28 protein-coding genes and 3 pseudogenes (1 of these 31 running past the window's edge) are annotated in these 40,832 nt (G+C 55.7%); 12 read left to right on the plus strand and 19 right to left on the minus strand.

Annotated elements, in window-relative coordinates; all coding sequences use genetic code 11:
* The 3 genes in view from JWR98_RS05320 to JWR98_RS05330 are tightly spaced (at most 50 nt apart) and all read left to right on the plus strand, a layout consistent with a single transcriptional unit that may run on beyond the window.
* Positions 1 to 413, plus strand: the 3' end of a protein-coding gene (locus JWR98_RS05320) for a transketolase (protein WP_205489454.1). It extends 436 nt beyond the left edge of the window; the window shows 413 of its 849 coding nt (coding positions 437-849); the start codon falls outside the window, past its left edge; it ends in the stop codon at positions 411 to 413.
* On the plus strand, positions 410 to 1,432 hold the full coding sequence (locus JWR98_RS05325; RefSeq protein ID WP_205489455.1) for a transketolase family protein: 1,023 nt from the start codon (positions 410 to 412) through the stop codon (positions 1,430 to 1,432). Before JWR98_RS05320 ends, JWR98_RS05325 begins: the two co-directional genes overlap by 4 nt.
* Positions 1,433 to 1,482: 50 nt before the next feature.
* The gene (locus tag JWR98_RS05330; protein WP_205489456.1) at positions 1,483 to 2,451 is read left to right on the plus strand and encodes an alpha/beta hydrolase; all 969 of its coding nucleotides are present in this window, start codon (positions 1,483 to 1,485) and stop codon (positions 2,449 to 2,451) included.
* Here JWR98_RS05330 and JWR98_RS05335 read toward each other — a convergent pair.
* The 7 genes and pseudogenes from JWR98_RS05335 to JWR98_RS05365 all read right to left on the minus strand — a co-directional run.
* Positions 2,341 to 6,785, minus strand: a pseudogene (locus JWR98_RS05335) (RecQ family ATP-dependent DNA helicase); the annotation flags it as partial. The gene JWR98_RS05330 and the pseudogene JWR98_RS05335 overlap by 111 nt on opposite strands.
* Before the next feature lie 763 nt (positions 6,786 to 7,548).
* The gene (locus JWR98_RS05340; protein WP_205489457.1) at positions 7,549 to 8,679 is read right to left on the minus strand and encodes an NAD(P)/FAD-dependent oxidoreductase; all 1,131 of its coding nucleotides are present in this window, start codon (positions 8,677 to 8,679) and stop codon (positions 7,549 to 7,551) included.
* Positions 8,672 to 10,333, minus strand: a complete 1,662-nt coding sequence (locus JWR98_RS05345; protein WP_341869720.1) for a methionine--tRNA ligase — start codon at positions 10,331 to 10,333, stop codon at positions 8,672 to 8,674. Before JWR98_RS05345 ends, JWR98_RS05340 begins: the two co-directional genes overlap by 8 nt.
* Positions 10,299 to 11,426 carry an NAD(P)/FAD-dependent oxidoreductase gene (locus JWR98_RS05350; RefSeq protein ID WP_225908581.1) on the minus strand — a complete coding sequence of 376 codons (1,128 nt, stop codon included), beginning with the start codon at positions 11,424 to 11,426 and terminating at the stop codon, positions 10,299 to 10,301. Before JWR98_RS05350 ends, JWR98_RS05345 begins: the two co-directional genes overlap by 35 nt.
* Positions 11,423 to 11,776 carry a cupin domain-containing protein gene (locus JWR98_RS05355; RefSeq protein ID WP_205489459.1) on the minus strand — a complete coding sequence of 118 codons (354 nt, stop codon included), beginning with the start codon at positions 11,774 to 11,776 and terminating at the stop codon, positions 11,423 to 11,425. Before JWR98_RS05355 ends, JWR98_RS05350 begins: the two co-directional genes overlap by 4 nt.
* Before the next feature lie 16 nt (positions 11,777 to 11,792).
* Positions 11,793 to 13,142: a lysine N(6)-hydroxylase/L-ornithine N(5)-oxygenase family protein gene (locus JWR98_RS05360; RefSeq protein ID WP_225908582.1), complete on the minus strand. Its 1,350-nt coding sequence runs from the start codon at positions 13,140 to 13,142 to the stop codon at positions 11,793 to 11,795.
* A gap of 92 nt (positions 13,143 to 13,234) precedes the next feature.
* Positions 13,235 to 14,608 carry an MFS transporter gene (locus tag JWR98_RS05365; RefSeq protein WP_205489460.1) on the minus strand — a complete coding sequence of 458 codons (1,374 nt, stop codon included), beginning with the start codon at positions 14,606 to 14,608 and terminating at the stop codon, positions 13,235 to 13,237.
* 140 nt (positions 14,609 to 14,748) lie between these two features.
* Here JWR98_RS05365 and JWR98_RS05370 point away from each other — a divergent pair, with 140 nt between their 5' ends.
* Positions 14,749 to 15,477 (plus strand): ArsR/SmtB family transcription factor, encoded by a 729-nt coding sequence (locus JWR98_RS05370; RefSeq protein ID WP_205489461.1) that lies wholly within the window; start codon positions 14,749 to 14,751, stop codon positions 15,475 to 15,477.
* 16 nt (positions 15,478 to 15,493) lie between these two features.
* Here JWR98_RS05370 and JWR98_RS05375 read toward each other — a convergent pair whose 3' ends face one another.
* The 3 genes from JWR98_RS05375 to JWR98_RS05385 are packed head-to-tail and all read right to left on the minus strand — an operon-like array spanning position 15,494 to position 18,085.
* Positions 15,494 to 16,150, minus strand: coding sequence for a glutathione S-transferase family protein (locus JWR98_RS05375; protein WP_205489462.1), 657 nt, complete (start codon positions 16,148 to 16,150; stop codon positions 15,494 to 15,496).
* On the minus strand, positions 16,147 to 17,634 hold the full coding sequence (locus tag JWR98_RS05380) for an FAD/NAD(P)-binding protein (RefSeq protein ID WP_205489463.1): 1,488 nt from the start codon (positions 17,632 to 17,634) through the stop codon (positions 16,147 to 16,149). The genes JWR98_RS05375 and JWR98_RS05380 overlap by 4 nt, the downstream gene beginning before the upstream one ends.
* A 16-nt stretch (positions 17,635 to 17,650) precedes the next feature.
* Positions 17,651 to 18,085, minus strand: a complete 435-nt coding sequence (locus JWR98_RS05385) for a nuclear transport factor 2 family protein (protein ID WP_205489464.1) — start codon at positions 18,083 to 18,085, stop codon at positions 17,651 to 17,653.
* A 175-nt stretch (positions 18,086 to 18,260) separates the two neighbouring features.
* On the opposite strand from JWR98_RS05385, the pseudogene JWR98_RS05390 reads away from it, so the two are divergent.
* Positions 18,261 to 18,503: pseudogene (locus JWR98_RS05390) on the plus strand (MFS transporter); the annotation flags it as partial.
* A 464-nt stretch (positions 18,504 to 18,967) separates the two neighbouring features.
* Positions 18,968 to 19,327, plus strand: a pseudogene (locus tag JWR98_RS05395) (L-serine ammonia-lyase, iron-sulfur-dependent, subunit alpha); the annotation flags it as partial.
* A 518-nt stretch (positions 19,328 to 19,845) separates the two neighbouring features.
* Here the strand turns inward: JWR98_RS05395 and JWR98_RS05400 are convergent.
* Positions 19,846 to 21,465, minus strand: a complete 1,620-nt coding sequence (locus tag JWR98_RS05400; protein ID WP_205489465.1) for a GMC family oxidoreductase — start codon at positions 21,463 to 21,465, stop codon at positions 19,846 to 19,848.
* A 638-nt stretch (positions 21,466 to 22,103) separates the two neighbouring features.
* Between JWR98_RS05400 and JWR98_RS05405 the strand changes: the two genes are divergently transcribed.
* Both JWR98_RS05405 and JWR98_RS05410 read left to right on the plus strand, forming a co-directional pair.
* Positions 22,104 to 22,859, plus strand: a complete 756-nt coding sequence (locus JWR98_RS05405; RefSeq protein WP_205489466.1) for a class II aldolase/adducin family protein — start codon at positions 22,104 to 22,106, stop codon at positions 22,857 to 22,859.
* Between the two features lie 609 nt (positions 22,860 to 23,468).
* A complete protein-coding gene (locus JWR98_RS05410; protein WP_205489467.1) occupies positions 23,469 to 24,836 on the plus strand; it encodes an NAD(P)/FAD-dependent oxidoreductase in 1,368 nt (455 codons plus the stop codon).
* 76 nt (positions 24,837 to 24,912) lie between these two features.
* On the opposite strand, the gene JWR98_RS05415 is transcribed toward JWR98_RS05410, so the two are convergent.
* The 8 genes from JWR98_RS05415 to JWR98_RS05450 form a co-directional block, all read right to left on the minus strand.
* Positions 24,913 to 26,316, minus strand: coding sequence for an MFS transporter (locus JWR98_RS05415; RefSeq protein ID WP_205489468.1), 1,404 nt, complete (start codon positions 26,314 to 26,316; stop codon positions 24,913 to 24,915).
* 193 nt (positions 26,317 to 26,509) lie between these two features.
* Positions 26,510 to 27,376, minus strand: a complete 867-nt coding sequence (locus JWR98_RS05420; protein WP_205489469.1) for an alpha/beta fold hydrolase — start codon at positions 27,374 to 27,376, stop codon at positions 26,510 to 26,512.
* A gap of 92 nt (positions 27,377 to 27,468) precedes the next feature.
* A complete protein-coding gene (locus JWR98_RS05425; RefSeq protein WP_205489470.1) occupies positions 27,469 to 28,449 on the minus strand; it encodes a WD40/YVTN/BNR-like repeat-containing protein in 981 nt (326 codons plus the stop codon).
* 19 nt (positions 28,450 to 28,468) lie between these two features.
* A complete protein-coding gene (locus tag JWR98_RS05430; protein WP_205489482.1) occupies positions 28,469 to 30,817 on the minus strand; it encodes an efflux RND transporter permease subunit in 2,349 nt (782 codons plus the stop codon).
* Positions 30,818 to 30,876: 59 nt separating this feature from the next.
* Positions 30,877 to 32,589: a DUF1302 domain-containing protein gene (locus JWR98_RS05435; RefSeq protein ID WP_225908583.1), complete on the minus strand. Its 1,713-nt coding sequence runs from the start codon at positions 32,587 to 32,589 to the stop codon at positions 30,877 to 30,879.
* 27 nt (positions 32,590 to 32,616) lie between these two features.
* Entirely contained in the window at positions 32,617 to 34,017 is a 1,401-nt protein-coding gene (locus JWR98_RS05440) for a DUF1329 domain-containing protein (protein WP_305429075.1), read from the minus strand.
* Between the two features lie 748 nt (positions 34,018 to 34,765).
* Positions 34,766 to 35,941: a sensor histidine kinase gene (locus JWR98_RS05445; RefSeq protein ID WP_205489471.1), complete on the minus strand. Its 1,176-nt coding sequence runs from the start codon at positions 35,939 to 35,941 to the stop codon at positions 34,766 to 34,768.
* Positions 35,942 to 35,946: 5 nt separating this feature from the next.
* Positions 35,947 to 36,636 (minus strand): response regulator, encoded by a 690-nt coding sequence (locus JWR98_RS05450; RefSeq protein ID WP_205489472.1) that lies wholly within the window; start codon positions 36,634 to 36,636, stop codon positions 35,947 to 35,949.
* Positions 36,637 to 36,733: 97 nt separating this feature from the next.
* Here JWR98_RS05450 and JWR98_RS05455 point away from each other — a divergent pair, with 97 nt between their 5' ends.
* From JWR98_RS05455 to JWR98_RS05470, 4 genes are all read left to right on the plus strand, one after another.
* Positions 36,734 to 38,215 carry an efflux transporter outer membrane subunit gene (locus tag JWR98_RS05455; RefSeq protein ID WP_205489473.1) on the plus strand — a complete coding sequence of 494 codons (1,482 nt, stop codon included), beginning with the start codon at positions 36,734 to 36,736 and terminating at the stop codon, positions 38,213 to 38,215.
* Positions 38,212 to 39,021 carry a MipA/OmpV family protein gene (locus JWR98_RS05460; RefSeq protein ID WP_003173773.1) on the plus strand — a complete coding sequence of 270 codons (810 nt, stop codon included), beginning with the start codon at positions 38,212 to 38,214 and terminating at the stop codon, positions 39,019 to 39,021. Before JWR98_RS05455 ends, JWR98_RS05460 begins: the two co-directional genes overlap by 4 nt.
* Positions 39,022 to 39,037: 16 nt before the next feature.
* Positions 39,038 to 40,156, plus strand: coding sequence for an efflux RND transporter periplasmic adaptor subunit (locus tag JWR98_RS05465; RefSeq protein WP_205489474.1), 1,119 nt, complete (start codon positions 39,038 to 39,040; stop codon positions 40,154 to 40,156).
* Positions 40,153 to 40,832, plus strand: a 680-nt coding sequence (locus tag JWR98_RS05470) for an efflux RND transporter permease subunit (RefSeq protein WP_205489475.1), incomplete at its 3' end; no start/stop codon positions are given. The genes JWR98_RS05465 and JWR98_RS05470, both read left to right, overlap by 4 nt.

Genomic DNA, 40,832 nt, shown 5'->3' on the forward strand with positions numbered 1-40,832 from the left:
TTGTTTACAACCTGCTGTCTGATGGCGAGCTCAATGAAGGTTCCACATGGGAAGCCGTCATGTCTGCTTCGCACTGGAAACTCGACAACCTTATAGCCATCGTAGACGTTAACAATCAGCAAGCCGATGGGCACTCCAGTGAAGTGTTGGCATTCGAGCCCATCGTGGACCGGTGGCAAGCCTTTGGCTGGTTCACCCAACGCATAGACGGTAACGATCTGGACGCGTTGGTTCAGGCATTCGATGCTGCCCGCAGCCACCCAGACGCGCAGCCCCGCGTCATCATCTGCGACACCAGGATGGGTAAAGGCGTTTCGTTCCTGGAAACCCGCGAAAAAACGCATTTCATCCGCGTGGATGAGCACGAATGGGATCTAGCCCTGAACAACCTCGAAGAAGGGAAAACCGTATGAGCAACATAAACAACCCTACGGCTCAGGCACCCGTGGCTGCCAAGAAAAAGCTGACAACCTCGGCGATGATCGCCTCGATTGCCGCGGAAGGTCAGGCAACCACATCCGCGCCCTTTGGCCACGCGCTCGCAGCACTCGCCAATCTGCGCTCGGATATCGTAGGTTTATCCGCTGACTTGTCCAAATACACCGACCTGCACATCTTCGCGAAGGAACACCCCGACCGGTTCTACCAGATGGGCATGGCCGAACAGTTATTAATGAGCGCGGCAGCGGGCATGGCCCGTGAAGGCTTTGTTCCCTTCGCCACCACCTACGCGGTTTTCGCTTCGCGTCGTGCCTATGACTTCATCTGTATGGCGATCGCCGAGGAGAACCTCAACGTCAAGATCGTCTGCGGCTTGCCGGGACTTACCACCGGTTATGGTCCAAGCCACCAGGCCACGGACGACTTGGCGATATTCCGCGCCATGCCCAACCTGATGATCATCGACCCCTGCGATGCCCTCGAAATCGAACAGGCAGTCCCCGCCATCGCAGCGCATCAAGGCCCGGTCTACATGCGTTTACTGCGCGGCAACGTGCCTCGGGTGCTCGACGAATATGGATATCAGTTCGAGATCGGCAAAGCCAAAACCCTGCGAACGGGCAATGACGTCCTGGTCATTTCCACCGGTTTGATGACGATGCGAGCCCTGGAAGCCGCTAAAGAACTCCAGGCCGACGGCGTGGATGTCTCGGTGCTGCATGTACCCACCATCAAGCCTCTGGATGAGCAGACCATCCTGGCCGAGGCAAAAAAATCGGGCAGGCTGGTGGTCACTGCTGAGAACCACTCGATCATCGGTGGACTGGGAGAAGCAGTGGCAACGGTGTTGCTGCGCAGTGGGGTTACGCCGACGTTCCGACAAATCGCCCTCCCTGACGCGTTCCTCGATGCGGGAGCGCTGCCGACGCTACATGATCGCTACGGCATCTCGACTCAGGCCATCTGCGCACAGATCAAAAGTTGGTTGTAAATCCTATGCCGGTAGGGGCTGGGTCAGCCCCTGCCAAGGAGGAAATACGCTTGAACATTGAAAGCCTGCTCGACCCTTCTTACGCATTTTTTCTGGAAAAACCACCAAGTGAATGGACGTTCGCAACGCTTCCCGGCATTCGAGCGCGAATCAGCGCCGACAACCCTCCCCCTCACCTGGAACGCTGCGAACAACGATGGACAACCGGCACGCCGAGCGGTTGCAGAGTACGTGTGTGCATCTACCGCCCCTATCCAGTCATTGAAAATCAGGCACTGCCGGTCATTTTGTACCTGCACGGAGGAGGTTTCGTGCTGGGAAGCCCGGAGATGGTCGACGATTATCTGGCCGACCTCGCTGAAGCGCTTGAAGCGGTGATCGTTGCGGTCGATTACAAGCTGGCGCCGGAGTATCCCTTTCCGATCCCACTGCAAGATTGCTATACCGCGCTGACCTGGCTTTTCAGCCAAAGCGTTTCACTTGGCGTTGATCCACAAAAAGTTGTAGTCATGGGCCACAGCGCAGGCGGCGGACTGGCCGCCGCATTGGCACTGCTGGTTCGAGAGCGGGGACAGCACTCACTTGCCGGCCTGCTATTGGTTTATCCGATGCTAGATCATAGAACCGGCTCGAGTGTCGCCCCCGTTGCTAATCCCACTACCGGAACGTTGAATTGGCAGCGCAAAGAGAACCAGTTCTGCTGGCAATGCATGCGAGGTAAGTATGACCTTGGCGACGACCATGCATACCTTTTTTCCGCTGCGCTGGCGCCCGATCTGCGCGGTCTGCCGCGAAGTTTTATAGGCGTCGGAGCCTTGGATCTGTTTTTGGAGGAAGACGTGGACTTCGCGTTAAAGCTTTCGCGTTCAGGCGTGCCAATGGAACTTCATGTTTACCCAGGCGTACCGCATATGACCAAAGGCGGTGAGCAAGATGTCATACCATTCTGGCCCGAGCTGCTTTTCACTCATGTATGTCCATGTCTCGGAAGCACTCAGCGGCTCGGTAATTCCTCGTAGTATTTCAACAGCCTGCACGAAGCCTCGCTGAGCGGTCAGAGGTAAGACACCTTCCTTGTCGGCGGCAAGGCAATACGGAACGCCGTGAGCTTCACACCAGGCCTGAAGGGGCAACAGGTACTGGTGGGTACGGGCCAACACCGCACACCCATGCCAATCCTCGCTGTCCAAACTGAGCAGACGCTGCAGCTCAGCCACAGCAGCCTGGGCCTGCACGTTCGCCCGGGCGTGCCCCTCAGCCTCTATCCTCAGGCGAAGCACACGCCCAGCCCGCTCAAGGTCCAGAGTCTCCCAATCGCCGCCCTTCGGCAGTGCGCGGCGAATAGTATCGATCTGAATCGGGTGCTCTTTTTTGAGGCGATCAGGATTGCGACCAATGACCCTGTTAGCCGCATTGATGATGCGGCCGCTGGAGCGATAGTTGTCGACCAGATAGTTCTTTGTGGCCGAGTATTCCTCGCGAAAGCGCTCTATGTAGCGATTATTGGTATCACGCCAGGCATAGATGTTCTGATCGTCGTCACCTACCGCCAAAATGCACAGGCGCCCTTCTTCTTCGGCCTTACGCCCGGCCAAAGCACTCACGAGTCGATACTGCAGGTCGTCAATGTCTTGGTATTCGTCGACGAGGATGTAGCGGTAACCTCGCATCAGTTGCTCGCGTAGATCGTCCTCGCCTTCTACCCGCCGCTTGCCTTCGAGCAGCTCAACAGCCTCTCCCATCACCTGAGCCAGACGCCCTTCCTCGACCGTTTCGCCTTGTTCGAAGCGAGTACCTGTAAGGCGCATCGCCATGCGGTGATAAGTCATCACGTTGACCCCAAAAGCATCGGGACCAACCAGCTTAAGCAGGCGCTGCTTGATCTCGTTTGCCGCATGACGGTTGAAGGTCAGAGCCACGATGCAGCGCGCCGGCACACGCCGAACTCGCAATAGATAAGCGATACGATGCACGATCACGCGAGTCTTACCTGACCCTGGACCCGCCAGAATCAGACGATTCACGTCATCGTCGTCGGACACAATAACCCGCTGGGCAGCGCTGAGCCTCTCGACAATGCTACGCCAGGACTCTTCACTCGTGGCTAGCTTAAGCACCTCCTCGCGACCTACAAAGTAGCGACGAATGAACTCCTGTTTGGCTAGTGTGAAATAATGCTGAACGAGGTCGCTGGCCTCTCGCATCGAGTCGAGCCCAACCTCGGCATACTCGCGCATGACGTGAACCTGAATACGTTTTTCTCGGTAATGCTCATCAAGGCGCTGGTGGTCATCCTTAAGGTAGCCGGTACGCTTTTCCGGCTCAACTTCAATCGTCATAGCGCGACGCATAACGGTCATGCCGTGGTTCAGCGTTAGCACGTCCTGCTTGTGCAGGTACAGCAGCACGTGTTCAATAGCTTTAAGGCGCTGCGACTCGGGGATTCTGGAGCGCAGTTCAAGATCCTGATCAATCAGACCTATAAGTTCGCCGAATGTGGTGTCGACCAACAGATCTTTGTTTCGTGAACCCGGTGGCAGTTTGCCAATTAAAAACGCGAGTACTACGGCAGCTAACGCACGTCGGCGCTCGCCTAATCCTTGAATACCTCTCCAGCTATACCCCACGCGGACACGTAACTTGAGGAAATCCTGAGTGATCTGACGCAGTTCGAAACTGCTACGCAGTTGACTCTCGCTGTCGTGATCCTGGGCCAGACTGCGCAGCAGTCGCAAGACGTGCAGCGGTATCAAATCTTTGTTGTCGGAAGCTATTTTGAGCGTCGAGGTCAACAGCGGCACATTAAGATCCTGCCACTCGCCGTTCTCGGCCTCCGGTGCCAATTCCTGTAACAGGTCAAACAAGGCAGATTCTAGCTTTAAGGTGGCTTGCAGACGTTGGGTGGAAGGAAACACGACGCCATGCCGAACATACAAAGTGAGCTTAGAGTCGTTGACTAAAATCCCCAAGTTCTCCATCTGACGCAGTGTCGCAGTGACTTCTTCTGACGTGAGACTGGTAAGTGCCATCAAGGCATCAGTGTTGATGCGCTCATCAACACTCGCCTCGTACAGATAACTCAGAATAGCCTTAAATTCTCCCAGCCGTCTGGCCGGCAATTTGGCGGTGGCCAGACGCTTGTCGGCCTCTACCTTAGTCAGCTTCAGGCTTGCCGGAAAGATTTGGGTCTGATTTTCCTCCCTCTTTAAAAACTGCCCGCGCTCAAGCCAGGACACAGCCGTGACGACCTTGGTTTCAGCATCGCGTTCCCCGGCCTCAAAGCTAGTATCGACCTGTTCGTCCATCAATACTTCACCGGCAGTGATGACGAGCCGGCCGCCCTTGCGTCGGTCGCTCTCCTTGCGCAGTTTGCGCAGGATCTGTTGGATATCACGCAGAGTCAGCTTCGATCCCTCGCACATTCCGAACTGGTTCTCGATGTCCTGAGCGTCATACAGGAGCACGCATCGAGCCTGCCCTTGATCGCGCCCAGCGCGGCCAGCTTCCTGCAAGTAGTTCTCCAGCGATCCCGGGATATCAGCATGTACCACTAGGCGAATATCAGATTTGTCTACGCCCATGCCAAAAGCATTGGTGGCCACAATAATCTTCAGCTCCCCGGCCTTGAAAGCGTCCTGAATGTCCTTCTTGTCGTGTGGCTCCAGCCCAGCGTGAAAATGCTTGCAGGCCCAGCCATGGCCGATTAAAAACTCCGCGAGTTCTTCAGCACCTTTGCGGCTAGACACGAATACCACGGCGCCGCCCTCGCTACCGCCTAGCTCTTCCTCAAGTAATGCCTGAGTGTGGTGACACTTCTCTGACCGGGTACAAGGCAAGACTTCGAAGTGCAGATTGGTACGCTCGTGAGTACCGATGAAATGCTTAAGGGAGATGCCCAGTTGCTCTTCAAAGTGCTGCTCAATGTCCTCAATCACGTCAGGCTTGGCAGTAGCTGTAAAGCAGCCGATCGCGGCGAGCGGACCGTCCCCCGTGAACTGCTTGATGAAACGCGAGACATAGAGGTAATCCGGGCGAAAATCTGCGCCCCATTTGGACAAGCAATGCGCTTCGTCGAAGATCCAGGCACCGACCTGACGCTGGGAGATCGCGCGGCGAAAGGCCATGTTGCGAAACTGCTCGGGCGAGACCAGCAGAATGCCTACATCCCCTAACTGGATCTTCTCCAACACCTCGGCTCGTTCAGGCATGGTTAACAGGCCGTTCAAGGTCGCTGCACATTGGACGTTGCGACCAAGAAGGCCGTCGACCTGATCCTTCATCAGCGACTGCAATGGCGAAATGATTACTGTCAGGCTGCCGTTGCGGTGAAAGCGGTTCAGAGCGGGCAACTGGTAGCACAGGGATTTTCCACCCCCTGTCGCGAGAATTGCGAGCACGTGCTTTCCCTGCATACCCGCCAGTACCACGTCATGCTGTAAAGGGCGCCGTCCGGTTCAGTCCGAAACTCCTGAATTGGAGCGAAGTAGCGCCTGAGCTCGTGGCGGGGGTCATGAGTAGTGCTGCAGTAGCCGCAGTGGCTTCCTCCGCAGGGGACGTCACGCAGCTCGGCAATCAATTTACCGGTTGCTGGAAATTGGTGGCGCACCCAGGGTGCTAGAACCGAGTTGCCGCCCGAGACGCGCAGCCAGGCCAGCGCATAAGCTAATGGCCAATGGAGACTCTCGTCCATAAGGTCGGCTTCCAGCAATTGATTCAGTCTGGTGCTGCAGACTTTGGAAGTGCGCTTCAGGTCCGGGTCGGTTTCCCTAAGCAGCTCGGGAATCAAACTGCGCAACTCTGTGAGGCTAGGCTCCTGGCCAGTGATCGAGGAGAAGAGCGCGCCCAGGTCGCTCTTCGGCGTTGGGGCGAGCAGCGCTTGGTAGCAGAGCAGTTCTGCCTGGTGCTTAATGCTCAGTTCTTCAAATGCCCGGCGCTGGTCATTGAATAGTGTCAGGGTCGAGCGGCAATCGGACAGCGGAGAGTTAAGGCTGTCACGAATGAGTTTGTAGTCTTTGACCAAACGGTGATACGGGTTCTGCGGAAAAGCTAACGGCGATAGGCGCAGGGTGTCGATCACCGGCAACTGATGTAAGGCGAGATGCGCAGCTTGCTCTTGGAGTATCGGCAAGTCATGGTCAATGACGTTATGGCCGAGCACAAAACTAGCGCCCTGCCCTAAGCGTTCTAAGACCTCAAGGGCAGCGGGCAGATCCTTGTCGACTTTATGCTCGAGCTCCTCTCCCGTGTCAGGACGCATCGCGCCAATCATAAAAATGCGATCAGGTTGATTGGCTCTGCCGGGGACGACTTCTAGGTCAAAAATCAGGCTTGTAGGTAGAGTCATTGAAACCATTCGAACAGCATCCTTGCAAAAAACCACTTGGCTTTCGTCACTTTAACGGCAAATGGCCAGCACAGATAGGTGTCCGCGGTCGCAGTGAGACGCATGATGCAGGTCGGCGATGGATATCGAGGCATAGGAGCGGGAACTAGTGCGGATAGCGTCGGCATTGTCTTTCTTCCCAAGATGGGCATTTACAATCTGAGCGAGAAAGTATCGAAGCCGAGCAAGTAGCTGCTTTCGTCCCCGTCAGAACCGGTTCACCAAGTTGCGTAGTTTTAGGTGACGGATGTCATAAAGTTCACCTAGGGCGTTCGGCTGATTGATAATTGCCTCAAATACTCGCCCATACGAATTATCAGGCACTCTGAAACAACGAGCTGTCGAGATTTTCGAGCGCACAGCCCGAATCAAGGTGACTTCACCGAACGCTTACAAATAGCCGCCCTCGAAAAATACTAAACTAGAAAACGCCCGCTAAACGATTTATCAGATTTGTTGTATTGACCGGTTTAATCCATAGCCAAAACCGGATATTCGTCAAATCAGCCAGAGAGTTTAGCTTTTGTCTATTCAGAACGGTCAACGTCCGACGGAAATGCGGATGCCCCAGCCAATCCAGATCAGTAGATAAAGTCATGGCCCAATTCTTTCTGCATGCATTCAAGGGACCACCTGATTCGAGGTAATGTTTTTTGGGGACCCCAACAACTTGAAAGATTGCGTATCCGCAAGCTCATCAAAAGGTCGCTCTCCACTCTAGTGTCAGTCAGCGCTACCGCAGGAATCGCTCCATCGCGAAAAGCGCCAATGACTGGGGCACCTGTCCTTTCATCACCCAATGCGCAATGCCCTGCCCAAACAGCGGGGCAAATTTGAAACCATGCCCGCTGAGCCCGGCCGCCACGATCAATCCAGGCATTCGCGGGTCGGCACCGACAATCGGGTTACCATCGGGTGTGCTGTCAAAAAACGACACTCGACGCCCTAAGGGTTGCGCGCCTTCCAGTCTCCCCAATCGTGTTACGGCCCTATCTCGATAACTACACACAGTGGCGTTACTCATGCTGCGATCAAAAGCGTCCGGGTCGATTGCATAACTATCGGATGCCAGCAACGAGCCGATGAAGTAGGTTCCCGGACTGTCCGGACGTAGGTAGAACCCCGCGCTGCGATCACCGTATCCCGGCATAAGCTGATCTTGATCTGGGGACGCCACGGTGACAATGCCCACACATTGTCGCGTGGCGCTGATTGGCAGCGGCACCCTGCAATCCGTCGCCAGCACGGCCGCCCAAGGTCCGGCGGCATTGACAACATAACTGCTGGCGATAAACCCGCTGTCCGTTTGTACCCCGGCCACTCGCCCCGCCCGGCAGATAATCCGTCTTACTGCCCGGCCCTCTTCGATTACCGCGCCGCCGCTGCGCGCGCCTGTCGCGAAACTTTGGGCGGTCCGAATCGGGTCACAATATCCAGCATCAGGCTCATGCACCACTCCTACCAGGCCATCCGTCCGCAGGTCAGGAACCAGCACTTGCGCCTCGGCCGGTGATAGCCATCGCACCGCAGCCCCATGCGCTTGCAATAGCGCAACATTAGCCTCGGTCGTCTGTTGCTCTTGCCTGGAAATCGCGGTCAAGAACCCTGTTGGTCGATAGCCGCACTCCCCCGGATAGTGTTGCGACCAATCACGGTAATCCCGTACGCCCTGGCCTGCCAACTGGCTCAGTGCCGGGTCGGCATAGTACTGGCGCACGATCCCCGGCGAAGCGCCTGAAGACCCCGAGGCAATTGCACCTTTGTCCAGAAGGCGAACTGAAAGTCCAGCCTGTACCAGATGCCAGGCAATGCTGCAGCCGGTCGTCCCGGCGCCTATCACGATTACATCGGCATATTCATGCATCGTTGGTCGTGCGCTCAAGAACCAAGCTATGTGGCAAGCAAGGCTGCAACAATGCAGGGGACAGCGGCAGGAAATGGCTACGTGACAGGGTGGACTCTCGAGGCTGCGATGTGGCGAACAACGACTGCAGGGCCGGTAATCCATCATGGCCCAAACATTGCCACAGATACTCGGACAGTCGCGGCATGATCGGCGCCCCCAGGTAAGCCAAACCTTTGAGCCAGGTATAGGCTTGCTCCTGCTGCATGACATCCAGGTCCGGTCGCTGCATCCACTGGTGCAGCACTTCCCAGGCATTGCGCACCGAAACCGCATCCAGTTGGAATGCTTGATCCAACTGGGCGACAGCCGTCTCAAGAGCCGGCCGCAACGCCGATGGGACCGTCAGCATTTGCCCGGCACCGATGCTGGCTAACGCCATGTCGATTCGGCCGTCGAGCGCCCCTGCCAAGTCCACGTTGACCACCTCGACAAACTCTTCTACAGCGAAGTTTGTTTCGCCCTTTTCAGGGCTTTCGCGACACAGGAAATACCGCACGCCGTCACTGCTGGCTGGGGTCTTTTCCACAATGTCAGCGGCCCAGATCACATGCAGGCGGCTGGTGGAAAACTTAGTGCCCTGCAACTTGTAGAAATAGTTAGTAAGAACGTAATCAAACGACTGGTGATCCTGCAGAGCGTCCATGACTGCGACACTACCGGCCAGCAATAACACCGCATTGTCGATACCGAAACTGACCAATGTCGTGACATCGCTGTTGCACAGCATAGCCTGGCCGTGATCAGGATCTTTCTCCAGGGAACGATCGGCGCAGGTCAACGCATATTCCCAGCCAGACTCAAACAAAACCCTGGGGTTGGCAAAGCGATCCGGGCTCCAGGCGACGCCCCAGTCACCCGGTGCGGTCAGGCGGATCAAATTGTTTTCCCGTTCCAGAAACCGTGAAATCACCTCGATAATCGACGGCGGCGCGCCCGATGCATGCATACGCCGCAGCAGGCTGTCCGGATTCGCTACCTTCAGAAATAGACTCTCTACCTCGACCCATTTCAGGGGGCTGTCGCCCATACGCGGCTGAGGATTGAGCATGGCTTCCGGACGGAACAGCGCACCACAGGCTTCGCAGAAGTAACCACCGGCATCTGTCTGGCAGTATGGGCACCGCCCCAGCAACCAAGCGCCGGCCAAATAGCGGCTGGTTTCAGGGCAATACAGTACCCGTTCAGTCACCGTTTCAGTGACACCCGACGCCACCAGACGCTCCACAGTGCGCTGAGCATTGCGGGCGTGACGTTGGGCATAAGGGCCTTGTACCAGATCCAGAAAGTCGTCGACCTGCACATCCATTGCCCGCAGATCGTTTGCAATCTGCCGGTGATAGTCGCGAACAACCTCTTCTGGCGCGCGCTGCTCTTGCAAGCCCTTCCAGAGCACATAGGAGTCAAAGCCGTCGACCGCCGATACTACGTCGACATTGTGGCCCTGGGTCCGCAGGTAGCGACCCAGCATATCCAAGCGCAGATAAGGCCCGGCAATGTGTCCCAAGTGAAGCCGACCATTTGGGGTCGGCGGAATCGGCATCAGGAAGAATTTTTTTGCAGTGATAGGCATCATCTTTTCAGTCCATAGAAACAGGCAGATGTGTTTGGCCACGCGCAGTGACACGGTCGGGACGATGGGCGACGATCAACTCAAGGGCCTCGCTGGCAATCCCGGGGGCCAAGCGAAATCCCGCTCCGCTGCCGGCACCGGCAACGACCACATTGGTCGCGCAGTCCAGAGTCACCAGGGATTCGCCGCCAGGGCTGTAGCTGTCGCAGAACACCCGCCCTCCCCGACACCGACCAACGAGGTCGGGCAGATACCTCGCCAGGACGGTTTTAGCCACCTGAACATCGTGGTCGTTGATCTCCAGTTGATGTTTGCGCGGCGCAACGTCCCACTCATCGCAGCGAAAGCTGAACAACCATTGATTACGCGCCGCAAGCGGCATCAGGTAGGAATCGGACTGTGGGAGAAACAATGCCGCTGCATCACGAGGTGGAGCACCGTCTATATGCAAGGCCACCACCTTCTTGACCCGAAGCCCGTGTTGGGCGGCAATCGACCCAAAGGGGGACTCGTTGATCCAAGGGCCCATTGCTACAAGGGTTCGCTGGGCATAGATGATGGAATCGTCTGACAAGGTGAGCCGCGTCGTCCCGCTGTCGACGTTATCGATATGGCTGACGCCCAGCCCTTCGATACAGCTGACATTAGCCGATGCAAGGCTGTGACTAATCAACATCCGCGCGATCAAAGGCGGCTCGTAGCTTTCGGCTGAACCGCCACTCAAAAGGCTTTGCGCGGCGTCGACATTGAGCCTTGACCCCAGGCGTTCGCCCAACGCAAGCGCCGATACATCGGCAAACTTGACGTCGAAATCGACTACCGCACGCTGGATATCGGCCGCAAACTCGCCATCGGCGAGCCAAAACACCGGCGCTTGCGTGGTACGGATTGAAAACCGGTCACGAAACGCCCGGTAAAGCCTTGCACTCTGCCCGGCTAGCCGACGTTCGCGCTCCGATCTTCCGGTCGCAAGCAGCACGCCCGCCGAGTGAGACGTCGCACCGTCGCCGATCCGGTAGCGGTCAATCAACAGGATTTTCCAGTCGGGGTAGCGCTGCACTGCATGATGCAGGGTCCAAGCACCAATAATGCCGCCACCGATGATCACTAGATCGAAATCTTGCGTCATGCTCATGCCCACCACACTGAAAATACCTGAACTTGGCCCGCGCCGTTATTGCGTGCAAAGTGCGGCTTAAAGGGGGAAAAATAAAGGCTCTCGCCGTTTTTCACCCTGTGCCAGATGCCGTCATAGAAGACATCCAGATCACCTTGAGAAATGAACCAGATCTCACTGACGGCGTGCTGGTCTTCCTCGGTCCCGCAACCAGCATCAAGGGTGAAACGTGACGACAGCACGGGCGCGTTGGCCAGTTTGCCAGCGTAGTTGTGCATGAACAGACGTACGCCTTGCTGTGTGACCTGTTCTTCGGTTTCGCGAATCACCGGGGCATTGCCCTTGGAGGTTAGCGTTATCGGGTCCATTGATAAGCTCCTGGATCTAGTTGGCCACCGCACTCAGGCGGTCAAGGCGGGCATCCGTGACCTCATCAAAGACCTCACTTGCTCCCCATTGAACAAAAGCCTCAGGTTCGACAAGGTCATAGAGGGCTTGCCCGCAAATGCTGTTGATGATTTTCGCGCAACGCCAAGGGATTAACCCCAGGTTCGGGTCGGCAATGCCCCTTTGACTGCGGGCGGCGTTTTGCACATAAATGGCCGAACCCTCGGGGCCATCCCACGCGATGGAATAGTCATCCTTGACCACGTATTCGCCCTCACGCCTGGTAATTCGTGACTCAAGCGCGGCCAGGCATTCAGGCACCTGATAGGCGTAGCCCGTACACAGCACTGCAGTGTCAGCGCTCAGTTCTTCGCGCACCTGACTGTGCCCATGGATCATCGCCAGGCTCCAATGATTGTGGCGCTGGTGAATAGCCGTCAGCTCGCGGCCCGGCAATAGACGGATCTTGCAGGGGTGCTGCAACACGTTTTGAAGTTCGTACATACGCCGATAAATAGACTGCAATAGCGATTGCGAAATGCCGTCACTGGCCAGCTTCTGTTCGGCCAGCAGTGGCTGGCGTACGTGCTGGGGCAACTCGAAGAAGTGATCGCTGTACTGCGGGGTGTACAGCTCGTTGGTGAAAGGCGACTCATCCAACGGGGAAAAATTCCAGCGCCGCGAGACCCAGGTCACACTGGCTGGCAGCGCGCTGGTATCGGACAGCAGGTGCTGGATGATCTCCGCCCCGGTCTGGCCGCCACCGATTATCACCACGCGCTTGTCCTGGAGGGAGGGACTACGGGTCATATATTGCGACGAATGAAAAAGCGTGTCCCCGACAAAAGGTTTCGCGCATTCCGGTACCAACGGCTGCTGTCCGGTGCCCAGCACCAGGTTGCGTGCCGGCTGGACCCAATGGTCGCCCTTGAGCATAAACAGACCATTTTCAAATTCAACTGAGCGCACGTCGCTATTGAATTGCAGACTTGGCAATTGGCTGCTGGCCCAACGGTAATACTGGTTGAATTCGCGCCTGAGCACTTGATCAAAATTGGCGTTGATAAAACTCAGCAGCTGCTTTTTCTTGGCGAGATAGGCAAGAAATGAAAATGGATTGGACGGGTCCACAAGACTGACCAGGTCTTTGAGGTAGTGAACTTGCAACATCGCCTCAGGCACCATCATCCCGGAGTGCCACTGAAATTCGCCGCTGCGCTCAAAGAACTTAGCCGTTATTTTTTTCGGATACGGTTGAGCCAGCGCAGCCAGGCTCAAATTGGCTGGCCCAATACCGATACCCGCCAGATCTATTACTTCAGCCGCAGAGTGCAAGATCATGATCATTATCCCTAGTGATGATGTTTTTCAGGTGCAGCAACGCCTCACGACCTTCGCAGACGCGTGCTGAGCGACTTCTGTTTACAGGTGAAGGTAAATCAACTTCCCACGGTTTGGGGCGCCGGTGTTTTCAGTACCAATGCGGACACCGCCATGGCCAGCAACGACAGGCCAATCGCAACGCTGACTGCGATATAAATGGCCTCGTTGAGCGGTTGGATCGAGGTCAGCAACGCGCCGAATATCGCGACGCCGAACGCGGAACCACTCTGTCGGCTGGCATTGAGCGTGCCGGCCGCCACCCCTGCCTTGGCACGGTCAACCACGCTCATAAGTGCCGAAGTGGCGGCCGGGGTGATGATCCCGGCGCCAAACCCCACGGCTGGGTAACACAGTGCGATCCGCCAGTACAGCGCGTCATTGGCAAGGGCGAACAGTCCGATGAATCCCAAGGCGTATAACCCAAACCCGGTGCATAGCACAGCTCGGGGCCCATAGGCACGGGTCAACCGGCCGCAGGTGAAACTGCCGAGAGTGACCATCGCCGTCAAGGGCAGGAACGCCAATCCGGTATCCAGGGGCGACCATCCGCGATTCGTCTGGAAATACAGGCTCAACAGAAAGAACAGGCCGTAGAACACCAGCGCGGAAATCAACGACAGAAAGGTTGCACCTGTGAACACCGGGTTGCGGAAATAGTGCAACGGCAGCATCGGATCCTTATGCCGGCTTTCGGTCACCAGGAATACGCACCAGGCTGCACAGGCCAGGATTATGCCCGCATACACCCATTCAGAATTCCACCCAAGCTTTGCCCCTTCGATCAGCACTGCCACCGAAGTGGCCAGGGCGACGATGGCGGCGACCTGGCCGGTGAAGTCCAGATGGCGATTGGGTGCCAATGGAGGCGAAGGAGGAATACGTGACGTCAGCCATACGCCGACCAAAGCGATGGGCACATTGATCAAAAAAATACTGCGCCAGCCAAACAGCTCGATCAGCACGCCGCCTACAAGAGGCCCGGCCGCCATGGCAATCCCACCACAACCTGCCCAGACACCGATGGCACTCGCCCGTTGATGGGTCTTCGGGTAGGCATTGTTGATCAGCATCAGTGAGCACGGCACCAACATGGACGCACCCACCCCCTGCAGCACTCGGGCAGCGACCAATTGAAGCAGGTCAGTTGCCAGACCACATAATGCAGAAGCAACTGCAAACAAGACCAGACCAAGGCCGTAGATCTTTCTTGCCCCGCAACGGTCGCCCAATAAACCGCCCGTCAGCAGTAAACTGGCGAACGTCAAGGTATAAGCGTTGATCACCCACTGCAGCCCGGTGATATCTGAATCAAATGTCTTAGAAATGGATTCCAGTGCCACGTTGACGATTGACGTATCGAGAATGACAACGACGTAACTGAGGCTTGTAGCGATCAGAACCTGTCGTTGGTAGCGACTCTTGATTTCCATGACTACGCATTTCCTTTCACTGACGGCGGATTGACTATAAGCAGCTTTTTGCAAAAAATGTTTCGGGGCGTGTCGAAGTGTGTCTAATTATGTCATGCTGAAAACCGAGGTGATCCGACACACCCAGGGAGTTCAAAGGAATGACCCAGCCCAAGATTTCTTCCATCGCCTACTTAATCGCCGAACCCGTGCGGGCGGTCATCCTGATCACCCTGTCCGATGGTGGCTCGTTGTCAGCCAGCGCACTGGCGGACGCCGCCGGTGTCACACCACAAACCGCCAGTTCGCACTTGGCAAAACTGCTCGATGGCGGACTGCTGACTGTTGAGATAAAGGGGCGCAACCGTTTTTATCAATTGGCAGGCCCCGACGTTTCCCACGTATTGGAAAGCCTTGCAGCCGTCTCCCCACAAACCAGTTCCTGGAGCAGCCTGCCCAATCGCGCCGCCCATGAATTGCGTTTTGCCCGTTGCTGCTACGATCATCTGGCCGGTCAAGTTGGCGTCGCGGTGGCTCAAGGCATGCTGGAGCGCGAGTTCATCGTCGAATGCAATGAGCGTGAATATGCGCCTACCCCTCGCGGCATTGAATGGATGCAATCCCTCAATCTGGACCACGGCGAGCTGTGTTTCGAAGCTCATAGCCAGGCTCGCCGATGCCTGGACTGGACCGAAAGGCAGCACCACATAGCCGGACCGCTGGGTGCACACCTGCTGGATACCTTCTGCAACCTGGGCTGGATGCGCCGATCCACAGGCACTCGCGCCGTGACCATTACCGGTGATGGCTGGAGAGCGCTCAAGCACCATTTGGGATTTCAACACTTGCATGATCTTGAAACGCTGGCGCGTCCGCTTGTTTCCGCCTGAAAACCGGCTATGCAAACTACTGCGCAGGCGAAAAAAACCTTTCGATTTCGTGGATGCGGCGCTCTTGATCCAGCCCCGTCGCCTGCCACGCCGCAATGTTGTTCACTCGCTCATACCACGCAGCAACGTTGGGGTACTCAAGAAAGGGAGCCTGGGTGCGGGGGATATGGCTCAACGGTGCGGCCAGATCGAAATCCGCCAGCGTAAGTGAATCACCCACCACGAATTGCCGAGTGCGCAGATGCTCATTCAAAACAGAGGTATAGCGATTGATTGCACGCAATGCTTCCCCAACCAGCGACTCATCCTCGACATGCCCTTTGAGACGTTCCATGAAACGTTGCTCAATCAATACCGTTGGCCCACGGCGGAAATGCTCGGCAGCCCAGAACATCCACTTTAGGGTTTCGTACTTCGCGTTGCCCGCAGGCAACAAGGGCGCCCCCACCTTCTCTGCCAAGTAAATCATGATCGCAGAGGCCTCGAACAACACCACATCGCCGTCGACGAATGTCGGGATCGTGCCGTTCGGATTGAGCGCCAGATACTGCGGCGTGCGGTTCTGTCCGCTGAACAGATCGAGGAAGACGAACTCCACTTCCAGGCCCAGGTAAGCGGCCGTCGCCAGCACGCGACGGGTATTGCTCGAACCTCTGTCGCCATACACCTTCATACTGTTGCCCCCAGTGCGCACTGATCCATTGGCCTTGTACTGTCTTGCAAGTCACTAATCATCTGCGCTGTCTCGCTGGCTTGGCGCACTGATTGGTAAACCGAGTTGACCATGGGTGCCGCGAGATAGGAGGCCACACCCAGCATCCAGACTCTTTCGGGATGGCTGGATCCTGGCAGGCTGACTTGCAGCTGCGCCGATACATAAGGCGGCGTGCACGGCAGCAACGGGTCCACCTGCAATTCAAGGCCATCGTGGGTGGCATGGAAGTGCTGTTTGTGAAAACCGGTGGCGCATACCACGGCATCCACCTCTTCAATACCATCATGGCTGTCGTAAACCTGCCAATTGCCCTGCCACTCAAGTTTCTGCGGCACTTGCGTGGCAAGTTGCAGGAGACCTTCATCAATGAATCGCAGCAAAGTGGTTGCCGTTTGCAACGGTACGGCAAATAGATAGCGGCCAACCGCCTCCCAGCAATTTTGCAGGGCGGCAACCCGTACCGTCGGCGGGGCATTGCGCAACTTCATATCGGCAATATCCATGCAATGCACCAAAAGGTTTTGCCAGTCTGTCGCGCCACCGCTGGCCAAGGCCACTTCGCCACGCAATCGCTGCGTCGGATCAGTGGCACGATCAACCTGCTCGCGTAGCGAGCGGCCACTGATAGCTTTGGCAGAGCGCGCCACAATGCGCAGTAAATGCCAATACAACCGAGGACTCTCAAGGTTTAGCTGCGCAAAACGCACTTCATCCAAGGCCACTTTACAGACCCGCGGTGTGCCCGTTCGCACCCCGGGCAAGCGTCCGGATGGCGAGGCCATCAATACTTGGTGGCCGGCTCCGCACAGTAGCAACGCGCTGTCGATCGCCGAAAGCCGGCTGCCCAGGACCAATACCCGGGAGGGACGCTGGAAGTAATCAAGCAAGCGTTTTGCGGGGTAAGGCGTGGAAAAAACACCTGGCGCACCGGCGTGTGCACTGACCAGGGGCGGCACGAAGGCAGTGCCATTTCCCGTGCAAATCAGCACGTCCGACGCCTCGATAGCGTCTCCTTCGTCCAACTGCAATTGATAGTTACCCTGGGCAATCACCGTGATACGACGCACCGCAGAACAAATGACCCTGTGCTCGATGCCCCTGACCTGGGCGAGATCGCGATACTGGGCATACCGTTCCCTGAGGTAATCCGAGACCCAGGAGCGCGGAACAAAAGCATCTTCGTCGACAGTGATCCCCTTCTCCTGGAGATAATGCAGGAAATCATTCATGTCCTCGTCAAGAACCGACATCGTCTGCACCGAGGTGTTGCACAAGAAAAGGTCATGGGACGTGTTGAAGGCCATCGAGTTGGCAATGCCGTCGGGGTCGATGATCTCGATGCTGCTGACCGTCCCTGACCGTACAAGCTTGATAAAAGCGGCTACTCCGGTCACTGCCCCACCAATAATGGCTACCTTCTTGCCGCTCGAATTTTGACGCATAGCTGCCCCCTGCATCCTAGAGTGCCTGCGCCTTAGCCAGAGCCGGCAATAGCAACCGTATGCCATACCAACCCCAGTACACACGGTGGCAGGTGATCAATCCATTATCGATTTCCATCATTTCCATGAGGTCGATCTGTTCGCCCTTAGGGGTCTTGCGCGGGTATTCCCAGGTCAGTTGCCTGCCGTTGATGAACGCTTTATCACTGCGATACCACTCGGCGAGATCACTGGGGAATCGACGCACACTGTCCTCCATGAACCTTTGTATAGTGGCGCGCCCTATTAATATGCCGCTGCCATGGTCGGGATAGACCGCCAGCACCAGTGGTGTTTCGAATACCGCGTCCTCGCCGTACAGGGCCGCCGTCGCAGTGAGGTCGCGAACTCGGACCGTTGCGTGCCACGTTTCATAGATATGGATTAATCCGGGATCGATGGACAAGGTCATGGTCTCTCCTGAGATGACGGGCAGCGCTGTAAGGTGGCAAGACTATAATTGCCTGCGGCGGCTATATGTTTCGACCTGGCCCGAAGTGTCACGTCCGAAACGCTGCCTGATTGCGCCCTATGCATCAGACCGTTGTCATTCAGAAGCTTTTCAGAAAGCAGCAGTTTGACTTAACGAAACAGTCACGCACGTCAGTGTTTCCATACTGTCGCTGATGTTGCTCGTCCTGGCTCTGGCGGGCCTTGCGGGAACCTTCCTGATTGAAGCGCTCTTGAAAAATAGCCTGCATCGAACCGTCGTCGTTTTCCCAATCTTGATGGCGGTGATTGCACTGGCGCTTGTTCCATTCGGTAGCTCGGCGGTCACCACGACTGTCTTGCTGGGCTTCTGGGGACTGATTGCGACTGCTGAGGGAGTGATACGCTCAGTGAATGACCCGGAGCACCGTGCCTGATTTTTCCCCCGCTAAGCTTTCGCTAATCTCCCCAGATAGCTCGAGGGAATTTTTATGAACAACTTGTTGCGTGGACAGCTAAAAGAAATACGAATGGCTCGTGGCATCAGAACCCACCTAAATCTCTCAGCCGAATAGACATCATTCGGCCAAGAGCCGATACCCGAGAGTGACGACAAATCAAGTTAGAGCTCAATGATGAGCCTTGTGATGCGTACTAGCCCAGCTCGTATCAAGGAATCGACGAGCGCCCATCAGGATGTCCTCGTGCTGGACACAGTGTGGGCACCGATGCCGAATTGACCCAGTTGCCGAGATATCACTGACCCAGTCTGTTCCTCTCGAACCATTGCCTATGCGGAATTTGTGCAGATTTAGAGGTGGGTCAGTCTAGCTTCAGCTCGTGGGTCAATTCAGCGCCGGCGTCCACAGTCGGATGTCAGGGAGAGGTCGGTTCGGCTTGCGCGATGGCTGCGGCTGGTCTTGCAGAGATACTGGGGGCTACGCCTGAACAGGTCGAAAATGCAGCAGAGATCGGACTTGAGCATAACCTCGGGCTGACCTGTGATCCTGTTGGGGGGCTCGTACAAGTACCATGCATCGAGCGAAATGCGATTGCTGCGGTAAAAGCGATCAACGCCGCGCAAATGGCGATTCGTGGAGATGGGGATCACTTTATATCCTTGGATCATGTAATTCGAACCATGCGCGATACGGGCGCTGATATGCACGACAAGTACAAAGAAACGTCACGTGGCGGCCTGGCGGTAAATCTGATCGAGTGCTGATCATAGCCAAAACTAAAGTCTTAGTTGGCGCCTACTTCTGCGACGGCGCCATTGAAATCGCATTAAGCTAATGCGACACCACGGATGCCTGTAGGCACCGTCAATGCCCAGCAATTAAGGCGAGATCGATATCCGATCAAAGCTGCTTTTGCTCGCGACTGGCCGAAATAGCAACTCACTGGGTACTCTTGTATATCGATCATCGCCGTATTACTTCTTCGCGGACAGCGGGCTGCCATAATTATGAGGTTGAGCCAATTGCGCAACGGAATGAGCATGATTAACATACTTATCTTAAGCGTCTGACCACGCACATGCCGACATAGCGAACGAGTGAGAACGGTCGTTGGTGCCACACAGGCGACAAACCGGATTAATCACACGAGGCGAGACATCGGGACGCTTTCAGAGCTTGATACTACCGACTGATAAGAATCCAACGAGTAGTATCAAGCAGTCGAAAGTCAACTAATGGAGCCCTTATAGAAGAAACAAGAGCATCAAGTGAAAAGCCTGTTTTATTCTTTTCCGCGCGTCCACATTGCCGCCACTTTAGCCGCAATCATCATGATCGGTACGTTAGGATTACCAGAGATCAGTGTCGGCATAACCGAAGCATCCACCACACTTAGTCCTTCCAGCCCTCGCACGCTTAGGTCCGGATTGACTACTGCTCGCTCATCATTGCCCATCCGGCAGGTCCCTGCGGGATGGTATTGCTGAAATGCTTGTTCGCGAATGAATGCATCAATCTCGGCATCATCATTGAGCGCACGATCCGGCAAAAGCCGTTGTCCGCGATACAGTTTCATTTCGTCCGTACTCAATAGCGCACAGGCCCGCTTGAAACCTTCACGCATCACTTGGATATCCGCTGGCGCTGACAGCGAATTGTAAAATATGCGCGGACGATCATTCGGGTCCAGCGACCTCAGCGTAATCTCCCCCCTGCTCTCGGAAGCCATTAGTTGCACCTTGACTTGCAGGCAGTCTTGATAAGGCTTCTTCCACCCTGGAAACCAAGCATCCGCTTCCGGCGGAGGAATTTGGATGTAAAGTTGCAAATCAGGCTTTTTTAAAGAGGCTCGGGACTTGATAAAGCCAAGGATCACCCCGGGCAACGAGGACGACGGACCACTGCGGAACACCAACGCACGGAAAATATTGACCAGCGCTCGATCAAGCCTCAACGAACGGTGCAACGTACCGGTTTTTTTCCGCGCCCACATGACTGAGAATGCCAGATGGTCTTGCAGATTTTTCCCGACCGGGAGATCTATGAGGGGTTGGATGCCCATCGAGCTGAGATGTTCTGCTGGCCCAATGCCCGAAAGCATCAGCAGTTGAGGTGTGTTAATTGCACCCAAGCTTAACACTGTATGTGCGGCGTGCACGGTACAACGCTGTCCTTGCGTGAGGTATTCCACGCCGATGGCACGCTTACCGTCGAATAATAATCGGCTCGCCATCGCGTCTGTTCGCACAGTTAAATTGGGACGCGAGAGTACAGGATGTAGAAAAGCTTTGGCTGCCGAGGACCGTTGACCATTCTTGATGGTGTATTGCAAAACGCCTATGCCTTCGGGTTTCTCACCGTTGTGATCATTCGTGATCGGATAACCAAGTGCTCGGCAGGAGCCAAACCACGCGTCATAAACAGGGTCATCCAATTTGCCGGCGATGGCACCCAGCTCACCGGCCTCACCCCGCCATTCATCGCCTCCGCCTGCCCAAGTTTCGCACTCTTTGAAAAAGGGTAGCACCTCCTTGTAGCTCCAACCTGTCGCCCCATCCGCAGCCCAATTATCATAATCGGAAGGGTGACAACGGGTGTGCGCCATATAATTGATGGAGGATCCACCACCAATAACCTTGCCATGGGGAACGTAATTTCGACGCCCATTGAGGCCAGCGTCCGGCTCCGACATATCGTTCCAACGATATGCTTGCTTGGCCGTCATCGGTTGAATTCCCACAGGTAAGGCAATCATAGGATCCTTATCCCATCCGCCAGCCTCCAAAAGAAGAACGCGCGTAGCAGGGTCACGGGTGAGCCGATTGGCCAACACACAACCCGCCGATCCAGCGCCGACGATGACGTAATCAAATTTTTCCAGCCCCTGCTTGTCCTGACTCACCGGCACACCCTCGGATCATTGTGTTGGCTATTTTTATGGGTGATGAATGACGCTCATCTACTTGAGAATTTGAGCGTTAGGCGATTTTCACGATCATAGACATCGCCCATAAGTAGATTTTAGTCAGATATAAGGCGTTAAACAATCCCTATGGAAACGAATCGATAACGCAATTCGGCAAAAAAACAGGAAAAATGTCGAATTTGGCCCTATAAGTCCTCAGCTCGTGCAATACCGTCACGCTTGCCCAATCAACCATATTCTGATAAAACCTGACTAAAATCCATTTTGTGCGCAGATATCTAGGAGATAGCAACGGTGCAAAGAATCGTATCGGTGGGGGTCATCCCATACGAAGTAGATTGCGCCAACAGGACGGTGGCGCACTGGAACAACCTGGGCGCAGGCGATTTCTTCCAAGGTTACGGTAACTCACTAAACCGGCGAAAACCTGGCCACGCCCTCTCAGCCCCACTGGCAAGAACGGCGCTTTGCCGTTACGGCAACGTGCGCACAACCTACGGCGCTACATTGCTAGCGAACAACGTAGATAACCCCGAATTGGCACGACTTTCTAACCGGGGTAATGACGATTCCGCAGGGTTTTCTTCGCTTCTATTATCCCGGGGACACTAAAAATGCAGACTCAATCAATCAAAGACAGCGTAAGCCCCGAAGAGTGGGAGCTGCGCTGCGATCTTGCGGCTTGTTACCGACTCGTGGCGCTCTATGGTTGGACAGATTTGGTGTTCACCCACATAAGCGCCCGCCTCCCAGGGACCGCTCACGAGTTTCTGATAAACCCCTACGGACTAATGTTCGAGGAAATCACCGCATCCTCACTGATACGCATAGACCAGGAGGGCAACAAGATAGGGCACTCGCCGTTTGAAGTGAATCGAGCAGGTTTTGTGATCCATAGTGCCGTTCACGCTGCGAGGGAGGACGCTCAATGCGTCTTACACACCCACACCCGCGCGGGGATCGCCGTCAGCGCACAGGAATGCGGTTTACTCCCAATCTCACAACAGTCAACTTTCGTCCTTGGTTCACTGGGTTATCACGTATATGAAGGGGTCGCGCTACACGATGAAGAGAAACCAAGACTACAAGCCGACCTGGGCAACAATAAATTCCTGATACTTCGCAATCATGGTTTGCTCGCTGTGGGCGCCAGCATAGCGGATGCGTTCATGCACATGTATGTACTGGAAACCGCTTGCCAGATTCAATTGTCGGCACAGTCTGGCGGTCCGCTAATCATGATCCCGGAAGCGATTAAACTCACCGCCATGGCCGCCGCCAAAACTCAAACATCGGGGTTGGGCGGAAAACTTGTTTGGCCTGCCCTTCTACGAAAGCTCAACGCGGCCAACCCTGGTTACGATACCTGACACAACGAGAGAGGCAATCGGCCAGCGACGCTTGATGGGGGCAAGCCCATCAAGCACCGGCCACTCTGGATAAAGCTGAGTATTATTCGCCATGCTTATAGCTACACACCTTCGACTTCTGGCAAAACCAGACACACACTTGTGTATGTCGATCTGAAGCTTTGGCTGTTAGTCGCCCATGACTAAAGGTGCACCTGGATCACCTACTAGAAGTCGCTCACACAAAAACTGCCTGTGCACACGTATAGACCTGCGCAGCCCGGATAACTGTATAGAAGCTGACGGACTAAAGGGACCTTTAGGTGCTAGAACCTGGTGGCAAACGTCATGCTCCCTCTCAGGGATATTGCAGGTACACCACTACAATGTTTTTAATCAATAATATATCGCTACTGAAACATCACCGCCCATTCAGGCCTAATGCATTCTGGAAGCTAAACGAATTGAACGGGCTCAGTAGTCGCGACAATTACAAAATATAATGGGAGCGCACTTCCATGTGATCTCAACGACCACACGGAAAAATGCCCCACTCCGTCAACCGCCTCCAACCAACAATGGAAGCATCAGCATAACAACTATTGAAGAATAACTCAGGATGCTAGAATCATGTATGACAATCTATCTTATTGGTTTAGCTCAACCGAACCCTACGTACCTAATGAGGCCTTGAGCACGAGTGTAACGGTCGATATTTGTATAATAGGCGGCGGAGTAACGGGGCTGTCCACTGCTTATCACCTGCGTAAAACTGATCCACACGTCTCGGTAGCATTATTGGAAGGACAAATCATCGGCTACGGTGCCAGCGGCCGGAACGCCGGCCAATTGATTGTAGCCGCTGGAGATAATAATTTCCGGGCACAATTGAAACGCTATGGCGCGGATAAGCTCCGCGAGCTCCACACCTATGTGCATGAGGGTATCGATGTCATCCAAACAATGGCCCACGAGCATAATATTGATTGCGACCTAAGTCTAACCGGCTATTTATTAATGGGGCTCAAGTCCGAGGGCAATGGAAAACTGAACAGTTACATGAAGTTCAGCCAGAGTATTTTCCAAGACCAATTCCTTGAATCGATTCCTGAGTGTGATATTGCTAATGAGTTTGCCAGTGCACACTTTGGATCAGCGATATTTGACCGGCGTGGAGGGCAATTTAATCCGCTAAAATTTATTCGAGGTTTAAAACAGGTCGTCATGACACAGGGCACGAATATTTTCGAACAGAGCCCGGTAGCAAGTATTGAGCGCAACGCCTCGCACATCACCTTGCGTACGGGCCGCGGCGTCGTACGCTGCAATAAACTGGTGATTGCGACCAACGCCTACTCGCACCTTTTGCATGGACTTAAAGATGTTGCATTTGAACGTAACCAAACGCCCATCATGGTATATGCAAACGTGACGGCACCGCTATCTGCAAGTCAGTGGCAGCAATTGGGATGGGCTAGGCGATGTGGCGTTAATGTATTGTCGGATCTGTTTTATTCGTTCGCTCCCACTGCGGATGGGCGTCTTCTATACGTAGGTGGTTACTACACTCATGCGCCCTCCGGCAATGAAATGTCACCGGAGCTCAGTAACGGCTTTATGAACTGCGGACCGAAACAGCTGGCTACATTTTTCCCTAAACTTGCTGGCGTACCCAATGCACAAAGCTGGGGAGGACCTATCTCGGTTACTAGGGATTACATCCCTCACGTAGGCGTACTTTCTGACCCGCGGATATCTTACGCCAACGGCTGCTGGGGGCACGGAATGCCTTTAGGCGCCCGCAATGGACAGACACTATCAGACTTGGCATTGGATCTACAAAGCACGGATACGCGGACCTGGTTCGTCCAACGCGACAAATCCGATTGGCCTCCACGCGCGATAACACCATTAATAGTGCAAAGCGTATCTTCGGTTATGCGGTACGGCGTACGAAAAAAAGCTTCCAAGCTGGGTATGCGGTTCGATCCCGAATAACTCTAGCGATCATAAATGCTACGCACTTAATAGTATTGTGGCCCACCCGGATAAGGTGGGCGCACATGCATCAAACTCAAGGCCGGGAAGCTGAACAACCTGCGATATCGGAGATAAATTTTTCTACCCCAGGCTCACTCTCCACAGCGCTCGCTGCAACTCGCTGGTCAAATCTCCGGTAAAACGACAACATAATCAGCGACAGCGCATTCAAGCCCGCAGGAATCACCGAAGCGGCCAATGTAATGGCCATCACTGCCGAGCCCGGTTGTTGAGTGATACCTTCCTGGGTCTCGATCAACCCTCCGGACGCTAGTAACCCCCCAGTGACCAGCGCGCCCAGGGTTAAACCCAGACGCTCCATAGCGATGAATACACCACTCAAAAGTGCTTCCGGGGGTTGCTTGTCAGCCCTAATATCGCCCTGCCTAATACAGTCGGTCAGCATCGAGTAGGAAAAGACCTGATTGCCGCCCTCGCTCATCCCCGCAAGTACCACCACAGTTAATACGATAGCCACCGGTGTCGAAGCATCGAGGAAGAGATACCCGCATCCGGCAATGGTGGACATGAAGAGTGCAATAGAGAACGCGCCATATTTGCTCATCCGCTTGCCCAAATAAAGAAACAACGGTATGGCAAGAACCGACGAACCAAACGAAAGAAAGAACACCAGCGAAAGAAACTCTACGCCCTGATTCAACACATACGTCACATAGTAAGCTAGGGCAGCCGTCACTACGCCCGCACCAAGCATGTGAAGCAGCCAGACAGCGCACAATATCAGAAACGGACGGTTATGAGTCAGCGCCAACCATAGTTGAGAGGTGCTAATTTTCTCCGTCGCGACCTTGCGAACAGGCTCTTTCGACGCAAAGAAGGTGGTCAAAATACTCAGGGACATGATAGCTCCCATGACGGCTCCCATAGCCAAATAACCTGCTTTCCCGCCACCGCACTGCTCTACAACCAAAGGGGCCCCAGCGCCAGCCAATAGGCAACCCAGCATCGAATACATGCTTCTATAAGAGGTCAGCGCAGTGCCCTCTTGGTAGGTCGCGGCGATCTCGGAATTTAGAGCGCAATAAGGCACTAGAAAGGAAGCAAAGCAAAACGAACACAGACTGAACATTAGAGCCACGAAAATAGCCGATACCAGAGACGAGCTCGCGGGGGCAGCCCAGATCAGAAAGAACGTGGGCAATAGGGCCAAGCCAGCAAACAAGATATATGGGCGTCGGCGTCCCAGACGCGTAAAAGTGCGATCTGACAGGCCTCCGACCAACGGGCTAGCGAGGAGGTCAACCAATTTGGGCAGGACCGTAGCGGCGGTAGCAATGCCCACGGAAATGCCCAGGATATTGGTCATGTAAAACATTAGAAGAATGCCTGGCGCGACGGCATAGATGCCGCTGGATAAATCACCGAGGGTGTACAAAGCATAATTGACGGGACGTGACGGCTTAGCTTTTTGTTTCATCTTATTAACGCTCCGCAGAAATAACCACTGAACGACGCGGCTCGACGGAAGTATCGCCCAAATACAAATCTAGACGCTGCGCCATCGAATTTATCGATTACGTGCCCCGCAATCGATGAACACCGCGTCGTCCTGACGAATGTAGCGTTCCTGACAAGTCGCTGCCGTTTGGCCGGTCAGCATCGGTAACCAGTTAACGCGATGAAGCGAGCTCCAATAACGTCTTAATAGCTGCCAGGGCCTCCGGTTCATCCATTAGAGGTGGATGACCACGTCCTTTGACGGTCGTCAATGTGGCGTTGGGATGCTCAACCAGCATCCGCTCAGCACAGTCGGCGGTAAAGTACTCGGACAGTTCTCCTCTCAGTATTGCTGTCGGCACGTCGCGCGTAGCCCGGTATTGCGGCCAGTTGTCCGGGCGTTCGGCCTTGAGACGCGGGACATCGGCGAGAGAAAGCGGATCCACGTCGCGTGCGAATTTGCCGGGTTCGATTTCACGGTAAGCACGCAGAGTCAAATCCTCCCATCGTGCGTGTGTAAGTCCTGGGTAGCTGTCGCCAAAGTGCATCTTCATACGGCTGACCGCTTCGTCGAACGGATAGGCGTGGGTGTCGAAATTGCCGGACATCTTGTTGCTGGCGCTTTGGTTGATTTCCGTACCCTGGTCGTTCAATACGATGCCCCTGATACGCTCCGGGTTTTCAGTTGCCATGTCCATAGCCAGTAGCGCACCCAATGCGATGCCGAGCACCACGACCTTGTCTATTCCCAGGTGATCAAGAAGATCCCAGACATCTTGCTTTATTAGGTCGTAGTGATAGTCGGCCGCCGAGGTGAACGTCGCAGACAGCCCACGACCACGCAAATCTGGCGCGATCAACCGAATTCCCAAGCCTGAAAAAGTACGGCCCAACTCCGAGAAGTCCCTAGAGGAGCGCAAGAAACCGTGTAAGCACAGAAGCGGTACCGTGGCTCCCCCTTCAACGGGCCCGAAGTCACGATAAAACAATTGTGCTCCGGTAGACGACAAGAAACGACCTTCCTCATAACGCTCAGACATGGTGTAACTCCGGTATTGTCAGTTTATAAAAAGTTGCTTAATTGCAAGAAAGTTGTAGGGTTTCACAAATCGCGACGCATTTAGGGCATGCGTTACTCAGACCCTGGTACAAGCCCATGTCTTGAAAACAAGGCCCATTTATCTCCAGGCGTCGGCAGAGCGACAGTCAGTGAATCTCCAACATCATTTGGAACCGCGAAGAAGGTTTTCCCACCGTCGCGGCTGCGTCTTTGCAGGCCGTCCAGGCCCACCAGAAGCACATCAGCGCCATCACTGGCAATCGAAGTTATTGAGCGAGTGGTATCGAGATTTATTCGCGTCCAAGTCTGTCCGGCGTCCTCGCTGCGGAGCAGCGTCCCACGCTGCCCCCCTACTAGCAGCGTCTGGCTGTCGAGTGAAAGTCCACACCACAGCGAACCCGCGTATCCCGTGTTCAAGTAACGCCATGAATTCCCCTTGTCAGCTGAATACAACACCCGCCCCTGTTCAGCAGTGGCATAAACACTGCCGCTGTTATCCGCGAACAGACTAGTCAGGTTAAGGTCTGCAAGGTCTTTCAATTCAGAATTGGCCTCTTGTTCAACCCAAGTCTTTCCAGCGTCTTGAGTCACCAGTACAAGCGACCACAACCCAACTGCGACACCGTGCTGCGCATCGAAGAAATGCACAGAAAAAAGAGGCCGGTCCTCCTCCGTGATTAGCCGCTGGACTTGCCAGCGCCGCCCACCATCAGTGGTGGCCAGAACAGCTCCCCAGTGGCCGACCGCCCAACCATGCTCGGCGTCGACAAAACTCACTCCGGTCAAAGTGGAACTCACCGGAACATCATCAGCCTGACGAAAAGAGCGAGCCTGATCATCAGAGAGTAATACGACGCCATCCGCGCCCACGGCGACGACACGCGACCCCGCCCATGCAGCGGCCAGGATGGGTGAGCGCAGTGCCTGGACTGAATGCGCGGCGGGCGACGGTTGAAGCGGCCCCACAGATTCATCCGCGACCGCGCATGCAACCTGTAGCCCAATCCCCACAGCCGTGAGCCCGCATAGCGAATACCTCAATAATGCTTTCATGAATGCTGCTACTCCGGATTCAATGCGAGAGAAGACCAGGTGCACGGACGGGACGTTTCCGTGGAAACCATCGTTCCAGCCACACCGCAAACGCAGGAAGTACAGTCATGGCCATAATCATATTCACGAGAAACATGAAGGCGAGCAGTTTCCCCATATCGGCTTGAAACTTGAGTTCTGAAAACGACCAAGTCGCCACGCCGATCGCCAGGGTGATCGCAGTAAAGATCGTGGCCGTTCCTACTTCCAGAATTGAATACTCCAAGGCTTTGACAATAGGAATACCGTTAGCCATATGAAGCTGCAGTCGGTTGTAAATGTAGAAGGCGTAGTCCACACCTATGCCTACTGCGAGCACCATGACCGGAAGCGTCGCCACCGTGAGTCCGATCTGCAGCTCTTTCATAAACCAATAACCAACAAAGGTTCCGATGGTTAAGGGCAAGCAACACGCCAGCACTGCGCGCAAGTCTCGATAGGTCAAAAACACCAGCAGAATTATCGTCGTGTAGACATAGAGCATCATCGGAAATTCGCTATGCTCAATCTCCTCATTCACCGCAGCCAACACACCGGCATTTCCCGAAGCTAAGCGAATAGTCACGCCCGGTAACTTCTCGTTCGTACGAAAAGCTTTTACCGCTTCAATCACGCGATTGATCGTGGTTGCCTTGTGATCAGCCAGATAGATATGCACGGCCGTCATGCTGCAATCTTTGCGCATGATGCCTGGTAGTCTGCCGATCTCAACACCCAAAGCGGCGTAGTTGGCCGGGTCAATCGGGACTACGGACATCTTCGGGTTTCCCTCGTTGTAGCCTTCGTTGTACTGACGTAGAAGAGATGCGAACGAGAGAATCGACATAACCCCTTCAACCGGCTGAATGGCGGAGTCGAAGCGATCCTGATAAACCCCTATCTGCGGCTTTTCACAGGATCCGGGCGGAGCTTCAAACACCACAGTCAACCAGTCGAGCCCAAGATCATATTTGGAAGCAATCGACACCGCGTCTTTATTGAACCTGGCGTCCGGGCGCAGCTCGGGAGCCCCTGCCTGAAGCGTTCCCACCACGCGATCCCGACTCTGCCAAATGGCAGTGATCGAGATGATCATAGCCACAGCGAGTACTACCGCAGCGTTACGCGGCTCAGCGACCCGCGCTAAAGAACTTAGCCAACGCGCTCGATGTGCGGCCTTCAGCTCCACGCTCTCAGCATAGCCTTGCCCCACTCGTAGCAAGGATGCCGCCAGAGGGAGCATGATCAAGTTAGTGACTATTTTAAACGCCACCCCCAGAGCAGCTGTGATGGCTAGCTCCCTGACCATGGGAATTGGCATAAGGATGAGCGTTACAAACGAAACAAATGCGGTCACTAATGCCAACGATCCCGGAATGAACAAACCGCTGAAACTGGATCGCGCGGCGGCCTCCATACTTTTGCCGCGAGCCAATTCACGCACGATAAAATTCAACTGCTGCACACCGTGCGAAACCCCGATGGCAAACACGAGAAAAGGCACCAGCACACCCAACGGATCCAGACCGAAACCCAACAAATGCAACGCGCCGAATTGCCAGACCAGCGATACCAGCGAGCAGACCAATGGCAACAGCGTGAGCTTGAGTGACCTGCAGTACCAGTACACCGCCAGGCCAGTCAGGATCAACGCAATCACACAGAAATGCAGAACGGAAGCAGCGCCCTCGGAAATATCTCCAATTTGCTTGGCGAATCCGATTATCTGAATTTCATAGTCATCGTCTTCGAACTTAGAGCGGATGTTCGTCTCAATCCCACGATCGAACGCCACATAGTCAATGTGCTGACCCTGGGCATTGATTTCATCCAAGTCGGCAGTGATCATCGCACTGGATTGATCCCTCGCAACCAGACTGCCAACAAAACCACCCTGCATGACCGACTGTGAGATTGCGCCTATGCTGTCAGTAGTCAAATTCTCCGGGGTTATGGTGCCGGGGATGATCGGCTCAGCCCTGAAACCGTCCTCTGTAATCTCTGTCACAAAGGTATTTGGCGTCCACAACGATTGCACAGAACCACTTGCGACATTGGGCAAGAACGTTAGGGCTTGGGTTACGTCGTACAACTTTCTCAAGCCCTGCGGTGTCCAAATCGTCCCATGTCTGGCCTTGACGACGACGGTCAGGCGATTGGCCCCTAAAAGATCACTGCGGTATTTTTTGAACGTCTCAACATACTCGTGCCCTAATGGAAGTTGCTTTTCAAAACCTGCATCCATCCTCAGCTGGACGGCGAAGTAGGCCATCACCACCGTGAACAGAATCAACAGCCCAAGCACTACGCGCCGATAACCGAACAAACCATTCTCTAGCAGCTTCAACATCCGAACCAACACGCCCGAGCGTGTCGATTCGATTTCAGACGGGACTTTCATGGGCGGCCTCAGAAGTTACGAGATACGTTCAGACCGACAAAGTCGCGGTCACGCAACGGATTCGTCAAAGCATCGGAAGGTCCGAAGAACGAGGTGTAATTCACCCCGACTTGCCAATTCGCCGGGTTTTGTACGAAGTTCACATACATATTGACCGAGGTCACACCAGCCATGAACTGCTCATTGATATTGGGCGTGTAACCGAACATTCCTCGGCGCACGTACATGCCGGGAATGACCTGCCATCCGCTGATTAGCGAGCCGTCATAGACCCAGTTGAAATCGACGTCGATCCCCCCTGAGTACTTCGTACCTTTGGCATCACCAGGACTATTGAGAGCTCCCGTCTGTATTAGATCATTTTTCTGATTGCCCCATACCAGACCACCTGACGCGATGGGCGAGCCGCCATAGTTGTCATGCAACCCCGGATAGTTAATGACCACTGTTTCCGTGGTTAATGTTGCAGAGTCCGCGCCGAGAAAACTCAGTACGCCGCCCGCGTTGGAAGGTTGCAATGCGAAAATTGACGTGAGGTGCCATTGAAACTTCTTCTCATCGACCCAGCATTGTCCTCCTTGGGCCACACAACCACTGGCGGGATTCAGCGGAACAGCATCCTTGGGACGATATGAAAGCTCTGTGCCGATGGCCCAATCACCCACGGGAAAGTTGGCACTGACACCGTACATATGGCGATCTTCCGGGAACCGGTAGACTGTTAATCCATTCGCATCAAGCGTGGTTTGCGGAAGCTTGTCATGGTAGGTGATTGCATATAATCCAAGATTCAGATCGGTGCCTGCAGGCTTATAGCGCAACGCGACTCCGTACTGACCTCCGTCTCGTGCATCCTTGGTTTCCACACCATAGGCACGACTCCCCTTACCCACAACCGACGTCGACCAATAACTGCCAGTTGGCGGCAGATAACTCTCGTTCCATTTGGTTTGGACATAGGCTTCAACGTTGAACCCACCACCAATACCCGTGGCGAAGCTCACGATAGGTGCTGGCAGCACGTACTCTTTAACCTGAGCCCCGGGTTGCGACGCGCGGTTAACGTCGATAGCGTTGATGGCGTTTATACCGCCAACTTCGTAGATGTTTTCACCCCAACTCACAACTTGATTACCCACCCTGACCCTGGCCTGCTGGTCGCCAATTTCAAATGTTTTACTCACCCACAAATCAAGCAATTGGGTCCTGAACCGCATATCATCACGGGCACTTGAAGCTAAACCATTATTGATGACCGGCGCAGTGGCATTAAACGCATCCTGTCCACTGAGGTTACCCGTCGTTTCAGTGGCGGAAAAATCACGCAACCAAGTACCGCGAGCCATAAATGCCAAACCCTGCTCCGGCATTTTAAGCAGCAACTCATGGCTGCCTTTGAGATAGGTAGTGAATGGATCACCCTTATCGTAATTAATATCACCCTGATCACTCAGGCCACTGACTTGACCAAGCTTTCCGCCGCCCGATTGCGCACCGGTCGACGAGTTATAAGTCGGTGAAACCAGGGCATTGCTGGCGGACTGGGTACGGATACCCGTGCCCGCCGATATCGTCGAATCGAAACTTCCCCTAACGGTGTCGCTGTCATTTGAGAATGTAAACGCGTTCGCGCTGTTGCTGGTAACGGTAAACATCGCTGCCAGTGCGACTCCCAGTGGCATACCGAGATCGCTATCGCGGCGTATCGAAAAATATTTCATTTTAATTTCCCCACCGTCTTACTCTTATTAACGTTCGCTCATTGCGCGAAGATTTTCAGGATTGTAAAAACTCATTTTCATATGTGGATTACCGGCGCCATCGACAATCCACTTGAGGTCTTTACCGCTGGCAAGTGGCGAGCCATCCATGACATAGCGACCACTGGACAAGTTATATTGAACGAACGCATAAGAGTCGCACGTGCCAGTTTCGTATACCGGGATCACTTCGCCTTCCCGAACTTTTGAAATATTGCCCTGTGCGTCATAGTCAACAGCGCCGACCAACGCCCAGCTATCCTCATCTATATAAAATAGCCGTTTAGGAGCGGAATGGCGCATGCCTTCCTTTACGGTGGCCTCTACCACCCAGACACGATGCAGCTCATAACGCCGTTGCGATGCGGCAATAAAATCAGGCTGCATCACATCTTCGTATTTCGCTTTGAAGTCATACATGCCCAGGGCATTGTAAGGAACAATTAATTCTTGTTTCCCTAGCAACTTCCAATCAAATCGATCCATCAATCCTGCGAAAACGTAGGACTCATCAATATTATATTGATTTTCATAGCCAAGTTGCGGCGCGTCATAAGAATAGGACGGCATACGACGTGTACGCCGTTGCCCCGGAAAGTAATAGTAGGCTTCCGCAGGTTTATCGGCAGCGCCGGTGAACGTTGCCGCCTGCCCCGCCAAAGCTGCGGGTTGCAAAAAGCTAAAATACGCCATGCCTTCCACGCGACTTACATCGGCAAACGTCGTTCCGTCTTTAACGCCCCACGGATAATAGTTATATTGATCGGCCGTTGCCCTAATCCAATCCGAACTTCCTTTGCGAGGAGATACAGACACGATCAAGCTATATTGCTCTAGACCAACGCCGCGATAACGCAGTTTTGAGTTCCACATAGCTTCTACGCCACTGCTAGGTTTCGGAAAAGGAAATCCAGGCAAGTGGGCATCAACGAGTGAATTATTTTTATCATCAACGCGTGAAAAACCAACATTTTTTTGGGTGTTTTGCGCAACGAAATCCGGCACTCCGCAGGTACGCCGTGAAGGATAGACAGGCATGCTATAACCCTTGACCCCCTTTAAAAGCGCCACCTGCCCGGGGTTCAATTGCGTCGCATATTTCTCCATATTACTGGCGTCAATGGAAAATAGTGGGACGTCAGTTTTATATTGAAAAAAGTCTTTTCTAGGCTGCCCATAGGTCCAGCCAGGCAACATAGGCTGTGGCGCGCGCCATTCCGGAATACCGCTTGCTGTACCTGCCTGCTCCGCACCCGACGGCGTCATCCCAGCGGCTTGTAGCGACGAGCAGAAGACCGCCATCAGAAGATTAACGGTGATCAATGAGGGGGTGATGGCTCGTTTAACGTGGGCGCTTTTAGAAGCGTGCTTATACGTTTTTGTTATCACGACAGGATCCTCTATACGGACTGGCTTGAGACCCTCAGCAACGAATCAATCGGCGCGAAGGCAAGGTAGAGATAGTGATACAACCTCCGAAACCCGACGTTAGTCAATTTTCTAGGTTGTCACAATGCCAGCAAGCAGCTTTCATGCCTAAATTCATCGGCTGTATAAGCAAACATTCGCCATCAGCACAAAACCAAGCCTCCGAGGTGCTGACTAATGACAGTTTTTTTAAGAAATACCGCCTCGCTGTACCTGCTCCGAAAGGAGAAGCACGGCACAACTCACCAAACTGGTGCGTTATTCAGTAGTCTTGCTCTATTGACCAGCAAAAATGCTGACGAGAAAAACTTGAGGCACAATCACTGAGAATAGCGCTGAAAAGAGCCGATGAAAGCCTGCTCTCCGGCAAGCCGAGATTTGGAGATGGGTAATACCGTTACGTGCGGTGTGTTACGCGTTACGCGTTAAGCGCTTGCATGCGCTCTGGGAGGTAACAACGTAAGCAGGCGATGCAAGCCCTATCCACGCTTACTCCGTGGTCATGTTCAAAGAGTTGGCGAAATTGCTTGCCGGCCGAAAAAGCGAAATCACCACGTCAATTCTGCAAGTCAAGATTGACAAAATTAAGCTCCGTGCCGGAGCGAAAATGGCACTTTTCAGCCTTCAGCGCACATTTATATTCAGCTTCACTCGAACCGCTTCAATTGCGGTGTCATCCAAATATAGTCACCACCATATAGCTGACGGACTACACCGGAAACTCTGCCCTGATCAACGTCCCGCCCTGGGCACGGTTGCTGGCAGTAATGGCCCCGCCATGGGCCTGGCAAATTGCTCGCGCGATGGACAGGCCCAATCCGCTGCCCCCCGAGTAGCGCGCCCTGGAGCGCTCCGCCCGCCAGAAACGGTCGAAAACACTGTCCAGATGCTGCGCGGCGATACCCGGCCCCCGGTCACCAATTTCAATCACCACCCGGTCTTCAATACGACGCGCCATGATGTTCAATTCGCCGCCCCCTGCTGCGTAGCGCAGCAGGTTATCGACGAGGATGCTCAATACCTGTCCCAACCGATCACGATCAGCATATATACAAAGCCCCTCCTCAATAATGACTTCTAACCGAATAGCGGCCTCCTCTAATTGAGGCTGAAACCAAGCAAGCCGTTCGTTTACAAGTGCTGCCAGCGAAAAGTCGGCACGCGCCAAAACTAACTGACCCGCTCCGGCCATCGACAAGAGATGCAAGTCATCCACTAGCTTTCTGAGTTGATCGAGTTGACGTTTGACCATGCCCAACTGCACTACGTCGCTTGGAAATACCTCATCAAGCATGCCCTGGACCCGTCCCATGGCAGCATTCAACGGCGTGCGCAGTTCGTGGGCGATGACCGTGCTGGACTCACGCACATCTCGCTCGTAACGCTCCAACTGCGTGGTCATGCTGTTGAAATCGCTGACCAGCCGCTGCAGCTCATCAGGCGCATGCCGGTGTAGAGGCAGCCGCGTAAAGAAATCACCGCCGGCCACGCGCCGCGCCCCTTGGGCTATCGCTGAGAACTGGCTGGACAAGGGGCGCGAGAACCATAGGCCGCAGATGATGATAATCGGGATGAAAGCCAACACCAGACAGGCCAGAATCAGCCAGTCTCGATTGGCGATATCCGGCTGAAAGAACTCCACCGGATAGTATTGGGCGACCAACTGACGCAAACGTACCTCGTCGAGTTGTGGCTGGGCACGCAGGTGCAGCAGCTCTGCGCGCGGCCCTTCAGGCAAGTGCTGCAAGAAATACCAGTCCGAGAGCCTGAAGTTGATCCACATGCACATGGCGATCACCACTACAGCACCGATTGCCAGCAGGCTCATGCGCAGGCCGACCCAGCGCCACAAAGGTTTATCGTCAACTCGTGCCTTCTCGAACATGGTGCTTACCTGAATCGATAGCCAATGGAGCGCACCGTCACCAGGACCCCGGCAATGCCATGAGTTTCCAGCTTGCGTCGCAGGTTGTGCACATGGGCATCGACGACCCGCGCCAGGGCTTCGCTTTCCGGCAGGCAGATCTCCAACAACTCATCACGAGTGAACGCCTTGGACGGTGTCTTGAGCAACGTGACCAGCAATTTGAATTCAGTGGGTGTGAGGTCCAACAGCTGCGGCGGCCCATCAAGACGCTCGATGGCTGCGGTGAAGGCTGTGAGGTCCACCCGCAGATTTTCATGGCGCAGCAGCTGCTCCACCGGCTGGCTGCCCGCAGTGCGTCGCAACACCGCGTGCACCCGCGCCACCACTTCACGCGGGCTGTAGGGCTTGACCACATAGTCGTCCGCGCCATAGCGCAAGGCGCCGAGTTTCTCCGGCTCGTCGCCCATGGCCGTGACCATGATCACCGATGTGTCACTGCTACGGCGCACCGCGGACAACACCTCGGTACCACTCAATCGGGGCAGCATCACGTCCAGCAGAATCAGGTCGGGCTGCCAACTTTTGTGCAGGTCAAGACCGCGCTGACCGTCTTCGGCCAGGGCCACCTCAAAGCCATCCCGGCGCAGATAGGCTTCAAGAATATTGGCACTGTCGGCGTCGTCTTCGACGATGAGGATACGTTTTCCTGACACAAAGAAGCCTCTTGATGAAACCTTGATAATTCACGAACGGTTTATTGAAAGTCTGCTGCCAGTATTGCCCTACGCCCGACTTTCGCGAACCGATCCTATGCCGACCACCGCACCGCTGTCCAAGCCTATCAAGCCGCCTGAACGCCCCTGCGCGATTTTGCTGCTGATCGGCATGCTTGGCGGCTGCTCGCTGGCGCCGGCTTATCAGGCCCCTGCATTGTCGGTGCCGGACAACCAGCGAAGCGCAGCTGTGAGTGCATTACCCTCGTCAAAAACGAATGCCATAGAGGCGCTGTCCGAGGAAGAAAAACAGCTGCTGGCGGGTCTGGATTCATCAGAACAATTGCCGCAACTGGTCGATCAAGCCCTGAGTTTCAATCGCGACCTGCGCCTGGCGGTGTTGCGTGTCGAGCAGGCCCGCGCCCAATACGGTATTTCCCGCGCCGATCGCTTGCCTACGGTGGCCCTGAGGCTTCAACGCGACCGCCAGCACTTGCACGACAAGGCCGCCGACGAACGTTATGGACAGGACATCGCGGTGGCGTCGGTGGGCGTATCAGACTTCGAGCTGGACTTCTTCGGTAGAGTCCGCAGCCTGTCCGAAGCGGCGCAACATGACTACCTGGCGACGCGCTACGGTGCGCTGGCCGCGCGCAAGGCGCTGATCGTCGAAGTGGCTCGGCTGTATTTGCAGGAGCGCCTGCAGGCGGGCGTGCAGGTCGACACCCAGTCCATTTTCGACAACCAAAACCAGCTTCTGAGCGTGTTCGCAGGCCAGCAAAGTCAGGGCCTGATCGCCCAGGACGCGGTCGACACCCAGCGCATGGCGGCTCGTCGTGCCGCCATGCAATTGCAGGATGCGAGCGCTGAGCATGAGCGCGCCTTGCAAGCGCTGGCGTGGGTCACCGGCTATCAGGCCGCCCCTGCGAGCGCGACCACTCAAAGCCCTGCCATCGACCTCGACCCTCCGCCATGGCTGGTCGAACTGCCGTCCCAACGACTGTTGCAGCGCTTCGATGTACGACAATGTGAAGAAGCCCTGCGCGCGGCGAATGCGAACATCGGCGCCGCGCGTGCAGCGTTCTTCCCCTCGATTACCTTGAGCACCGGCGCTGGCATCGCCAGCCCGCGCTTGAGCAACCTGTTTTCCTCCGGCAGCGGCGCCTGGCTGTTCACCCCGCAACTGAACCTGCCGCTGTTCGACGGTGGCCGCAACCAGGCCAACCTGGACCTGGCCACCGCGCGCCAACAGTCCGCCGTCGCCCAATACGAAAAGACCGTGCAGGACGCCTTCCGCGAAATCGCCGACCTGTTGAGCCAACGCCAACAGGCGCTGGCCAACGCCACCACGCAAATCGATCTGGCGGCGTTGACCGCACTGAAAGCCAAGCGTGTCGAGCAACAGATTGCCGCCGGTGCGGCGGCACGTACGGAACACCCAGCGGCTGCCATTCGCCTGACTGAATCGGCTATCGAATTACGCAAGGCCACCTACCAATTGTTGTTCAACCGCCTGGCGCTGTATCGCGCGCTGTCCGGCGCACCGCTATTTTCCTCCGCTGAAAGGGTTTCACCATGAACTTGACCACTCCCCCGACCCGTACCGTGCTGTGGGGCGCCGCCTTGATGGCCTGCACCCTCGCGACCTCGGCACAGGCGGCCGACGCCGGCGCGGCAGCCGACAAGACCACCGCCACCCTGGGCCTTGGCATGGGTGTCACGCCGCGCTACATGGGTGCCGACCGTTACCGCGCGCTCGTGCTGCCGATGTTCAGCATCCAGCACGGCGTGCTGTTCGCCGACACCACCCGTGGCGTGGGCCTGCAATTTCAATCCGACAGCGGCTTTGGCGCCAGCGCGGCGATCAACTATGACCTGGGCCGCAAGGAGAAGGACAGCACCAGCCGCCCGGGCGACCGCGAGTTGAACGGCATGGGCGATGTCAACGGCGCCACCGTCGCCGACTTCACCCTCAGCCAACAACTGCTTGACTGGCTGTCGGTCAGCGGCGAAGCCGAACTGCGCATGGCCGGCGAACACCGTGGCAACCGCTACCGCTTCGGCCTGGAAGGCATCCTGTTTCATACCGACAGCGACACCCTGGCCCTGGACCTCGATGCGCACGCCGGCGATGGTCGCTACAACCAGACGTTCTTCGGCGTCACCCAGGCGCAGAGCCAGCGATCGCTCTACGGAAGATACAACGCCGATGCCGGTATCTACGCCTACTCCGCCGCCTTGAACTGGCAGCACAGCCTGGACGCGCACTGGTCGACACTGGCCAGCCTGACCCTGACCCAGTACGCCGACCAGGCGCGTAACAGCCCGCTGATCCGACGTGAAAGCGCTGGCCTGGGCATGTTCGCCATCAACTACACCTTCTGATAACGAGGCGCCAGGCATGCAGGGTATTGCTCAGTTGTTCCGTCCTTGGGGCCGTCCCCTGCTGCTCGGCGTTGCCTGCCTGATGGTGGCGGCCTGTTCGCGCGAGGAACCGGTGCCGGAGCCGGCCGTAAGGTCGGTGAAAGTCACCACCGTGCACGCCGCAGAGGCCGACGTTGCGCCGTTGACCGGTGTGGTGCGCCAACGCCAACGCGCCGCCTTGGCCTTTGAAGGCGCGGGCCGATTGATCGCGTTGAACGTCGACGTCGGCGATAGCGTGAAACAAGGCCAGGTGCTGGCAAGCCTGGACACGGCAGCCGTGCGGTTGCGCCTGAAACAGGCGCAGGCGGCCCTGTTCGCCAGCGTGGCGCAAACCGGCGAGCGCAAGCGCAACAAGCTGCGCCAGCAACAGCTGTATGCCCAGGGCAGTGTCGCGGCCAGCGCCGTGGAGCAAGCCGAAGCCGCGTGGCAAGCCGCGGTTGCACAGCAGGCCGCCGATGAAGCGGCGCTGGACCTGGTACGCCGCGATCAACGCCTGGGCCAACTGATCGCGCCGTTTGACGGCCGCGTCGTGGCCAGACCCGCGCAGTTATACAGCGAGTTGTCGCCCGGCCAAGTGGTAATGGAACTGGAGGCCGGCGGCGCGTTGCAGGTCATCGTGCAAATCCCGGTGGAACAGGCTGGCGGCCTCAAGCCTGGCGACCACGCCATCGCCAACGACCCGGCGGCGCCCGGCTCCACCCTGCCGCTGATACTCGAAGGCGTGTCGACACGTGCACAGAACGGCCTGTTGCAAAGCGCGCGTTTCCGCCTGGACGCCCGTGACCTCGCGCTCCCCAGCGGCGTGAACCTCAACGTGCGATTGGCGGCGCCTGCCGCGCTCACGCTGTCGATTCCGACCCAGGCGCTGCGCATGGGTGGCGACGCCAGCCAGGTGCAGGTGTTCGTCTATGACCCGGCCCAGGGCAAGGTCGCCCTGCGTGGGATCAGGATCGGCCTGATCGACCAGGGCCGTGTCGCCATCGACAACGGCCTTAAGGACGGCGAGCAAGTGGTCGTCACTGGCGTGGCGTTCCTCACCGACGGCCAGCCCGTCAACCTGCTCTCGCCCTCCAGCCGTTTGAGCACGCCCGAATGATCAATCTGACCCGTCATGCTCTGGGCGCGAGCCGCCTGACCTTATTCACCGCCCTGCTGATCCTGCTCGCAGGCGTGGCGACGTTCCTGAGCTTCCCGACCCAGGAAGAACCCTCGGTGACGATCCGCGATGCGCTGGTAAGCATCCAATTCCCCGGCCTGCCCAGCGAACGCGCCGAAGAGTTGCTGGCCCGGCCCACCGAAGAAAAACTGCGTGAGCTGTCGCAGATCAAAAACATCGTGACCACCGTCCACCCCGGCAGCGTGATTATCCAGGTGACGGCCCGCGATGAGATCAAGGACCTGGGCGTGCTGTGGCAGCAGGTACGCAATAAAGTCGCCGAGGCCGGCGCCAGCTTTCCAGCGGGTACCCAAGGGCCGTTTGTCGACGATAATTTCGGACGCGTCGCCGTCGCGTCCATCGCTGTCACCGCGCCCGGCTACAGCATGAGCGAGATGCGCGGGCCGCTGAAGCGCCTGCGCGACCAGTTGGGCGGGTTGCCCGGCATCGGCCAGGTGACGCTGCACGGTGTGCAAGACCAGCAGTTGTCGATCGACTTCAGCCCGCAGCGCCTGGCTGGGCTGGGCTTGTCTCCCCAACAACTGTTCCAGCAATTGCAGCAACAGAACGTGTTGGCGCCCGGCGGCATCGCCGACATTGGCGGGCAGATCACCAC

This window comes from Pseudomonas lactucae, assembly GCF_016937615.1.
Taxonomy (GTDB): domain Bacteria; phylum Pseudomonadota; class Gammaproteobacteria; order Pseudomonadales; family Pseudomonadaceae; genus Aquipseudomonas; species Aquipseudomonas lactucae.

Excerpts from the sequence above, each read along its gene's own strand:
- JWR98_RS05325 (WP_205489455.1), top strand. The coding sequence starts at position 410 with ATGAGCAACATAAACAACCCTACGGCTCAGGCACCCGTGGCTGCCAAG.
- JWR98_RS05340 (WP_205489457.1), bottom strand. The coding sequence starts at position 8,679 with ATGCATGAATATGCCGATGTAATCGTGATAGGCGCCGGGACGACCGGC.
- JWR98_RS05350 (WP_225908581.1), bottom strand. The coding sequence starts at position 11,426 with ATGAGCATGACGCAAGATTTCGATCTAGTGATCATCGGTGGCGGCATT.
- JWR98_RS05355 (WP_205489459.1), bottom strand. The coding sequence starts at position 11,776 with ATGGACCCGATAACGCTAACCTCCAAGGGCAATGCCCCGGTGATTCGC.
- JWR98_RS05360 (WP_225908582.1), bottom strand. The coding sequence starts at position 13,142 with ATGATCATGATCTTGCACTCTGCGGCTGAAGTAATAGATCTGGCGGGT.
- JWR98_RS05365 (WP_205489460.1), bottom strand. The coding sequence starts at position 14,608 with ATGGAAATCAAGAGTCGCTACCAACGACAGGTTCTGATCGCTACAAGC.
- JWR98_RS05370 (WP_205489461.1), top strand. The coding sequence starts at position 14,749 with ATGACCCAGCCCAAGATTTCTTCCATCGCCTACTTAATCGCCGAACCC.
- JWR98_RS05375 (WP_205489462.1), bottom strand. The coding sequence starts at position 16,150 with ATGAAGGTGTATGGCGACAGAGGTTCGAGCAATACCCGTCGCGTGCTG.
- JWR98_RS05380 (WP_205489463.1), bottom strand. The coding sequence starts at position 17,634 with ATGCGTCAAAATTCGAGCGGCAAGAAGGTAGCCATTATTGGTGGGGCA.
- JWR98_RS05385 (WP_205489464.1), bottom strand. The coding sequence starts at position 18,085 with ATGACCTTGTCCATCGATCCCGGATTAATCCATATCTATGAAACGTGG.
- JWR98_RS05405 (WP_205489466.1), top strand. The coding sequence starts at position 22,104 with ATGCAGACTCAATCAATCAAAGACAGCGTAAGCCCCGAAGAGTGGGAG.
- JWR98_RS05410 (WP_205489467.1), top strand. The coding sequence starts at position 23,469 with ATGTATGACAATCTATCTTATTGGTTTAGCTCAACCGAACCCTACGTA.
- JWR98_RS05415 (WP_205489468.1), bottom strand. The coding sequence starts at position 26,316 with ATGAAACAAAAAGCTAAGCCGTCACGTCCCGTCAATTATGCTTTGTAC.
- JWR98_RS05420 (WP_205489469.1), bottom strand. The coding sequence starts at position 27,376 with ATGTCTGAGCGTTATGAGGAAGGTCGTTTCTTGTCGTCTACCGGAGCA.
- JWR98_RS05425 (WP_205489470.1), bottom strand. The coding sequence starts at position 28,449 with ATGAAAGCATTATTGAGGTATTCGCTATGCGGGCTCACGGCTGTGGGG.
- JWR98_RS05430 (WP_205489482.1), bottom strand. The coding sequence starts at position 30,817 with ATGTTGAAGCTGCTAGAGAATGGTTTGTTCGGTTATCGGCGCGTAGTG.
- JWR98_RS05435 (WP_225908583.1), bottom strand. The coding sequence starts at position 32,589 with ATGAAATATTTTTCGATACGCCGCGATAGCGATCTCGGTATGCCACTG.
- JWR98_RS05445 (WP_205489471.1), bottom strand. The coding sequence starts at position 35,941 with ATGTTCGAGAAGGCACGAGTTGACGATAAACCTTTGTGGCGCTGGGTC.
- JWR98_RS05455 (WP_205489473.1), top strand. The coding sequence starts at position 36,734 with ATGCCGACCACCGCACCGCTGTCCAAGCCTATCAAGCCGCCTGAACGC.
- JWR98_RS05460 (WP_003173773.1), top strand. The coding sequence starts at position 38,212 with ATGAACTTGACCACTCCCCCGACCCGTACCGTGCTGTGGGGCGCCGCC.
- JWR98_RS05465 (WP_205489474.1), top strand. The coding sequence starts at position 39,038 with ATGCAGGGTATTGCTCAGTTGTTCCGTCCTTGGGGCCGTCCCCTGCTG.